The organism is Janthinobacterium sp. GW823-FHT06H09 (assembly GCF_058794735.1).
In genome coordinates, this window is record NZ_JBXAHC010000013.1 from 1 (window position 1) to 57,671 (window position 57,671).

The window sequence follows — 57,671 nt, forward strand, 5'->3', positions numbered from 1 at the left end:
GGCATTCGGCGTGCTCAGGTCGGGAAAAATATTTGATCCGGCCTTGCACGCCGCTTGACGGGGATAACAGTATCTACGCCCATATCCGGTAGATCCAGTAGCTTTCATCTTCTTTCATGGCGCGCGCCAGTTCCGTGGGACTCAAGCCCGTGATTTCGCGCGTCTCGCGGCAGAAATGCGCCTGGTCGGCGTAGCCGCCGCTGGCGGCGACGTCGGACCATGACGCCGTGCCCTGCAGGATGGCGCCGCGCTCGTCGAGGAACAGCTGTTCCGCGCGGCGCATGCGGCGCAAGGTGCGCATGGGCTGGCCGGCCCAGGCCTTGATGCGGCGCTCGATGTTGCGCGCGCTGCTGGCCAGGCCCGTCGATGCGGCCTGCACGCCCAGCCGGCGCACCCAGTCCTGGATGGCGCCGGCCGGTTGGTCGCCATTCTTGCGCGCCAGCAGCCAGCGCGGCGCGAGAAAATCCTCCACCAGCCTGACGCGGACCGCGTCGTCCGGCGCGGCCAGCACGGCGTCGGACAGGGACAGCCAGTCGGCATCGAACAGCGCGCCGAGGGGGCGGAACTGGTCCAGCAAGGCATCCATCGATATGCCCGTCAACGCATGCAGGGCGGCCGGATAAAACATCACGACAAACGAGTGCACGGGACCGGGGTTGTAGCTGACCAGCGGATACGAACGGGGGCCGCCGAACAGCGCGGGCGGCATGCGCACGTCCGGCAGCGACAGGCCCGGCGCGGCCGCTTCCACGTGGCCGGCGACGGTCCAGACGATGCTGCACATGGGCGCGGCGGGAAAGCGGTTCAGGCGCTGCGCCGGCGGCAAGGGCGCGCAGCCCGTGGTGTCGCGCACGAGGATGGCGCGCACGCAGGAAGCGAGCGCGGCGCGCGGGGCGATCAAACGGGTCAGGGGCGTAGGGGCGGCTGGCATGGCGACGATTGTACCGGCAATTTCTGGCCGCGCACGATGTCGTATTCGTTCAATACAAACGGGCCGCAATCGCGTAGAGTGTGGCCATTATTGCAAGCAATCCTCGTACTTTTACCGTATCGACAGGAGATGTTCATGCCGCCACTCGACCACGCCGCCCCCGCCGTCGCCACGCCCCTGCGCCAGATCCGCCGCCTGCCGGGGCCCTTCGCCTTGCCCATCGTCGGCAACAGCCTGCAGCTCAAACTCACGCGCATCCACCGCGACGTAGAACGATGGGTACAGCGCTACGGCCCCTTCATGCGCGCCTGGTTCGGCCGCACCCTGGTACTGGTGGTGGCCGACAGCGAGGCCGTCGGCGCCGTGCTGCGCGACCGGCCCGACGGGTTTCGCCGCCCCCTGAGCAGTTCGGTGGTCTCCGACGAAATGGGCGGCGTGCCCGGCCTGTTCCTGGCCGAGGGCACGGAATGGCGCAACCAGCGCCGCATGGTCATGGCCGGCATGGCGCCCGGCGCCATCAAAGCCTACTTCCCCGCGCTGGTGACGGTGGCGCAGCGCCTGCAGCGGCGCTGGTATATTGCCGCCACGCAAGGCCAGGCGATCGACCTCGATGGCGACCTGAAACGCTACACGGTCGACATCATCGCCGGCCTGGCCTTCGGCACGGAAGTCAATACGCTCGAATCGGGCGAAGACGTGATCCAGCGCCACATGGACGATATCCTGCCCGCCGTGGCGCGGCGCAGCCTGTCCATGTTCCCGTACTGGCGCTATGTCAAGCTGCCCATCGACCGCCGGCTGGACCGCGACGTGGCGGCCCTGTCCGCCGCCGTGGCGGACCTGGTGCAGCAGGCGCGCGCGCGCATGGCGCACGACCCGGCGCGCCGCGCGCATCCGCCCAACCTGCTCGAAGCCATGATCGCCGCCGCCGACCTGGAAGGCAGCGGCGTGACGGACCGCAACGTGGCCGGCAATGTGCTGACCATGCTGCTGGCGGGCGAGGATACGACGGCCAACACGGTGTCCTGGATGATTTATTTGCTGCAATGCAATCCGCAGACTCTGGCGAAGGCGCGCGAGGAAGCGCGGCGCCTGGCGCCCGACGCGGCCCAATTCACGATCGAGCAGATGGATAGCCTCGACTACCTGGGCGCCTGCGCCAGCGAAGCCATGCGCTTGAAGCCCGTGGCGCCCTTCCTGCCCGTCGAGGCGCTGCGCGACACGGTCATCGGCGACATCGCCGTGCCGGCCGGCACCCTCGTCTGGTGCGTGATGCGCAACGACACCGTATCGGATGCGCACTTTCCCGACCCGCTGGCCTTCCAGCCCGAGCGCTGGCTGGCCGACAGCGGCGAGGCCAACAACAAGCGCGCTTCGATGCCCTTCGGCGCCGGCTTGCGCACATGCCCGGGCCGCTATCTGGCCTTGCTGGAAATCAAGATTGCCATGGCCATGCTGCTGGGCAGCTTCGACATCGCCGGCGTCGACACGCCCGATGGCGGCGAGGCGCAGGAACTGATGGGGTTTGTGATGTCGCCCATCGGCCTGACGATGCGCCTGGCGCGGCCGCAGTGATACCATGGGGGAATCTCAGTCAACGTGCTTTCCCCATGCAAATTCACCTGGAATCGCCGCAGCAAGCGGACGTGCAAACCCTGATCGCCGAGCTGGATGCCTATCAACAAACGCTGTATCCGGCCGAATGCGTCTACTCGCTGGACCTGGCGTCCCTGCCGCCGGAAACCCTGCTGTTTGCCGTCGCCCGCGATGCGGCAGGTGCGGCGCGCGCCTGCGGCGCCATCGTCGTCACGCCCGATTTCGGCGAGGTCAAGCGCATGTATGTGCACCCGGACAGCCGCGGCCTGGGCCTGGCCAAGCGCCTGCTGGCCCTGCTGGAAGAGCAGGCGCTGGCGCGCGGCTGCCGCCTGCTGACCCTGGAGACGGGCATCCACCAGCCCGAGGCCATCGCCCTGTACGCGCGCCACGGCTACCAGCGGCGCGGACCGTACGGCGGCTATCCCGACGATCCGTTCAGTGTCTTCATGGAAAAACCGCTGCAGGCGGCCGCATGAGCGCCCCATCCGACAGCCTGCTCGACATCCGCGCGCGCCTGCGCGCCTTTGCCGACGAGCGCGACTGGGACCAGTTCCACACACCGAAAAACCTGGCCATGGCCCTGTCCGTGGAAGTGGCGGAACTGGCCGAGCACTACCAGTGGCTGCCCACGGGCGCGGATGCCGAGCTGGACGAGGCCAAGCGCACGGGCATCCGCCACGAGCTGGCCGACGTGCTGATGTATCTGGTGCGCCTGGCCGACAAGAGCGGCGTCGACCTGCATGCGGCCGTGCTGGAAAAGATGGCACTGAACGCGCAGAAATACCCGGCGCAGCAGGTGCGCGGCGACGCGCGCAAATATAGCGAGTACTGATAGGCCCACCCGTGCGTGACTGCTGCGTAAAAAAGCGTAGCATCAAGCCATGCCTACTTACCGCCCTCTTCTGCTGCCCCTGCTGGCAATGCTGTTCCATGGCACTGTTGCGCTGGCGCAAACCGCGCCCGTGCCGCAAGTCAAGGTGGACGCCACGCGCGACCCCGTCGACAAATCGTATCGCAAGATGCTGCAGGGCGTGGACCGCTTCGAGCGCGACCATGCGCTGGCGCCGCAGGCCGTGCTGCGCTTTCGTCTGCTGCCGCGCCAGCCCGGCGTGGACATGACGGGCGTGCAGCTGCGCATCGCCGGCGACACCGTCAGCATCCCCTTGCCGCTGGCCGAGGACAACAGCTTTGCCCCCGTGCGCAATGCACAGGCCGCGCGCGAGGATGCCGTGCTGATCGCCAACCGCAGGGCTTCCACCATGAGCTGGCGCGCGCAGGTCATCACGCCCGGCTTGCCGCCCGGCACGCGGCGCCTGGGCGACCTGCGCCTGGAATGCCGCGCCGGCATGGATTCGGGCCTGATCTCGAACGACCCGCAAATCATCGCCTGGCTGTCCAGCATGCTCTACAGCACCGACAAGGTCTGCTCGCAGCCGGACGGCAATTATCTGTTCTTCACGGACCGGCCCCTGTTCGGCGTGACCCTCGTGCATGGGGAGCGGCGCCTGGCCCTGCCGTTCAAAATGCTGTATGCGGGCGGCGAGCAGACGCCCGCCTCGCTGCCCTATTGCGATTGCCAGGTCTTGCTTGACCGCACGTATTACGCGCCCCTGTGGGATGCCAGCTGGCCCGACGATACCCTGCTGGAATTTGACTATATGGACGAGGTGGCGCCATGAAGTGGCTGGTATTTCCCGTGCTGGCATTGCTGGCCGCCTGTTCCGGCACGCGCGCCTTGCAGGCAAGCAAGAACGTACCTTACGCTACGCTGGAACAGACGGTACACCTTGGCAGCAGCACGCGCGAACAGGTGCGCGCCGCACTGGGCGAGAGCACGGCCATCCGTTTCGACAGCGGCAATGAAGTGTGGATGTACACCTACCCGGCCGCCTCTGGCGCGCAGGGAGAATATGTCATTTTGTTTGGCGGGGATGGGGTGGTGAAGAAGGTGCGCAGCGGGGACGTGTACCGGGTGAAGAAGTAAGAGTAACCCCACAGACAAAACCCGGGGGGAATGCTCCCAATGGGAAGCATTCCGGTCACGCAGTGACTGACCCCAGCCTTTCGCCGTTGGGGTAATTATCTTGCCTTCAGCAAGGCCCGTGCCGCCACGCCCGCGCCCGCGCTACGCCCCACGCCGGCAGCCTTGCGCTTGGGCGAGGCCTTCAATTTGAAGATACCGATCGACTGGGCCACGCTCTCGGTGCGCTGCGCCAGGCTGGTGGCGGCCGCGGCCGCCTGCTCGACCAGGGCCGCATTCTGCTGCGTGATGCCATCCATGTGGATGACGGCCTGGTTGACCTGGCCGATACCCTGGTTCTGCTCGCGCGTGGTCGAGGAAATCTCGTCCATCACTTCCGTCACGCGGGCCACCGAGGCGATCACTTCCGTCATGGTGGCGCCCGCATTGCTGGTCAGCACGCTGCCCGCATTCACGGTGGCGATCGAATGGTCGATCAGGTTTTTCACCTCTTTCGCCGCCGTGGCAGAACGCTGCGCCAGACTCCGTACCTCGCCCGCCACGACGGCGAAGCCGCGGCCGTGCTCGCCTGCGCGCGCCGCTTCCACGGCCGCGTTCAAGGCGAGGATGTTCGTCTGGAAGGCGATGCCGTCGATCAAGCCGATGATGTCGAGAATCTTGCGCGACGACGAGCTGATCTCGTCCATCGTGGTGACCACTTCGCTGACGATGGTGCCGCCCCTGGCCGCGATAGTCGATGCCTGCACCGCCAGGTCGTTGGCCGTGGCCACGTGGTCGGCGCTGTTTTGCACGGTCGATGTCAGCTCTTCCATGCTGGCCGCCGTCTGCTCCAGGCTGGACGCCTGCGATTCCGTGCGGCTGGACAAGTCCATATTGCCCGTGGCGATTTCCGCCGTGGTGATGCGGATATCCTCGAAGTTGGCGCGCACGTCGCCGATGATGCTGTGCAAGTTGATATTGGTCTGGCGCAAGGCCGCCATCAATTGACCCATGTCATCGTCGCGCACCTTGTCGATCACGCCCGTCAAGTCGCCACCGGCCATCTTGCGCGCCACCGTGATGGCGTCGCCCAGCGGCGCGACGATGGAATTGTGCAGATGGGCCCAGAAATACAGCATCAGCGCGACGGCGGCAGCGGCGGCGCCGCTGAGCCAGCTGCGCGTGGCAGTGCTCGTGTCGCCGTCGATATTCCACACGGCGCAGCCGAGGATGGCCAGCACCACGCCCAAGATGATGCAATGCAGGGCGATGTCCTGCGACAGGCTCAGCTTGCGCCACTCGGCCAGCTTGGCGGCCCAGCCCTGGCGCACGACGCGGCCATTGCGGATCGCCAGGTTCGCGCTATTGCCGTCTTTAAAACTTTTATACAGGGCTGCCGCTTCGTTGATCTGCTCGCGCGTGGGCTTGGTGCGCACGGACATATAGCCGATCGGGCGGCCGTTTTCGATGACGGGTGTGATATTGGCGAAGACCCAGTAAAAGTCACCATTCTTGCAACGGTTCTTGACCATGCCGGTCCACGGCATGCCCGTCTTGATGGTGTCCCACAGGTCGGCAAACGCTTCAGCCGGCATATCGGGATGACGCAGGATATTCTGTGGCGCACCCAGCAGTTCCATTTCTGAAAAACCGCTGACCTCAATGAAATACTGATTGGCGTAATTGATGTTTCCCTGTAAATCCGTGGTGGAAACAATCGTCATGCCTTCATTTAATACGTATTCATTTTGCGTGATAGGCGTATTGACCCGCATCGTCGCTCCTCTATTTTTATCAACTAGCATAACAAAATCATAAAAACAATATACCACATCAAGCACCCATGATATATCGCCCCGGCGGCAGTGACACTGGTCAAAAAATTTAATAAAAACCAATTCATTTATGTTTTAGAATTTACTTTGATTCAACTAGATTGATTTTATTGAATGTAAAATTCAAATTGAACGCAGACACAATAATTAATAAAAAATTATGTATCGATGCGGCAGTCAATAAATATGGTGTTTGCGCCGATAAAAAAACGCGCAAGCGCCGCAATATGCGCCGGCCCATGACGGGGCCTGTCGCCAACCATAGCGCCGCAACCACGAACATTTCTTGAGGGAAAATAAAAGCTGGCGCGAACGCGCCAGTGGGGGAACTGTCTCCAATCCGCTACACAGGCGCCGGGGAGGCGCCTGTGCAGGGACAGCTTACTTGAATGATTTACGCGGTGGCGATTTCGGACGCGGCGGCGCAGGCTTGCGCTCCGTCGTGCCGTCATCGAGGCTGATGCGCAGTTTCTGGCCCGACACGACGACCGATTTCAGGTGGTCGAGGATTTCCGGCGGCATGCCTTCCGGCAGGTCAAGCACGCTGTAGTTGTCAAAGATATCGATGCGGCCGATATGCTTGGCTTCCAGGTTCGCTTCGTTGGCGATGGCACCCACGATGTTGCTTGGCGTCACGGCGTGCTCACGGCCTACTTCGATGCGGTAGGCCGTCACGCCTGGACGTGGACGTTCCTTCTTCGGTGCGCGCGGCGCAGGTGCTGCGTCGCCCGCCTCCGCTGGCGCATCCTTGAACGCTGGCGCGGACTTGGCGGCAAACGGCTTGCGCGGCGCGGCTGGCGGCGCCAGGTCCGGCGCGTCGCCGTCACGGCTGATGCGCAGCTGCTGGCCCGCGACCCACACGGTCTTCAGCTGATCCAGCAATTCTTTCGGCATGCTGTCTGGCAAGTCCAGGACGCTGTAGTCGTCATAGATTTCGATGCGGCCGATGTTTTTCGAATCGATGCCCGCTTCGTTGGCGATGGCGCCCACGATATTGCCCGGTTTCACGCCATGCTGATGACCGACTTCAATACGGAAGGTCTGCATGCCGGCGTCGGCCGGACGCTGGACGCGTTCCTTTTTCGGGAAGGCCGGGCGTTCGCTGCGCTCGTTACGGTCGAAGCGGTCGCCCCGTTCCGGACGGTCGTTGCGCTCAAAACGGTCCTGGCGCACAGGACGGTCGTCTTGCCACGTGGCTTGCTCGCGCGCCTTGTTCTTGTCCAGCAGCAGCGGCGTATTGCCACGCGCCATCTTCGCCAGAGCGGCGGCGATTTCAATGGCGGGAATGTTCTGTTCGCGCTCGAAATCCTCGATCAGCGACTGGAACTGCTCCAGTTCGCCCAAAGCCAGGGTTTCGCTGATCTGTTCCTTGAACTTGGCGATGCGCACGTCGTTGACGGCCTGGATCGTCGGCAGTTCCAGCATGCCGATCGGCTGGCGGGTCGAGCGTTCGATGGCTTTCAGCAAGTTCTTTTCACGCGGGGTGATGAACAGGATCGCTTCACCGCTGCGGCCGGCGCGGCCCGTGCGGCCGATGCGGTGGGTATAGCTTTCCGGATCGTGCGGCACATCGTAGTTGACGACGTGGCTGATGCGCTCGACGTCCAGGCCGCGGGCGGCCACGTCGGTTGCCACGAGGATGTCGATCTTGCCGTCTTTCAACTGCTGGATCGTGCGCTCGCGCTGGGCTTGCTGGATGTCGCCATTGATGGCGGCGGCCGAGAAGCCACGCGCTTGCAGCTTGCTGGCCAGCTCTTCCGTGCCCAGCTTGGTGCGGGCGAAGATGATCATGCCGTCAAACGCTTCCGCTTCCAGGATGCGCGTCAGCGCGTCGAGCTTGTGCATGCCCGACACGAGCCAGTAGCGCTGGCGGATGTTGTCGGCCGTGCCCGTCTTGGCGGCGACCGTCACTTCGGCCGGGTTCACCAGGTAGGTGGTGGCGATGCGCTTGATGACGGAAGGCATGGTGGCCGAGAACAGGGCCGTTTGATGGCCGTCTGGCGTTTCTTTCAAGATACGTTCGACGTCGTCGATAAAGCCCATGCGCAGCATTTCATCGGCTTCATCCAGCACCAGGGTTTTCAGCTTGGACAGGTCGAGCGAACCCTTGTCCAGGTGATCGATGACGCGGCCAGGCGTGCCGACGATGACGTGCACGCCGCGGCGCAGGGCCGACAGCTGCGGGCCGTAGCTTTGGCCGCCGTAGATCGGCAGCACGTGGAAGCCGGGAATGTGGGCGGCGTACACCTGGAACGCTTCGGCGACCTGGATGGCCAGTTCGCGCGTCGGTGCCAGGACCAGGGCTTGGGGTGAGCTTTGTTTCAGATCGATGCGCGACAGGATAGGCAAGGCGAAGGCGGCGGTTTTACCCGTGCCCGTTTGCGCCTGGCCCAGCACGTCGCGGTTGGCGAGCAATAATGGAATCGTGGCCGCCTGGATAGGCGACGGTGTTTCGTAACCGACATCCTTGAGCGCGCGAATCAGCGGCTCGCTCAGGTTAAGGTCGGAAAATAAGGAAATTGGTGTATCAGACATGAAATCACTCACAAGTTCGCTCGAATCGCCCAATGCGAAAGAGTGTATCTGCTAGTTTACTCTTTACTGGACCTTACCGGGTGGAACGAGGCGGCAGAACGCCATTTTTTGCATCCTAAAACGCAGAAAAATCGGCGATCCGCACGCAATTGGTGCAAAAACCAAGCAATATTATGTGTTTTGCAATAGATTCGGCTGTTTTACAGATGCGCCTCGATATTGCTTGCCGCATCGACCGAGTGGCGCAAGAACTCCAGCAAGTCCTCGTTCAGGCGGTCCTTGTGCGTCGTCGCCAGGCCGTGCGGCGCGCCCGCATACACGAGCAATTTGCTGCCGATGATGAGCTCAGCCGTGCGCTGCGCCGAGGCGGCGATCGGCACGATCTGGTCGTCGTCGCCATGGATCACCAGGGTCGGCACGTCGAACTTGGCCAGGTCGCGGGTGAAATCCGTCTCGGAAAATTGCTTGATGCACAGGTAGGACGCCGGCATGCCCGCCTGCATGCCTTGCCGCCAGAAGCTGTCGCGCACGCCCTGCGACGGTGTCGCGCCGGGCCGGTTGTAGCCATAGAAGGCCTCGCTCAAGTCGCGGAAGAATTGGCTGCGGTCGGCCTGCACGCCCGCGCGGATGGCGTCAAACGCGGACAGCGGCAAGCCCAGCGGGTTCTCCGTGGTTTGCAGCATCAGCGGCGGCACGGCGCCCACCAGCACGGCGCCGGCCAGGCGCTCGGTGCCATGGCGGCCGATGTAGCGCGCCACTTCGCCGCCGCCCGTCGAGTGACCGACGAGGGTGGCGCCCGTCAAGTCGAGCGCGGCTATCAGCGCGGCCAGGTCGTCGGCATAGGTATCCATGTCGTTGCCATCGAAGGGCTGGCTGGAGCGGCCATGGCCGCGCCGGTCGTGCGCGATGACGCGGTAGCCGCGCGCGGCCAGATAAAACATCTGGTCTTCCCAGGCGTCGGACGACAATGGCCAGCCGTGGCTGAAGACGACGGGCGGACCGCTGCCCCAGTCCTTGTAATAAATCAAGGTGCCGTCGGCGGTACGCAGAGTATTGGTTGAATGCAAGTCAGGGGTAGTCATGGAACGCTCCTTGTCGGTGGGCCAGCGGCCATTGTGGCCGCAATCGGCTTGCGCACGCCGCGCGCTACGTCAGAGCATTGCGGTAGAGTAAGATTGCCGCTGCTTTGCTTTCCCGTATTCACTTTTGGAGTTGTCATGCGCTTTCCCGTCGTCCTCGCCGCCAGCCTGTTCAGCACGGCTGCCCTCGCCCAACCGCTCGTTGCCGAAGCGCCCTTGCGCGCCCATCTGTCCTTCCTGGCCGACGATTTGCTCGAAGGACGCGGCACGGGCCAGCGCGGCGGCGACCTGGCCGTGCGCTACCTGGAAACGCAGGCGGCCGTGGCCGGATTGCAGCCATTGAAAGATGGCAGCTACCGCCAGGCGCTGACCATCGTCGGCAGCAAGGCCTTGCCATCGAGCACAGTGACCTTCAGCGCAGGCGGCAAGACCTTGTCTCCCGCCTTCGGCAAGGACATCGTCTTTGGCGCGGCGAATGGCCAGCAGACAGTGGCGTTCGACGCGCCCGTGGTGTTTGCCGGCTACGGCATCCGCGCGCCCGAGGAACGCTGGGACGATTTCAAGGGCGTCGACTTGAAGGGCAAGCTCGTCATCATGATGGTCAACGACCCGCAGCCGACCGCCGCCGAGCCAAACCGTTTTGCCGGCAAGTCCCTCACGTATTACGGCCGCTGGGTCTACAAGTACGAGGAAGCGCTGCGCCAGGGCGCCGCCGGCGTCTTGCTGATCCATACGACCGAGTCCGCTTCCTACCCGTGGTCGGTGCCCGCCAACGGTTTCGGCCATGAACGCTTCAACCTGGCCGGCGCGGGCAATGCGATGGAAGGCTGGCTGCAGGAAGACATGGCGCGCGCCCTGTTCCAAGCGGGCGGACAGGACCTGGACGCCCTGCGCGCCCAGGCCGAAACGCGCGAATTCCGCCCCGTGGCCCTGAACGCGACGGTCAGGGTGGCACTGAATAGCCAGGTGCGCAGCATCGAGCAATTCAACGTGGCCGGCATCGTGCCGGGCACGGACCCGAAGCTCAAGGATGAAGCCGTCATTTATTCGGCCCACTGGGACCATCTGGGCAAGGATGAGGAAGGCAGCGCCCGCGCAGGACAGAGCGACCATATCTACAACGGCGCCATCGACAACGCCTCGGGCGCGGCGGCCCTGCTGGCCATGGCGCAAGTGGCCGTGAAACAGCCGGCGCGGCGCACGCAGATCTTCCTGTGGCCGGCCGGCGAGGAAACGGGCATGCTGGGCAGCACGGCCTACACGCGCAAGCCCCTGTGGCCGCTGGCCAAGACGGCAGCCGACCTGAACCTCGACAGCATGAATTTCGTCGGCAAGACGCACGACATCGGCGTGGCCGGCGCCGAGCGCAGCAGCCTGTATGCGAGCGCCGCCAAGGTCGCCAAGCGCATGGGCTTGCGCCTGGCGCCGACCATCCCCGACCTGTCCGGCGCCTTTTACCGGGCCGACCATTTTGCCTTCGCCAAGGCCGGCGTGCCCGCCTTCAACGTGGGCTCGGCCGTGTTTTCCGGCGACGGCTCGTTCGACTTCGTCAAGGAGCCGAAGGCGTCCAGCGAGCGTCTGGTCGCGTTTAAAAAGGATTACCACCAGGTCACCGATGAGTATCACCCGTCGTGGGACTTGTCGGGCATGGTGCAGCAGGCGCAGTTCACCTTGAACCTGGGCTACGAGGTGGCGAACGACAAGAATTTGCCGGTATGGAACAAGGGCGAGGCATTTGGAAAAGTGAAACGCTGACGTCAAGCGTAGGTCGGATTAGCGGGGCATCGCCCTGCGTAATCCGACAACATTGTCAGCGGAGTTGGTGGTGTCGGATTACGCGGCGTAGCCGCTAATCCGACCTACCTCGTTGATTCAAATGGCCATGATGCGTTTCAGGTCGACGAATGCCGTCTCGTACAAATGCTGGAACGCGCCCACCATGACCTCTTCCACGCCTTCGGCCGCGTCGAACTCGCTCGACCATTCGGCCACACAGGAAGCGGCGCCCGGTTCGCCCGTGACGCGCAATGTGGAGCGGTAGTTCTTGACGGGGATCGGGCCCGAGACGATGGTGTAGCTGTAGCTCTTGTCCGCTTCGCTGTAGCTTTGCAGGCGTTCGGCGATGATGGCGCCGTCCGTGGTTTTCAGGCGGCGCACGCGGCCGCCATGTTCGGACAGGCTGGTCTTGATGGAGCTCGACCATTCATTCAGCGACTGGAAGCCGCCGATAAAATCCCACACGCGTTCGGCGCTTGCCGCCAATGTTACAGAAACAATTACTTGGGCCATCTTTAATTCGGTTCCTCATCCAGGTTTGCCGGGCGCCGCGCCCGGCCGGCCGGAGTTGCCCGGCACAGCCGCTATTTTAGCGCCCATGCGGCTTTGCTGCTGAGCAAAGCATGGCAACTGGCCAGCCTGGGGTGGCTGCCTTACAGATTTTCCGCCAAGAAAATCAAGGAATTGCCGTGCGCGTGGGCGGCGGCACGCTGCTGGTAGCTGTCGCGGTGGGTACAGTTGAAACCGTGCTCGGCGCCCGGGTAGATATGGATTTCCACGTCTTGCCGGTCTTCGAAGCGCTCGGCGATCGTTTGCACGGCTTCCGGCGGAATATGGCTGTCCTGGCCGCCGAAATGCATGAGCAGCGGCACCTGGATCTTGTCAGCCAGGTCCAGCTTGTTCTGGATGCCGCCGCCGTAATAGGCGATGGCCGCGTCGACCAGGCCGGCCGCGGCCGTTTGAAACGACAGGCGGCCGCCGAAGCAGTAGCCGACCGAAGCGAGCTTGCCCGTCGCTTCCGGACGCGCGCGCAGGACGGCGACGGTGGCGGCGATATCGGCGTCGGCGTGCGGATTGTCGGTGGCCTGCATCAGTTCGACGGCACGCTTCCAGCCGTCCGCGTCATAGCCGAGTTCAATGTGCGCGCCGGCGCGCCAGAACAGGTCCGGCACCAGCACCACATAACCATCGGCCGCGTACTGGTCGGCCACGGCGCGGATGTGCTCGTTGACGCCGAAAATTTCCTGCAACAGGATGATGGCGGGGCCCTTGCCCACGTGCGGCACGGCCAGGTAAGCCTGGAAGCTGCCGTCCGGGCCGGCGATATCGATCCACTGCGAAGTTGTGCTCATAGAAACTCCAGTCTGAGGTTGGGGGAGGATGCCACAAGCAGGCATGTTACTGGTTTTTCGCCGTGTCTGCGCCCGCCCTTGGTCCAGGCTCAATACATCTCGCGCAGGTAAATCACGGGACCCGATCTGAGGATGCCAAAGACGACGTGCCCCAGGGTGCTGGGCAGGTAATGCAAGCCGCTGACAGACACGTCGACGCTACCCGCCACGCCGGGTGCCAGCAAGACCAGTTGCCCATTGGGTGGAGGCAAGGCGCCTTGCTTGAATGCATAGGTGCCGCCCTGCACTTTCAGAACGCCATTGCACGCGCCAGTGCCCGAGGTAAATCCCTTGCCGCAGTTGGCTAGCGTGACCCCGGCACTCCCGAACTGCGTGACGCTATCGGACACATTGCCCAGCCAGCCGCTATTCCAGTATTGCACCTGTACGGGCAGGCGTATCGGCAGGCGCTCGGAACCGTAGCTATGGGGCACCATGATGCGGCCCGTAAGCACGGTCAGCTTCGCTTCCGTGCCGGCATCGGACGGCGCCGACGTCACGGCGGTGCCGCCGGCATAGGTAGTGGTGGCACGGAACAGCACGTCGGTCGGCGGCGCCAGCGCGACCGTACCGGCCGGTACCGCAAATGCGCCGGGAAAGCGGTAGGCGATCTGGCTGCTGGCCACGCCCGCCGTGAAGCTGGCCGGCGCGATGCCCGTCACGCTGGTTTGCGCGGCAGTCCCGTCACTCAGCCGGCTGCCCGACGGCGCCGCCGGCGGAAAGGCCGTCAGGCCCGTGGCGGCATCGTAGGCGCGCAAGGCCACCTGGGTCGTCAAGGCCGTGTCGCGCCCGTCGAAGTTGAGCGTCGTCCCGTTCGTGGCATTCTGCGCCGTGACGCGCAGCTTGAACGGCTGCTGCGCATAGATGAAACTGCCCGCCGCGCAGGACAATGGCGCCTTGCAAGGCATGGGCTCAGTGCCAGGCACCTCCGTGACGAAGTGGTGCGGGATGAATTGCACGCTGTTGCTGGCGCCCGTGGTGAACGGCGGGATGACGCCGTTGACGGCGGGCGGCGGGGCCCCGAGGTAGGTGGCCATCGTCGCCGTAAATTGGACGGTGCCCGCTTCCGCCCAGCTCAGGTTGCTGGCGGTGCCGATGCCGTTGTTAAAAGTCAGGCTGCCCGCGACTGCGGGGTTGGCGGCGCCGGAAAAGGTGGGCGCGACGAGACTACTGCCCAGCAGCACCGTCTGCGCCGTCGTTTCCCTGCCAAAATTGGCCGTCACGGCGTCGGTCACATTCACGGCCGATACGCTGATGCGGATGGCGGGCGCCACGGGCAACGCGGCCAGGCCCGCCCGCTGCGGCGTGGCGATGGCGCTGAACACGAAACGCTGGGGCCCCACGATGACAGTGCCGCTGCCCGTCATGGTCAGGCCGCTGTCGCTGCCGCTGGCCGGGGCATACGTGGCCGTCAGGCCCAGCGCACCCGCATCGGCGTACAGCATGTTCGGCGTGGCCAGGCCGTTGGCATCGAAGGCCAGTTGCACGGCGGTACCGTTCGCGCTGCAGGCACTGCCCGCGTTGGCGGCCAGGGGTTTATACGTGCCATCCTTGTCCTGTATGCGCGCGGGCAAGGTGCCCGTGCCGGGATTGGCGTAGTTGCAGCGCAACTGCAAGGTCTTGTTCTGGTTGGCAAACAAGGGCACGCAGGCGCGCGGATTCGATGCCGACGCCTGCAGCGCGCTGATGGCGATGGGCCCCTCGGCCTCAGAATAACGGGGGAGGCCGCTCACCTGCAGCGCGCTGCTGACAAATGCCATCTGACAATTGGTCACGCTGCCGTCGACGCTGCTCTTGCAGACCAGCGCCCCCGTCGTCGCCGGCGTGCTGCTCAGGCCCAGGGGAACGTTGCTGGCCGGCGTGGTCTGCGCCACGCTGGACGCGGCCGTGCCTGTCGCCGGTAGGGTCGCGTTGAGTTGTGCCACGGCGCCGCCCGGCGTCAGCGTGACCTGGGCCGCGCCCGTGTAGACGGTGCTGCAGGCCGCGTCGGCGCAGGCCGTCACAGTCACGGGCGCGGGCGCACAACTGAGCGCCGCAGGCGGATGCGTGATCTGGAAGTGATCCGGCCCGGCCTGGGTGCCCGGGCCGCACTTCGGCCCCATCGGCTCATTGAAAGCCCAGCCGCTGTTGTTCGTCACGCAACTGCACGGGTTCGACGGCGTGTACGCCTTGCAAGTGATCGTCTGCTGCACGCGGCCCTGCCAGCCCAGGGTGATGTGGTCGACCTTGGCGTTGCCCGTGATATAGGCGTTGGACGAGTCGAGCGTCACCTCGCCGGCGTCCACATTGCCCTTGATGCCATTGCCGGAAGCGATCGACAAGGAATTGCTGGCGTCCACGTCGCCCGTGACGAGCAGGCCCGATGCCTTCAAGTCGATCGTCGGCGATTTCAGATTGCCCGTCACCTGGCTGCCGGAACCGATGGTCAGCGAGGTGGTCGCCGTGATATCGCCCTGGATGCGGGTACTGGAGGCCAGGATATTGACGACGGTGCCGCTGATGGGACCGTTGATGACGGAACCCGAGGCGATTTCCACCGGGCCCTTGGCGCTGATCTTGCCCGTCACCTTGACGTTGTTCGAGCCCATCTTGATGGTGGTGGCGGAAATATTCGCCGTAATGGTCTGTTCCTGCGCGCCCATGAGGAAAGTGCCGCCCTCGGCACTCAAGCTGCCCCCCGTCACTTTCAGGTTCGACGGATTGATGTCCTTGATGTCGAGATTGCCCTTGACCGTCAGCGCGGCATTGCCGCTCATCGTCAAGCCCTGGTTGTAGCTCATCGCCAGGGAACTGTTGACCGTCACGCCATACGCGCTGCCGATGACGATGACGTCGGTGGAGCCCAGCACCAGCGAGGCGCACGTGTATTGCAAGCCGTCCGTGCTCAGGCTGCAGCCGCTGACGGTGCCGCCATTGAAGTTGAGCGTGGCCGCGTGGGCAAGCGAGGAGCCCAGCAGCAATGTCAGGGCGGCAAAAAAGTGAAGTAAGCGCACGATATCGAGGAATCCGGTGGGTGGGGAGCCAGCGGGCGCGCGGATTATTCCATGCTAATCTACGCCATCGCTGTTATTGCATTATGGCAGTATTTATCTCCTTCACGCATATCGCATGATCAAGCAAAGCCCCAAAGAATTCCCCCTGCGCACCGTCGACATCATCGTCTATCCCGGCTTCAAGGCGCTCGAAGCCATCGGCGCCATGAAAGTGTTTGACTACGCCAACACGCATTTGCGCCTGCGTAATCTGCCTGGCGGCTACGACGTGCGCATCGCCTCGACGGCCATCGGTCCCGTCGAGTCGGACACCCTGATGTCGCTGCACGCGAGCAAGGCGCTCGATGCGCACCGCTTGCCCGACCTGGCCGTCATCGTCGGCTGCCACCACGTCGAGCAGGTGCTGCAGGACATTCCCGCCCTGGCCGCCTGGGTGGCCGAGGCCGCGCCCCGCATCGATACGCTGGCGGCGCTGTGCACGGGCTGCTTCTTCCTGGCCGAGGCCGGTGTACTCGACGGCAAAAGCGCCGCCACGCACTGGAGCGCCGTGGACAGCCTGCGCCAGCGCTACCCCCTGATACAGGTCAATGCCGATGCGATTTTTGTGCGGGAAGGGAAATTCTGGACGTCGGCCGGCGTGACGGCCGGCATCGACCTGGCGCTGGCCCTGGTGGAAGACGATTTCAGCCGCGATATCGCGCTCGAAGTGGCGCGCGACCTGGTCGTGTATCTGAAGCGGCCCGGCGGCCAGTCGCAGTTTTCCGTGCACCTGTCGAGCCAGATGACGATGCATCCGACCATCCGGCAATTGCAGGGCTGGATCATGGAGCATCTTGCCGACGAGCTCACGGTGCCGCTGCTGGCAGCCAGGCTGGCCATGAGCGAGCGCAATTTTACGCGCGTCTTCCAGCGCGAAACGGGCACCAGTCCCACGGAATTCATCGACACGGCGCGCTTCGAAGTGGCGCGCCGCTTACTGGAAGACAATGTGTCTTCCTTAAAACAGGTGGCCGTGCAGGCGGGTCTGCACAGCGAGGACAGGCTGCGGCGCCTGTTTCAAAAGAAACTCGCCATCACGCCGCGCGACTACCGCGAGCGCTTTTCCAGCACGGCGCGCTAGGCGCAGCGAAGGTCAGCGCGGCTTGCCGTGACGCACGTGGCGCGTGGCCACTTGGCGGCTTTGCCGGGCCAGCGGCGTAAACAGCAGTGCGCACAGCAGATAGGTGGCCAGCAGCGCCAGCCAGATGGCGGGCGTGGCGAGGATGGCGACATTGCTCCACCACAAGGCCAGCAGGGAAGACAGGGCCGCGCCGAGGAAGACGGGCAGCATGCGGCGCAAGGTCGCGAGATAGGCAGTGGCAAACATGGACGGCTCCCAAAGCAAGACATGATGTCTTCACACTAGCAGGGGCAGGCAGCGAAGTACAGCCTGCCGCCCAGCCCCGTCCGTCAAGTGTTGCGCAATGAGTACATCCGATAAGATTAGTACAACACGACGGAACGGATCGATTCGCCGCTCTTCATCAGGTCGAAGCCTTCGTTGATGCGTTCGAGCGGCAAGCGGTGCGTGATCAGGTCGTCAATGTTGAGCTTGCCTTCCATATACCAGTCGACGATCTTCGGCACGTCCGTGCGGCCGCGTGCGCCGCCGAAGGCCGAACCGCGCCATTCGCGCCCCGTCACCAGCTGGAACGGACGCGTGGAAATTTCCTGCCCGGCCGCCGCCACGCCGATGATGAACGATTTGCCCCAGCCCTTGTGCGTGCACTCGAGCGCCTGGCGCATCAGGGTCGTGTTGCCCACGCATTCAAAACTGTAGTCGGCGCCGCCGTCCGTCAGCTGCACGATGGCGTCGACCACGTTGTCCACTTCGTTCGGGTTGATGAAATGCGTCATGCCGAACTTGCGGGCGATGGCCTGGCGCGCCGGGTTGATGTCGATGCCGATGATCTTGTCGGCGCCGACCATTTTCGCCGCCTGGATCACGTTCAGGCCGATGCCGCCCAGGCCGAACACGGCCACGTTGGCACCCGCCTCGACCTTGGCCGAGAACAGCACGGCGCCCACGCCCGTCGTCACGCCGCAGCCGATGTAGCAGACCTTGTCGAACGGCGCGTCTTCGCGGATCTTGGCCAGGGCGATTTCCGGCACGACGATATAGTTCGAGAACGTGGACGTGCCCATGTAATGGAACAGCGGCTGGCCATTCAGCGAAAAGCGGCTGGTGGCATCCGGCATCAGGCCGCGGCCCTGGGTCGAGCGGATGGCCTGGCACAAGTTCGTCTTTTGCGACAGGCAGAATTTGCACTGGCGGCATTCCGGCGTGTACAGCGGGATGACGTGGTCATCCTTCTTCAGGCTTTTCACGCCCGGGCCCACGTCAACGACGACGCCGGCGCCCTCATGGCCGAGGATGGCAGGAAAAATACCTTCCGGATCGGCGCCGGACAAGGTGTAGTAATCGGTATGGCAAATGCCCGTGGCTTTGAGCTCGACCAGTACTTCGCCGGCGCGCGGGCCGGCCAGGTCGACTTCTTCGATGGTCAGCGGAGCGCCCGCCTTCCAGGCAATCGCGGCTTTGGTTTTCATGGGGTGTCTTCCTGCTCGGTTTCAGATGCGCCATTATCGGACGCCGGTGAGCGGGGCGGCGCAAGGGACCCCGCGCTTGTCTGAAAACGCGGCGCATTTGTCCGATGGCGCCGCACGTTTGTGCCAGCTCAATCTTCCCGCCCTACAGACGCGCATTCTTGGCACAAGCCCAGCACCGATCGAGCAGCCATTGCCGCGTTCCCGCAGGAGACTGACATGCGCCCTTTCCTTCACCGCTCTGCCCGCCCTTGGCTGGCCCTGCTGCTGGCATGCTGCCTGGCCCTGCTGGCCGCCTGCGGCGGCGGCCAGCACCACCCGACGCCCGGCGCGACCACGGGCGATCTGACCGTCACCATCGGCGGCTTGCCGGCCGGCGTGGCGGGCGCCGTCACGGTCACGGGGCCTGCGTCGTACAGCAAGACATTGACGGCAAGCACCACCTTGACGGACCTGGCGCCCGGCGCCTACGCCATCAATGCCGCCAGCGTGGCGCAAGGCACGGGGACCTTGGCGCCCACGCCCGTCACGCAGCAGGTACAAGTCAATGCGGGGGCGACGGCCAGCGCCAGCATCCAGTATGCGGCGACCGCGCCGCTGGCCCTGCGCCTGCAGGAAGTGGCCAACGGCTTGAGCTCACCCCTCTTCCTCACGGCGCCGCCCGGCGACAGCCGCCTTTTCATTGTGGAGCGTCCCGGCCGCATCCGCGTGGTGCAGAACGGCAACCTGCTGGCCACGCCATTCCTCGACATCAGCACGCTCACCACCACCAGCGGCGAACGGGGCTTGCTGTCGATGGCCTTCCATCCACAGTACGCCAGCAATGGCTATTTTTTCATCTACTACACCAACCTGGCCGGCGATATCGTCATCGAGCGCAGACAAGTGTCGGCCGGCAACGCCAACGTGGCCGATCCCCTGTCCGCGCTGACCATCCTCACGATTGCCCACCCCACGTTCAGCAACCACTATGGCGGCTTGCTCAGTTTTGGGCCGGACGGCTATCTGTATGCGGGCACGGGCGACGGCGGCGGTGGCGGCGACCCGCCCCGCAATGCGCAAAACACGAATGTGCTGCTGGGCAAGCTGCTGCGCCTGGATGTCAACGCCAGCACGGTAGCCCAGCCTTACGCCATTCCGCCCGGCAACCCATTTGCCGGCACGGCGGGCGGGCGCGGAGAAATCTGGGCCTACGGCTTGCGCAATCCGTGGCGCTACGCCTTCGACGTGCCGGCCCAGCTGCTGTACATCGCCGACGTGGGCCAGGCCAACTGGGAGGAAGTCGATGTGCGTCCCGTGGGCCAGGCGGGCAACAACTATGGCTGGAACATCATGGAAGGCGCGCACTGTTACAACAGCGCCAGTTGCAATCAGGCGGGTCTGGTATTGCCCGTTATCGAATACGACACCGGCAGTGCGGGCAACTGCTCCATCACGGGCGGCTATGTGTACCGGGGCACGGCCTTGCCGGAACTGACGGGACAATACCTGTATTCCGACTACTGCGGCGGCTGGCTGAAAAGTTTCAGCTACAGCAATGGCGCCGCCTCCGCTGTGACAGACTGGGGCATCACGAACGTGGGCAACATCCTGTCCTTTGGCCAGGATGCGCAAAACGAGCTGTACATGCTGAGCGGCACGGGCAAGGTGTACCGGATTGTCCGTAAATAAGCATAGGCCAGTCAGCGTGCGCAAGCAGTCATGGCAGCGCACGCCTGTGGCGGCGTTTTTCGACGGGGCACGGCGAACCGGCTAGAATTGGATTTTTTCGCCGCGCCCTGCGCACCAGCCCAAGAGAACACCATGGCCCGTTTGAAACTTGAATTCCCCGAAGACCAGTACTGCTATTCCTCGCAACTGACGGTACGCACGACGGACATCAACGCCGGCAACCATCTCGGCAACGATTCCATGATTTCCATGATTTCCGAGGCGCGCGCCCGCTTCCTGTTCGAATATGGCGTGCGCGACATCGAAGCGGACGGCACCGGCATCATCGTCACCGACCTGGCCACCACCTACCGCGCCGAAGCCCATGCGCGCGACCAGCTGCTGTTCGAAGTGGGCGTCATGGATTTCAACAAGTATGGCGGCGACATCACCTTCCGCATCACGCGTCCGCGCGACAACACCCTGATCGCGATGGCCAAGTCCGGCTTTGTCTTCTTCAACTACAAGCGCAGCCAGGTCGTGCCCATGGCGGAAGAGTTCGCAAGCAAGTTTCCACTGGTGAACTGGATCGATTGAAGGATCGATTAAACGGGCCGTCATGCCGCCATGCTGTATGCTTATCAGGAAGACATTAAATCTGGAGCGGCATGCAATCAGCAATCACGGCAAGACTCTGCCTGGCCCTGGCCCTGCTGGGCATGTTGCCGCCCGCCCTGGCCGCGCCGCAAACCGTCATCCTGTACGGCGACGATGACTATGCACCGTACAGCTATGTGGAAAACGGCGCCTTCAAGGGCATGTACATCGATATCCTGCGCCAGGCGGCCAGCCGGATGCCCGGGTACCGGCTGGAACTGCAGCCGCGCCCCTGGAAACGGGGGCTCGATGCGCTGGAAAAAGGCAAGGTTTTCGGCTTGTTCCCGCCCGGACGCAAGACGGAACGGCCATACGTGCAGCCGTACTCGGCCATGCTGCACCGCGAATCGGTGGTGCTGTTTTGCCATGACGCCGTCATGCGCACGCCGCGCACGCACTTCCCGGCCGACTTTGCGGGCCTGACCATCGGCGTCAACACAGGATTTTTACTGTCAGAAAAGTTAATGGCGCCCGCCCGCCAGGGGCTGCTGCGCCTGGATGCGGCCAAGGGCAATGAGGCGAATCTGAAGAAACTGGCCCTGCGGCGCATCGATTGCTACGCCAGCGACCGCGGCGCGGCACGCCATACGGCGCGCCGGCTGCAAGGCGAACTGGCCGGCTACGGTTTTCACTTGCGCGAAGTGCTGGAACTGTCGTCCGAAGCCACCTACATCGCCTACAGCGCGCGCAACACGCCTTCCTACAAGACCGATTTCATCGAGAAAATGAATGCCGCCCTGCTTGCCATGCGGCAGAACGGCCAGCTGGCGCACATCGAAGACGCTTATTTGCGTTGATTACCTGCGCTGAACGGCGCGCGACTGCAAGGTCAGGACGGGACTGCTGCGGCCCTGGGGCTTGACGCCGAAGGTATTCTTGAACCACTCGTCGATCATGCGCTTTTCATAGCGCAAGGCATCGTTGCTGGAATAACGGTTGATATGTTGCAAATAGGACATATCCGACAGATACGCGTTGCCGCTGGCAATGACTTTGCCATGCTGCTCGAGCGTATAGCGCAAGCGCAGGCGCGGCCAGTCAGCACGGCCCGTCATCACGCGCACATCGAAGGCGCCGCGGCGGGCCGGGTCTTCGCGTCCCGCCAGGTCGACATCGGTGATTTCGATCCTGAGGTCCTGACCGGGGGGCAAGCTCTTGCCCAACCAGCTGAAGTGATCCGCCAGGCCCGCCAGCACCTGCTCCCGGTCGCGCGAGCTGAACGGCACGTCGGAATAGTCGTCGGGTTTTTCGAACGTCACCTGGACGCCCGCCCAGGCACTGCTGCCCGCAGCCAGCGCCAAGGCGGCTATCCATGTTTTCGTCATCGTGGAAATACGCATATGCCTTCTCTCCAGAAAGTTCACGGCCCGGCGGCAACTCCATGCCGGCCTCTGCCTACCCTGCCTGACTATAGCCTGAAGTGAACATTTCCGGAGCGCAATACGTTTCGCGTGGCGCCACGCGACTGACCGGGCCGTTTACTTGCGCGCGTGGCGCTTTACCTTGATGCCAAAGGTATCGGCATACCAGTCATCGATCATCAACTTTTCATAGCGCAACTTTTCATTGCTGAAGTAAGGATTGAGACGGGTCAGGTACGACATGTCGGACAGGGCAGCATTGCCGCTGCTGATGACCTTGCCATCCTGTTCCAGCACATAGTGCAGGCGCAAGCGCGGCCAGTCGACCCGGCCATTCATGACGCGGATATCCTGGCCCGCACGCAGCGACGGGTTTTCACGTCCCGCCAGATCCACGTCCGTGACGTCGATTTTCAAGGTTTGCCCGGGCGGCAACAATGCGCCCAGTTTCTCGAAATGCCGGCTCAGTTCCTTCAGCACGTCGTCGCGGTCCTGCGGATTGAACGGAACGTCCGTGTATTGATCCGGTTTGCTGAACCGCACTTCAGTTCCTGCCCAGGCCGCGCTGCTGGCCAGCAAGGCCAGGCCGGCGATCAGGGCGCGTGTCGTTTGCTTTTGCATGGTGTACCCTTTCAGGAAATATGAGTGGCATGGAGCCACTTCTTATGCCTGTCCAATATAGCGCGCTCCAGTCCCTTCTGGCGCGTAATTCATACCTTGTTACTTTTCCGGTTTTTCGCCAAGAAGGAAAGACGCCGTATTTTTTTGCAGATTCATTAGCAATATTAATTAAAACAAAGTATTGTCTTGAAAATATAGTTGCCTAAGCGATAAAGTATAGATAGTGTAGACAGCATGGATTTAAAGTGCTTTTTTAGCACGTGTGTTGCATGATTTTAGTCAATTGTTCTTGCTTATTGTTAATACTTAGCGGTCGGTCTACAATCGACAGAATGCGCCCGAAAAACGCGCAACGCCGGTCATGGCGCACAGGAATTCCTGGCGCGGGCGTCTCAGCATTGCGTCAGTTATGCCTTTTAGCGGAACTCGCCCTTATGTCATTTTTGTCATCTGCATCGCCCAAGTTACCTCCCTGGAAAGTCCTGCTCGTCGATGATGAACCCGACATCCACGACATCACCGAACTCACGCTGAGCCGTTTCCGTCTCGAGGGCCGCGCCCTGAGCTTTGTGCATGCGTACAGCGGCGCCGAGGCCAAGCAGGTGCTGGCGCGCGAAGAAGGCATCGCGCTCGTCTTCCTCGACGTGGTGATGGAACGCGAAGACAGCGGCCTGGAGGTGGCGCGCTGGATGCGCGAAGACCTGGGCAACCAGTTTACGCGCATCGTGCTGCGCACGGGGCAGCCGGGACAGGCGCCGGAAGAACGGGTGATCGTCAACTACGACATCAACGACTACAAGGAAAAAACCGAGCTCGACCGCACCAAGCTGTTTACCACCACCTTTGCCGCCCTGCGCGCCTACCGCGACATCATGAAGGTGGAAGAGGCGCGCCAGGCCCAGCTGCACTACCGCGAAGGCCTCGAGCGCGTCATCGCCGCCTCGGCGCACATTTTCAAGCAGCGCAACCTGCGCGACTTCGCCAGCGGCCTGCTGCAGCAAGTCGTCGCCCTGCTGCGCCTGGAAACGAGCATGCTGCTGCGCCTGCGCGGCGCCAGCGCCATCACGGGCGAGCAGGACTATGAAATCCTCGCGCAGATCGGCGACCATGAAGCCGATGGCGGCATCCTCAGCCCGTCACTGCTGTCGCAGCTGGACGACGCCAAGAGCAATAAAATTTCGCGCCTGCATGGCGACACCTATGTCGGCTATTTCCCCAACAGCAGCGGCAAGGCCTCCCTGCTGGTGCTCAAGGGCGTGGAAGAGATTTCCGACCTCGACGCGCAGCTGCTGGAAGTATTTTGTTCCGGCGTGGCGATCGCTTTCGACAACATCCTGCTGACGCAGGAAATCACCGATACCCAGGCCGAGCTGATCCTGCGCCTGGGCGACGTGGTCGAATCGCGCTCGCACGAAGGCGGCAACCACGTGCGCCGCATGGCCGAAGTGTGCCAGCTGCTGGCGCAGGCCTCCGGCATGTCGGAAGAGGAAACCATGGTGCTGCGCCACGCGGCGCCCATGCACGACATCGGCAAGATTTCCACGCCCGACGCCGTGCTGCTGAAACCCGGCAAGCTCGACGCGGCAGAGTGGGAAATCATGAAGCAGCATCCGACGGTGGGCATGTCCATCCTCGACGGTTCGCAGCGCCCGCTCTTGAAGGCGGCCGCCGTGATCGCCCACCAGCACCATGAAAAATTCGACGGCAGCGGCTACCCGCAAGGCCTGGTGGGCGAAAACATCCACAAATACGCGCGCATCGCCGCCGTTGCCGACGTCTTCGACGCCCTCATGCACAAGCGCTGCTACAAGGATGCCTGGCCCCTCGAGCGCGTGGTCAGCTACCTGCGCGAAGTGAGCGGCAGCCATTTGGACCCGCAGTATGTGGAGTTGCTGATTGCGAACCTGGACGAGGCCCTGGCGCTGAATCAACGTTTCCCTGATTAAAAGCTGGCGTAGGTCGGATTAGGCCGCAGGCCGTAATCCGACACCACCGGCAGCCACGCCAACGATGTTGTCGGATTACGCGATCTGCACACCAGCAAAACACGCTTCGGCTCAAGCCCCCAACACAGGTATTCCGGGCCCGCGTCTCCAGCCCGCCGTTTTTAGCCTAGCCGCCGGCGTCGGATTACGCGGCCTTGCCGCTAATCCGACCTACGTGGCTCCAGCGGAAAGCGTATCTTGTAATGCAACCCCATCCCCGGCGCACTGACCACCTTCACCGTCCCGCCCAGCGGCCCCGTCACCAGGTTGTACAGGATGTGCGCACCGAGGCCGCTGCCGCCCGAGCCCCGCTTGGTCGTGAAGAAAGGATCGAACAGCTGGCCCAGGGTGGCGCTGTCCATGCCCATGCCGTCGTCGCTGTAGTCGAGTTCCAGCATGTCGCCGGCCGTCCTGGCACTGATCTTGATCCTGCCCGGCTCGCCTTCCGCAAAGCCGTGCACCAGTGAATTGACCACCATGTTCGTGACGATCTGCGAGACGGCGCCCGGATAGCTGCGCAGTTGCACCTCGGGCGCGCAATCGATCTCCACCTTGACCGGCTTGCCCTTGAGCTTGGGTTGCAAGGACAGCAGGATTTCATCGAGATATTTGCGCAAGTTAAAGCTGCGCAATTCGTCCGAGGACTGGTCCACGGCCACCTGCTTGAAGCTGCGCACCAGCGCCGCGGCGCGCTGCGTGTTCGTCGTCATGATGCGCAGGGTCTGGTCGATGATGTCGAAAAATTGCCGCAAGCCGTCTTCATCGAGCTGGCCGCCGTCCAGGTCTTCGCGCGTCAGCTTCAATTCCTGCACCAGGTGGCTGGTGGCCGTCACGCAAATGCCCAGCGGCGTATTGATTTCATGCGCCACGCCCGCCACCAGGCGTCCCAGGGACGCCAGCTTTTCCTGGCGCACCAGTTCCGACTGCGCTTCCTGCAAGGCGTTCAAGGCGCTGTTCAGGGCCGCGTTCTGCTCTTCCAGCGCTTCCTTGGCCTGGCGCATGGCGCTGTCGGCCTGGATGCGGGCCATCGCCACGGCCACGTGGCTGGCCATGAAGGCCAGCACGTCCAGTTCCGCCTGGCCATACACGACGGATTCGTCGTAGCTTTGCACGATGATCACGCCATACTTTCTCTCGCCCAGCAGCATGGGCGCGCCCATCCAGCTGGCGATGCCCACATTGCCCAGCGGCTCGTCCATCTCGCCGCTGGCCACCAGCGCCGCATAGCTGTCGGCATCGAGCAGGCACGCCTTGCGCCGCGCCAGCACATAGGAACTCATGCCGATGCCGTAATGAAAACGTTTCACGGGCGCCTGCGCATCCTTTTCATCGACGAAATACGGGATCGTGATGTCCTTGTTGTCCGGGTGGTACAGGGCGATGAGGAAATTCTTTGCCGTCACCAGTTCGCTGATGATGGCGTGCAGGCGCGCATACAGGGTCGTCGCGTCGGCCGCCTGCGCCGACAGGTTGGCGATTTCATACAGCGCATGCTGCAGGTTTTCCGCGCGCCGGCGCTCGGCCACCTCGTGCGCCAGCAGGGCCGTGCGCTCCTGCACCGCCTTTTCCAGCCGGTCCATGCTTTGCATGCCTTGCAGGGCGCTCGACACGTGCGTGGCGATCAGCGCGAACAGGGCCTGGTCTTCCAGGCTGAAGCGGTGCTGGGCGTCGTAGCTCTGGATGACGATGGCGCCGAGCACCTGGTGCTGCTGGTCCAGCAGCGGGCAGCCGATCCAGTGCTCGGCCGCCGTGCCGCCGCCCCAGGCGCCGCCGCCGATGGCGCGCATGGCGTCGTCGTCGGCCGTCATCACCAGCTGCTTGCGGTTGACGATGACCCAGGCCGTGGGCGACTGCGCGGCGCTGGCCAGGCGCACGCCCTCGTCCGGATCGGGCGCGGCGTCGAATTCGTCGACAAAGTAGGGAAAGCGCACGAGGCCGTCGTCGCGGTCGCTGAGCGCCACGTAAAAGTTGGCCGCATACATGATGCGTCCCAGCGCCGCATGCACCGCCTGCAGGAATTCGCTGATATCGCTGCAGGTGCTCGAGCGCTGCCCGATTTCCAGCAACACGGTTTGAACGGCTTCCAGGCGGCTGAGACGGCTTTCCATGGGTGACTATGTACCTTGTGCAAGTATATGTTCTGAAAATCAATATTATCAGTTCAGCCCAGCCTTGGCACGGCATAAAACGCAGAATCTTGCCTTGAGCGATAGCAACACTCGCCACGCGCGCATTTGCCACCTGGCCGATACAGTGGCAGACTAGGCCCCTTCCTACAGACCAGACCGTCCTCATGACTGCCACGCTACGCGCCTCGCTTCGCCCCTACACCCTCGCCGGCCTGCTGGCCTTTGCCGCGCTGGGCATGCCGCCATTGTGCGCCGCGCCAGCCAAGGCGCCGGCGGCGGAAACGGCCGATGGCGGACGCTATTTCGGTCCCCTCGTCGCGGGCAAGATGCACGGCCAGGGCCGGCTCGAATACGCGAGCGGCGCGTTTTACGAAGGGGGCTTCGCGCGCGGCGTGTTTTCCGGCCAGGGCAAGCTGCGCCAGGCGTCCGGCGTCGAATACACGGGCGCCTTCCGCCAGGGCGCCTTCGACGGCATCGGCCGCTACACCTCGCCCAAGGGTGAAATCTATGCGGGCAGCTTCGTCAACGGCAGCTTCGAGGGGCAAGGCCGCTTCCAGGGCGCCGACGGCGCCACCTTCGAGGGCCATTTCAAGCACTGGCGCCCGCACGGCGCCGGCAAGCTGACCGACACGGACGGCACCGTCTTCGAAGGCGAATTCGTCCAGGGCCAGGTGCAGGGCAAGGCGAAGGTCACCACCAGCGACGGCATCCACTATGAAGGCGAGCTGAAAGACTGGAAATTCGAGGGCGAAGGCGTGCTGCGCACGGTCGACGGCGACGAATACCGGGGTGGCTTCAAGAATGGCCAGTTCGACGGCAAGGGCGTGCTGCGCTACGCCGTGGCGCAGGCGGACGGCCGGCGCGAAGACAGCGGCAACTGGACGGAAGGCCAGCTCGACGACCCGGCCGCAGACAAGCTCACGCGCGACAATATCGAGCTGGCCCTGTACAACCAGCGCACCCTGCTCGACGGCGCCCTGGCCCGGATCGCGCCGCGCGATGCGGCAAAAAAGATCAATCTGTACCTGCTGGGCGTGGCCGGCGATGGCGCGCAGGAAGTGTTTCACCGCGAAACAGCCTTCGTGCAGCGCCAGTTCGACCGCGATTACGGCACCGTGGGCCGCTCCTTGATGCTGGTCAATAGCCGCAACACGGTGGCGCAGCAGCCGATGGCCACGCGCACCAGCATCGCCGCCAGCCTCGACGCCCTGGGCGCGAAGATGGACAAGGCCAACGACATCCTGTTTTTATTCCTCACCAGCCACGGCTCGCCCGAGCACGAACTGGCGCTGGCGCAAAACGGCATGGATTTGCACAGCCTGCCCGCGCAAGAGCTGGCGGGCATGCTCAAGCACAGCGGCATCCGCTGGAAAGTCATCGTGATCTCGGCCTGCTACGCGGGCGGCTTCATTGCGCCATTAAAAGATGACAACACCCTCATCATCACGGCCGCGCGCAGCGACCGCACCTCGTTCGGCTGCGACGACCAGAACGATTTTACTTACTTCAGCGAAGCGTATTTCAAGGAAGCATTGCCCAAGAGCGCAGGCTTTGCCGAGGCGTTCGACAAGGCCAAGGTGCTGGTGCAGGCGCGCGAGGCGGCCGATTTCCTCGAAGGCGGCATGGAGGCGGAAGAGCATTCCGAGCCGCAGCTATTCCAGGGCAAGGCGATTGCCGCGCAGCTGAAGGCGTGGCGCGCCCAGCCACGCTAAGCGCTACTTTCTGTACAATAGGCGTCACCATGCGACGATTCTTCCTCATTTTGCTGCTGTTCGTGCTTCCGCTCCAGATGTCCTGGGCCGCGGCGAGCGCGTATTGCCTGCACGAGGAAGGCAAGGCGGCGCAGCACCTGGGCCACCACAGCCACCAGCACAAGGCCGATGCGGACAAACAACCCGCCGGCGATAAAGCTGAGCAGCAGAAAAAAGGCCAGCCGCACAGCGATTGCAATGTCTGCCATGGCATCGGCCACGCATGGCTGCCGGCCGGCTCCAGCCTGCCCGTCGGCGACATGGCGTCCGTCAACGCGGACACCTCCCCCTTCTTTTACGCTTCCCACATCCCGGACGCTCCCAAGCGCCCTGACTGGTCGTCGGCCATCTAGGCCGACGGGACGTTACTTTCACTGATCGCAATATGCGGGCCTGACTAAACAGGCGCAAGCCTGCGCGTCCCGTCGAATTCTTTTCCATTCCCTGGAGAATTCGATGTACCGAATCATCTTGTTATTTTCCGCTGGCCTGCTGGCCGGCAACTTTGCGCACGCGCAAACACCTGAAGAACCCGCCGCTCCCCTGACCCTGCCCGCCGCGCTGCTGCTGGCCGAAGGCGGCAACGCCACCCTGTCGGCCGCCCGCCATGAACTGGCGGCCCAGGGCGGCGCCCTGCAGCAGGCGCGCGCCCTGCCCAACCCGGAACTGCAAACCGTGCTGGAAGACACGCGGCGCGCCACGCGCAGCACCACCGTGCAACTCAATCAATTGATCGAACTGGGCGGCAAGCGGGGCGCGCGCGCCGCCGTCGCGCAGCAGGGCCAGGAACTGGCGCAAGCCGGCCTTGCGCTACAGCAAGCCGACACGCGCGCGCTGGTGACCACCGCCTTTGTCGACGTGCTGGCGGCGCAGGAAGGCTTGCGCCTGGCCGACAGCGCGCAGGCGCTGGCCGCGCGCGCCAGCGACATCACGGCGCGCCGGGTCACGGCCGGCAAGGCGTCCCCTGTCGAGGAAACCCGCGCCAGGGTCGCCGAAGCGAGCGTGCGGCTGGAACTGAACCTGGCCCGCAGCACGCTGGCCAGCGCCCGCAAGCGCCTGGCCGCCCTATGGGGCAATGCCGCGCCCCGCTTTACCGTGGCTGAGGGCCGGCTGGAAACCTTGCCGCAGTTGCCGCCAGGCAGCGAACTGGCGGCGCGGCTGGAGCAAGCCCCGGCCGTGCGCCAGGCCCGCAGCGCGCTGGCCCAGCGGCAAGCCATGCTGGACGTGGAACAGCGGCGCGCCACGCCCGACGTCACGCTCAGCATCGGCATGAAGCGTTCGGAAGAGCTGGGCCGCAACCAGGCCATCATCGGCCTGGCCCTGCCGCTGCCCCTGTTCGACCGCAATGCGGGCAACAAGCTCGACGCCCTGCGCCGCAGCGACAAAGCCAGCGACGAGCTGGCCGCCGCCCGCATCGCCGTGCAGACGGACGTGGCCGCCGCCAGCGAACGCCTGGCCACGGCCCGGCTCGACGTGGAAAGCTTGCGCCTGGACATCTTGCCCGGCGCGCAAAGCGCCTACGACGCGGCCAGCAAGGGCTTTGAGTTCGGCAAGTTCGCCTTCCTCGACGTGCTCGATGCCCAGCGCACCTTGCTGCAAGCCAAAAATCAATACCTGCGCGCGCTGACGGAAGCGCAGCACGCCGCCGCCGAGATCGAGCGCCTGCTGGGCACACCAGCTCCCCTGTAAGGAATACCCTCCATGAACATCACACTGAACAAAAAACAGGCGATCGCCATCGCCTCCATCGCGGCCGCCGGCATCGTGCTGGCCATCCTCATCCTCGGCACGGGCAATTCCAAGACCACGCCGCCCGCCGCCGCCAAGGTGGAAGCCCATGCTGAAAAGAAAGACGAACACGGCCACGAGGAAGTGGAAGGCCGGCTGGAATTGACGGCGGCGCAAAGCCGCGCGGCCGGCGTCGTCATCGCCACGGCCGCGCCCGGCCGCATCAAGACGACGGTCGCCCTGCCCGGCGAAATCCGTTTCAATGAAGACCGCACGGCCCACGTCGTGCCGCGCCTGGCCGGCGTGGTGGAAGCAGTGCAGGCGGACCTGGGCCAGCTGGTGAAAAAGGGACAAGTGCTGGCCGTCATCGCCAGCACGGAACTGTCGGAACAGCGCAGCGCACTGCTGTCGGCGCAGCGGCGGCTGTCGCTGGCCCGCTCCACGTATGAGCGCGAAGAAAAACTGTGGCGCGAAAAGATTTCGGCCGAACAGGATTACCTGCAGGCGCAGCAGGCGTGGCGCGAGGCGGAAATCGCCGTGCAGAACGCGCAGCAAAAACTCAGCGCGCTGGGCGCCAGCGGCGCCGGGACCGGGGCCAGCAAAGGGCCGCTGAACCGTTACGAGATCCGCGCGCCGTTCGACGGCATGGTGCTGGAAAAACACATCACCCTGGGCGAAGCCGTCAAGGAAGATGCGAACATCTTCGTCATTTCCGACCTGTCGACCGTGTGGGCGGAAATCGCCGTGCCGGCGAAAGAACTGGCCACCGTGCGCATGGGAGGCAAGGCGGAGGTGAAAGCCAGCGCTTTTGACGCCAGCGCGCAAGGCACGATCACCTACGTGGGCGCACTGCTGGGCGAGCAGACGCGCACGGCCAAGGCACGCATCAGCTTGCAGAACCCGGACATGGCCTGGCGCCCGGGCCTGTTCGTCACGGTGGAAGTGGTGTCCGGCGAAGCGGACGCGCCCGTCACAGTGCAGAGCACGGCCATCCAGACGGTGGAAGACAAGCCCGTCGTCTTCGTGCAGGTCAAGGATGGCTACCAGGCCACGCCCGTGGTGCTGGGCCGCAGCGATGGCAATCTGACGCACATCAAGCAGGGCCTGGTCGCCGGCACGCCGTACGCGGCGCAAGGCAGTTTTGTCCTGAAGTCCGAGCTGGGCAAGGACTCCGCCGGCCACGAACATTGATCACGTCAAAGCTAAGGAAACCATCATGTTTGAACGCTTGATCCGCTTTGCCATCGACCAGCGCTGGCTGGTGATGCTGGCCGTGGCCGCCATGGCCGGCCTGGGCATCTACAGCTATCAAAAGCTGCCCATCGACGCCGTGCCCGACATCACCAACGTGCAGGTGCAAATCAATACCCAGTCCGCCGGCTATTCGCCGCTGGAAACCGAGCAGCGAGTCACCTTCCCCATCGAGACGGCCATGGCCGGCTTGCCCAACCTGGAGCAGACGCGTTCGCTGTCGCGCTATGGTTTGTCGCAAGTGACCGTGATCTTCAAGGATGGTACGGACATCTATTTTGCCCGCCAGATGATCAACGAGCGCCTGCAGGAAGCGAAGGAAAGCTTGCCGGCTGGCATCACGCCGAAGATGGGGCCTGTTTCCACGGGCCTCGGTGAAATCTATCTGTGGACGGTGGAAACGCAGGAGGGCGCGAAAAAGCCGGACGGCACGTCCTACACGCCGACGGACTTGCGCGAAATCCAGGACTGGATCATCAAGCCGCAGTTGCGCAATGTCACGGGCGTCACGGAAATCAATGCCATCGGCGGTTACGCCAAGCAATACCAGGTGGCGCCCTACCCGGAAAAACTGGCCGCCTACGGCATCAGCCTGCAAGACGTGGTGAAGGCGCTCGAGCGCAACAACAGCAACGTGGGCGCCGGCTACATCGAAAAGCAGGGCGAGCAGCTGCTGATACGCGCGCCGGGCCAGGTGGCGTCCAAGGACGACATCGGCAACATCGTCGTCGCCAATGTGCAGGGCGTGGCGATCCGCATCCGCGACGTGGCCGACGTGGTGCTGGGGCGCGAGCTGCGCACGGGCGCGGCCACGGAAAACGGCCGCGAAGTGGTGCTCGGCACCGTCTTCATGCTGATCGGACAGAACAGCCGCGCCGTGTCGCAAGCCGTCGACAAGAAGATGGTCGAGATCAACCGCAGCCTGCCGAAAGGCGTGCACGCCGTCACCGTGTATGACCGCACGGTACTCGTCGACAAGGCCATCAATACGGTGAAGAAAAACCTGCTCGAAGGGGCGGTATTGGTGATCGCCATCCTGTTCCTGTTCCTCGGCAATATCCGCGCGGCCGTCATCACGGCCATGGTGATTCCGCTGGCCATGCTGTTCACGTTTACGGGCATGGTGCAATACCATGTGAGCGCCAACCTGATGAGTCTGGGGGCACTCGATTTCGGCATCATCATCGATGGCGCCGTGGTCATCGTGGAAAACTGCGTGCGCCGCCTGGCCCATGCACAGCAAAAACTGGAACGGCCGCTGACCTTGCAGGAGCGTTTTCATGAAGTGTTTGCGGCATCGCAAGAAGCGCGCCGCCCCTTGCTGTACGGCCAGCTGATCATCATGGTCGTGTACCTGCCCATCTTCGCGCTGACGGGCGTGGAGGGCCGCATGTTTACGCCGATGGCCCTGACGGTGGTGATTGCCCTGCTCGGTGCCATGCTGCTGTCGATCACCTTCATTCCGGCCGCCGTGGCGCTGTTTATCGGCGACAAGGTGGCGGAGAAGGAAAACGCCATCATGCGCGCCGCCAAGCGCTGGTACGCGCCGCTACTGGACAAGGTGATGCGCAACACGCCCGTCGTGTTGACGGGCGCGGCGGTAGCCGTCGTGCTGTCGGGCTTGCTGGCCACGCGCATGGGCAGCGAATTCGTGCCCAGCCTGAACGAGGGCGACATCGCCATCCAGGCCCTGCGCATCCCCGGCACCAGCTTGACGCAATCGCTGGCCATGCAGCAGCAGCTGGAAAGCAAGCTGATGGCAAACCACAAGGAAATCGCGCGCGTGTTCGCCCGTACGGGAACGGCCGAGATCGCCTCCGACCCCATGCCGCCGAATATTTCCGATGGCTACATCATGCTGAAACCCCGCGACGCATGGCCGGAACCGACAAAATCGCGCGAGCAATTGCTGGCTGAAATCGAAGCGACGGCCACGAGCTTGCCGGGCAACAACTATGAGTTTTCGCAGCCAATCCAGCTGCGCTTCAATGAACTGATTTCCGGCGTGCGCAGCGACGTGGCCGTGAAACTGTTCGGCGACGATATGAGCGTGCTCGACAGCACGGCGGCGAAGATCGCCGGCGTGCTGGGCAAGATTCCCGGCGCAACAGAGGTAAAAGTCGAGCAGACGACGGGGCTGCCCATGCTGACGGTGCAGATCGACCGCGAGCAGACGGCCCGCTACGGTCTCAATATTGCCGACGTGCAAGCGGCGATCGCCACGGCCATCGGCGGGCAAGAGGCGGGTACCCTGTTCCAGGGCGACCGCCGCTTCGACATCATCGTGCGCCTGCCCGACAGCCTGCGCAGCGACCTGGAGCAACTCAAACGCCTGCCCATCGCCCTGCCCCTGGGCGCGGCGGCGGAAGGCCGCGCCCGCTTCATCCCGCTCGGCGAAGTGGCCAGACTGCAAGTGGCGCCGGGGCCGAACCAGATCAGCCGCGAAGACGGCAAGCGCCGCATCGTCATCAGCGCCAACGTGCGCGGACGCGATATCGGTTCCTTCGTGGCCGATGCCACGCAGCAGTTGCAAGCGCAGGTGGCCATTCCGGCTGGCTACTGGACCAGCTGGGGCGGCCAGTTCGAGCAGCTGCAATCGGCCACGAAACGCCTGGAACTGGTGGTGCCCGTGGCGCTGGCGCTCGTGTTTGTGTTGCTGTTCGCCATGTTCGGCAACGTCAAAGATGGGCTATTGGTCTTCAGCGGCATCCCGTTCGCCTTGACGGGCGGCATCGTCGCCCTGTGGCTGCGCGACATTCCCATGTCGATCTCGGCAGCTGTCGGTTTCATCGCCCTGTCCGGCGTGGCCGTGCTGAACGGCCTGGTGATGATCGCCTACATCCGCCAGCTGCGCGAACAGGGCATGCCCTTGCAGGATGCGATACGCGAGGGGGCCATCACGCGTTTGCGGCCCGTCTTGATGACGGCGCTGGTGGCGTCGCTCGGTTTCGTGCCGATGGCCATTGCCACGGGCACGGGCGCCGAAGTGCAGCGTCCGCTGGCCACCGTGGTGATCGGCGGCATTTTATCGTCGACGGCATTGACGCTGCTGGTGCTGCCGCTGTTGTACCGGCTGGCGTATGCCGTAAGAGGCAGGGCGGATTAGCGGGGGCCGCCGAGGTCGCAAGCGCGTCATCCGACACATTATTGACGCTGGTGGTAACGTCGGATGACGGCCTTGCAGGCCTGATCCGACCTACCTGTCCATGCGTCGATACCGCGGACGTAGGTCAGATTAGCTCCGAAGGAGCGTCATCCGACACATTATTGACGCTGGCGGTAACGTCGGATGACGGCCTTGCAGGCCTGATCCGACCCACCTGGCCATGCGTCGGTTCCGCGGACGTAGGTCGGATTAGCTCCGAAGGAGCGTCATCCGACACATTGTTGACGCTGGTGGTAACGTCGGATGACGGCCTTGCAGGCCTGATCCGACCCACCTGTCCATGCGTCGATTCCGCGGGCGTAGGTCGGATTAGCTCCGAAGGAGCGTCATCCGACACCAGCACCGGCGCCAACAATATGCAGCTTAGGGCCGGCGGTAGCCGCCTTCGATCCAGTTCGCGGCGGACGTGGCGTTGAACTTGAACGCGGCCGAGGTGCGTACCTTGGCGATCTGTTCGCCGTCGGCGTCGTAGGCGCTCAGTTCCGCGTACGGGTGGTCTTCGTCGGGCACGATGTCGAACATCACCTTGATCTGCCCCTCGTCGGTGGCGACGAATACATTCTTGTGCAGTTGCGCATGCAGCTGCTGCTCGTGGCGGCGCAGCACCTCGGACGCCGTCTTGACCAGGGTGTTGAAGGCGTTGACGTCGAGCGGCTTCGGGTTTTTCTTGTCGCGGCCCATGGTCCACGGGCCCACGAGGGCCGGCTCCGGCTCGCCATCCTTGATCATGGCCACGGCCCAGCCTTCATCTTCCTCGTTCTTGATCACGCGCGCCGTCCAGCCATTGCCTACCCACAGGCGCGGCTCCTGGATCGGGGCGTCATTGTCCTGCTCGGCTGCTTCGTCGGGAAAGTCGGGGAAATCGGTACTCATGGCGGTGCTCGTGATGGAAGGTCGGGGCTAGCATGATAGTCGAAAACGCCCGCCCGTGCCGCCTTCACGGCGGCATGGGTGAACGTTCAATGCTTCCGTCCGGCATCTTCCCAGGCAACTGTCAGCACATGGACATGGCAGGCCGGTTGGGCCAGGTCAGCGGCGGGCCGGGCGGTATCCAGCGCGGGTCGATGGCCGGCAGCGGCGCATGATAATTAAAAGGATTGATGATGATCGGCGGTATCGCCGATGGCGCGCCGACAGGCTCGGCGCAGGACTGCGTGGCGCTACGCTGGCGCGTGGTTCGATGGTGAAAAAGGGATAGCGATTGATCCCCGGTATCTGCAAACAAAAGCATGTTGCCCTCCTTGCGAGACTGAGGTGTTCAGTATAGGACGGCTTGCGCACATTACAAGAAAAGAAATCTTGTTCCAAATCAGTGTTTTTCTGGCCGCCAGCGCCTTCCATACCGTGAAAATGACGGCCTGTCGCACGCCGCTGGCGGCAAGCGGGGCGCGCGCCTACAGTGTGACCATGCAATACCCGATCACCCACACACCGAGGCTTACCATGAAAAAATTGCTCACCTTCGTCCTCATCGTCATGCTCGCCTGCCTGTTCCTCGACAAAATCGGCGCCACGGACATGCACATGCAGCTCAACGGCGACGAGATCGACGGACCGCTGGAGTGGCTGTTCGGCCTGGTGTTTGCCGGCGGCGGCTTGCTGATCGCCGCCATTGCGCTGGTATGCGGCGCCGTCGTCACGGGCGTGGTACTGGCCGGCGTGGGCGTGGTGCTGATCGCCGTCGTGGCCCTGTGCGTGGCGCTGGCGCTGGCCTTGAGCACGCCCGTGCTGCTGCCGCTCTTGATTCCCGTCGCCATCGTCTGGCTGATCGTCAGCCGCAACCGCAAGCAGGCACAGACGCGTCAGCACAGCCTGTAATCACTGCGCCATGAACTTGCTGAGCACGCCGTCGCCGCCGCCGTCATTCTGTTCGATGCGGTTGCGCCCGCCCCGCTTGGCCCGGTACAGTGCCTCGTCGGCGCGCGCCAGCACGGCGTCGCAATCGGCATCGGTACCGACCATGGCGGCCATGCCGATGCTCACCGTGATGGTGAGCACAATGCCGCCATCGATGGTCAGCGAACTTTCCGCCACGCGCCGGCGCAGCCGTTCGGCAAACACGGCGGCGGCGCTCAGATCCGTGCCCGGCAGCAAGATGGCGAATTCCTCGCCGCCCACGCGGCCCGGCACGTCGACCTTGCGCAGCGCCTGGCACATCAGCGCGCCCAGGTGGCGCAGCACGGCATCGCCCACGGCGTGGCCATGCTCGTCGTTGACGCGCTTGAAGTGATCGATGTCAAGCATCAGCACGCTGGCGCAGCTGGCCAGCTCGCGCTGCAAGCGGGCATGCTCGTTTTCCAGCGACGCCATGAAGTGACGGCGGTTCGGCAAGCCGGTCAGGAAATCCGTGGTGGCCAGCTGTAGCAGTTCCGCGTTCATGCGCTTGCGCTCGGTGATGTCGAGCGAAGACACCATGACGAAATCGAGGCTGTCCGCATGCCCGGGCATCACCAGCAGGCTCAATTCATTTTGCCGCGCCGCGCCGTCGAGACGCACGAAGCTGCTTTCGCACTCGTACAGGTGGGCGCCGCCAGCCAGCGCCAGCAACGCATCGCCGAAACGGGGCAAGGCGCTGTCATCGAAATTCTGTGCCAGGCTCAGCGCGCCGCGGCGCTGGTCGTCCTCGTTGGCGCGCACCTGCGCCAGCGCGGCGCCGTTCGCATCGATGATGCGCACCAGGCCCGCCAGCTTCCGCAGCGCATCCGGATTGGCCTGGAAATGGGCGCCGAGGTCGCGCACGCCCGCCTGCTCGAGCGCGTCGAGCGCGGCGCGCACGGCCGACCAGTCCTGTTCCCACAGGGCCACGGGCGCGTGGTCGTACAGGCTGCGGAAACGCGCTTCGCCGGCGCGCAGGGCCAGCGCCACCTGCGCCTGTTCGATGGCCATGCCGGCCAGGTGCGCCGCCTCGCTGAGCCGCGCCAGATGCGCCGCGCCCGGCAAGGTCGGCTGGCGGTGATACGCCATCAGCACCCCGAGCAGCTTGCCCGAGCCGCCACGCACGGGCTCGGCCCAGCATGATTGCAGCTGGGCCCGGTACGCCAGTTCCATCGTTTCCTGCACATTGGCATGCAAGTCGCCCACGATCACGCGCTGGCCGTCGCGCACGGCTTGCGCGGCGATGCCATGCACGCCCTGCAGGGTGTCGAGGTCGTGGCCGTGGCTGGACAGGTTGAAAAACGCGGGCAAGCTCGGCGCCGCGCCCAGCACCAGGCGGTGGCGGCTTTCATCGAGCAGCAAGATGCTGCACAGCATGGCGGGATGGTCGGCTTGCACGCTGAGCACCACGCTTTCCAGCACCCGTTCCAGCGGCGCGCCCGTGGCCAGCATTTCCAGCACTTGCCGCCGCGTATGCTCGCGCCGCTCCATCTGGCTGCGCTCGCTGATATCGCGGAAGGTCCACAGGCGCGCCTGCTCATTGCCTAACTGCATGCTGCGCACATATTGTTCGACCACCCGCCCATCGCGCAGATGCAGCACGTCGCGCCGCTCGCGGTGGCCGTGCGGCGCATGGGCGCGTGCTCCCAAGAAAGGTGCAGCCTGCTCCAGCTGACTTTCCACATGGCGCACCAGCGCCGCGCCATCGGCTTGCCAGTCGAGCGCGTCGGGCACTTGCCACAGGTCGCGGAAACGCCGGTTCGAGGTAAAGATGCGGCCATTGATATTGTCGACCAGAATGCCGTCGATGGTCGAATCGAGGATGCTGCGCAGCATGGCCTGGCTCCGTTGCGCCGCCTCGGCCATCGCCAGCACGCTCGCCTGCCCCTGCTCCAGCTGGCCGGCCAGCTCGCTCGAGCGCGCCAGCGCCGCCTGGGCGCGGGCGCGGCCCGCCGCCAGCAGCCAGGCCGCCAGCGCCAGCACGATGCTGGCCAGCAAACCGGTCCAGGCCACCAGGCGCGGCCGCGCCAGCAGCTCGCCATCGAAGCCCGGCATGGCGCGCACGCGCAAGGTCCACGGCCGGCCGGCGATGGTGATGACTTGCCGCGATAACAGGCTGTCCGAGGCGGCAGAGGACAAGCCGCCCGGCAGGCTGTCGTACATCAGGGCCGCCTCGGCCAGCTGCGCGCCGTCATAGATTTCCAGGTCCAGCTGGCGCGCCGCCTCGCCGCCCACGCCCGCCATCAGGTCGCCCATGCGGAACGGCGCAAACACCCAGGCGCGCAAGGCGGCGCGCCGCTGCTCCACGCTGGCATGCGGCAAGCCGTTGTCATACACGGGCAGTACGACCAGGAAACCATGCGCCTGGTCGCTGCCGCCATCTTGCACCAGGTGGATCTTGCCCGTCATGGCGGCCTGGCCCGTATCGCGCGCCTGCTCGAGCGCGGTGCGGCGCACGGGTTCGGACCAGATGTCATAGCCGAAGGCCAGCAGGTTGCTGTCGCTTAAAGGTTCCAGATACGTGATGGGCGCATGCCAGACCCGCTGGCCCTGTGGACGCACGGCATAGCCGGGATAGCCTTCCGCGCGTACGCTGGCCTCGTGCCGCGCCAGGGCGGCGCCGGGCACCAGCGGCAGGTAGCCGATGCCGTGAATGCCGGGAAAGTTTCGGTCGACCTGCTGTACCGCCAGATAGGCATGGAATTCGCGGCGCGTGACTTCCTGCGAACTGGCATACAGTCCCTGCACCCCGTGCAGCACCTGGATATAAGTCCGCATGCGGCCGGCGATGTTGTTCACCAGTTCGCGCACGCGGAAATCGAAATCGGCCTGCACCTGCTGTTCGCTGGCGTCGTGGGCATTGCGCCAGGCGCCATACGTCAATCCCAGGCACAGCGCCAGCACCAGCGTGGCCAAGGCGCGCGGCCCCACCCAGTGCGACACTGGCCGGGCAAACCACGACGAAGACGCGCGTGTAGACATGGCAGGCTGACAGGCAGGACGACATCAAACCGCGACACTGCCGGCAACATGGCTGGCAGCGGGCTGCACGATTACCATCGGTAGTCGATGAGAATGATAGTACGTTACAGCGGGCGCCCTTGCAATGCCGAATATTGTATTAAAAAGACCACATATTTCATCGATGCAATGATGTGTACTCCAGGAAAATTCAATGCCATGAAAACCATTCCCGCCGGCTGCTATGATCGCCCCGTCATCCATCATCAGGGAGCCGCGTTTGCAGCACGATAGCTGGCAGGGAACACTATGGCTGGCGCCGGATTTTGCCATCTTGCATGGCGCAGCAGGCGCCACGGACAGTCACGCCCATTATGCGCACCAGCTGATGCTGAGCACGGGCGCGCCCTTCACGGCCGAGCTCGACGGCATCGTCCACACGGCGCGGCACTTGCTGGTCGAAAGCCTGCGCCCACACGCCATCGTCGCCGCACCGGCGCCCATGCTGACCATCTATGCGGAACCGCAGCGCCTGGGCGGTGCAGCCTTGCTGGCGGCCGCCGCCCATGCTGGCGCGCCCACGCTGGAGCATGTCGCCGCCGCCCTGCAGGCCCAGCCCCGGGAAATCCTGTCCGACGCCCGCGTGCGGCGCGCGCTGGAGCAGGTCGACATATTGTTGTCGGGCAAGGTCAGCGCGGCCGCCGTGGCCGGGGCCGCGCATTTGTCGCTGAGCCAGCTGGAACGCCTGTTCAGCGCCCAGCTGGGCTTGCCCGTGCGGCGGCTGGTGCTGTGGCGCCGCTTGCGCCTGGCCATCCGTTTCATCTTACTCGGCAGCACTCTGACGGACGCGGCCCACGGCGCCGGCTTTGCCGATGCCGCGCATTTTTCGCGCACCATGCGCAGCCTGTTCGGCGTGCGCGCCGACCGCAGCTTGCGCCAGCTCGACGTCAAGCTGCTCGATTGACCTGCCGGCTACGACCCGTTGCGCAAGCCGGCCGGCAGCTCGGGCGCGCGCACGCCCTCTTCCGCGCGGAACGGCTCGATCAATTGCGCCCCATATGCGACGGGGTAGTCGGGCCGGCTGCCGATGCCCAGGTCCTCGCCCCGCATGCGGTACTCCGGTGCATCGAAGGCCGTGCCCAGCAGGCGGTCCCAGCACGTAAAAAACAGGCCGAAATTCACGTCGCCGGCCGTGCCGTATTTCATGTGATGAAAACGGTGCAGCGGCGCCCAGGCAAACACGTGGCGCAGCGGCCCCATGCGCATGTCGACATTCGCGTGCTGCAGCAACAGCTGGATCGCCACGGCAAACGCCAGCACGGCCATGACACGCTCCGGCATGCCCAGCAGCAGCAAGGGCAGCATGCCGCCCGCCGCTTCCAGCAGCAGATGCAGCGGGTGTTTCATCCAGCCATTGAAACCATACAGGCGCTGCACACTGTGGTGCACGGCATGCAGTTTCCACAGAAAATAAAAACGGTGGCTCAGGTAATGCACCAGGGTAATGCCGCAGTCGGCGATGAGGATGGCCAGCAGCAGCTGCGCCCAGAACGGCCACGCGCTGGGCCAGAACGCGCCCAGCGCCAGGTGTCCTGCCAGCAAGGGAAAGGCAGCCAGGCCCAGCAGGTACAGCGCCTCGTTGACGAGCGCATGCACGACATCGCGCCAGCCGTCGCCGTGCGCGTGGTTCCACGCGCCGTCATACGGCAGATAGCGTTCGGCAAGAAGGGACGTGAGCAGCGCCAGCAACAGCAAGGGCGGCAAGACCCAGAGGGAGTAGTGGCACGCCGCGATCAGGCAAGCGGCGGCGCCGATGAAGCCGGCCCAGAAGACGGGGCCGTACAGCGCGGCAAAGAGGGATGTCATGGCAAGGCGCTCCTGTGGCAAAAACCACAGCATGGCTTGTCCCCCTGCCGCGCCGCTTGAAGAAACGGCGCAAACTGATTATTTCAGGGCCGGTTTCGCCGCCTTCCTCGCCGCGTATTGCTGGTAGCCGTTCGCGCGCAGGGAGCAGGCGGGGCAAGTGCCGCAGCCGTAGCCCCAGTCGTGCAATTCGCCACGCTCACCCAGGTAGCAGGTGTGCGTTCCGCTGCGGATCAGGTCGACCAGCGGCTGGCCGCCCAGGTCTTCCGCCAGGTCCCAGCTTTGCGCCTTGTCCAGCCACATCAGCGGCGTTTCCAGCTTCAGGCGCGTATTCATGCCCAGGTTCAGGGCCACTTGCAGCGCTTTCATTGTGTCGTCGCGGCAATCCGGGTAGCCGGAAAAATCCGTCTCGCACATGCCGCCCACCAGCACCGTCAAGCCGCGGCGGTAGGCCACGGTGGCGGCTACCGTCATGAACAGCAAGTTGCGGCCGGGCACGAAGGTGTTCGGCAAGCCGTTTTCCTGCATGACGATCTCGACGTTCTGCGTCATGGCCGTATCGGAAATGGCGGAAATCAATGACAGGTCGATCATGTGGTCTTGGCCCAGGCGGCTGTCCCACTCGGGCGACTGCCGGCGCATCTGCTCGAGCACGCCGGGACGCACGGTCAGCTCGATCGCATGGCGCTGTCCATAGTCAAAGCCGATGGTTTCCACGCGGCTATAGTGCTTGAGAGCCCAGGCCAGGCAGGTGGTGGAATCTTGTCCACCGCTAAAGAGCACCAGTGCGGAGTCCGTTGCTAGCATAATTTCTTTCTTTTCAGTTTGATTCTGTTCCAATTGTGCGCGGAGAAACATGATTCCCAGCGCAAAAAATACTTATTCGTCCGCCATCAGTTTACCTATTCCGGTAACATGCAGTCAGCATTTACTCATCTGGAGCACCATGTTTTCTGCACGACCCATACGGCATACGGCTGCCGGCAAGGCGATACGACCACGAATTTTGGCACAAGTAGTGACAAAAGCAATGGGTCAACTGACACTGGCGGCCGCCGGCAGTGTCATCTCGCTGTTTCCCATCGCCCATGCCGGCGCGCAGGAGGCCACGCAAGATGCTGCTCCAGAGAGCGCCAGCGCCACGGACACGGCGCCCGCCCCGCTGCAATATGAGGTCAAGGTCAACGCCCCCGGCGACCTCGATGAACTGCTGGAAAAAAACCTGGACCTGGAACGCTTCCGCGGCAACCCGCGCATGGACCGCGAGCAATTGCAGCGCCTCGTGCGCGATACGCCCGAGCAAGCCAAAAACCTCATCGCCACGGCCGGCTACTACACGCCCGTCGTCACGGTGCGCGTCGACACGACGGGCGCCAAACCCGTCGTCATCGTCGACGTCGACCCGGGCCAGCCGGTGACCATCGACAAGGTCGAGCTGGAATTGCGCGGCTTCGATCCCACGCCGCCGCTGGCCGCTTCCGAACCCTACGATACGGAAGCCCTGAAACGCAGCTGGGCCCTGAAGACGGGCAGCGTGTTCCGCCAGGCGGAATGGGAAGCGGCCAAGCGCGCGCTGCTGCGCGAAGTGGTGCAGACGCGCTACCCGCGCGCCCAGCTGGTCGATACGCAAGCCGTGGTCGACCCGGAAACGCACAAGGTCTCCTTGCTGGTGGTGCTCGACAGCGGCCCCGAGCTGCGCTTCGGCGAGCTGCGCATCGAAGGCTTGAAGCGCTACGATGCCAGCATCATCCGCAACCTCGACAAGATACGCCCGGGCGACTATTACAGCGAATCGGCGCTGCAATCGTTCCAGGCGCGCCTGCAGGACACGGGCTACTTTGCCAGCGTGGAAGTCAGTGCCGACATGAGCAGCATCCTGGGCGAGCAGATCGAGGCGGGCCAGGAAAGCCAGCAGGCCGAGGCCGCCGGCGCCGCGCCAGAAGCCAGGCCCGCCAACCGCGGCCCCGCGCCGCAGTTGCCGCTGGTGGTGCGCGTGACGGAAAACAAGCAGCAGAACGTCAGCGCCGGTCTCGGTTTCAGTACGAATACGGGGAATCGCGCCCAGCTCAACTATGACAACCTCAACGTATGGGGCACGCGCTTCAAGAGCGCGATCACCATGGAAACGAAGAAACAGGCGGCGCACGCCAATTTTTACTTTCCGACCACCGAGCGCGGCTACAACGACAGCGCGGGCGCCTCGTTCGAGCGCAGCGACATTTCCAACGAAATCACGGCCGTCACCACCATCTCGGCCAAGCGCAACTGGGGCGGCACCAACCTCGAGCGCAGCCTGACGTTCGAGTTCCTCAGCGAAGACAAGACGGTGGTGGGTCTGGAACAGACGCGCAGCAAGAGCTTGCCGCTGACTTATGCCATCACCAAGCGCAGCCTCGACAGCCTGCTGTTCCCCACCAAGGGCTACGTCATCAACGCCCAGGTGGGCGGCGCCCTGCTGCCCCTGCTGACGGACGAGCGCTTCGTGCGCGTGGCCGGCAAGGCCGTGTATTACCGTCCGCTCGGCGAAAAGGGCGAGCTGATCGTGCGCGGCGAAATGGGCGCGCTGGGCTCGAAGGAAAAACGCGGCGTGCCGGCCGTCTACCTGTTCCGCGCGGGCGGCGACCAGTCGGTGCGCGGCTATGGCTACCAGGAACTGGGCGTGAAGGAAGGCGACGCCACCATCGGCGGGCGCTACATGCTCACCGGCAGCGCCGAATACCAGTACTGGTTCAAGCCGAAATGGGCCATTGCCGCCTTCTATGACGCCGGCAACGCGGCCGACACGGTCAAAGCGGCCATGACGCCGAAATCGGGCTATGGCCTGGGCGGGCGCTACAAGAGCCCCGTCGGCCCCATCAATGTCGACGTGGCGTATGGCCACGCCGTCCACGCCTACCGTTTGCACTTTTCTCTGGGATTCACTTTCTGATGTCCGATATTTCTACCGAGTCCCACGATGCCGCGCCGCCACCGCCGGCGAAAAAACCGCGCCGCTGGGTGCGCTACGTGCTGATCGCCGTCGCCAGCCTGGCCGTGCTGCTGGGCGCCGGCTTCTGGTTCCTGGGCCGCGAATCGACCTTGCAGATGCTGGTGCAAAAAGTGGCCAGCGCCAGCGGCGGCGACATCGCAGTGTCGGGCGTGTCCGGCTCGCTGTACAACCGCATGCACCTGGGCCACGTCAGCTACCGCAGCAAGACGCAGCACATCATGGCCGACAATATCGACATCAACTGGTCGCCGTTCCAGTTCTTCTCGGAAGGCATCGCCATCAGCGAACTGCACGTGGCCAGCCTGTCCGTGGAAAGCACGGCGCCGTCCGAGGAACCGTCGACCATGCCCGCCAGCCTGGCCGCGCCTTTTAAAATCGGCATTGCCGACGCGCGCCTGGACAAGGTGACCCTCGTCAGCGCGGGCGGCAACACGGTATTTGAAAAAATCCATTTCACCTTGTCGGGCGACAAGTCGCAATGGCAGCTGGAAGATGCCTCGGCCGTCACGCCGTTCGGCCAGGCCACGGCCAGCGCGACGATTGCCGCCACGCAGCCGTTCAAGCTCAGCGGCAAGGCGGGCTTGACGCAGATCAACCCTGCCGCCGGCGAAAAACCGGCCGCCTTGGCGCTGCAGCTGGGCGGCGACCTGAATGTGCTGAACGTCACGGCCAAGGGCAGCGCGGGCGCGGCCACGGCCGATGCCCAGCTGGCGCTGGCGCCGTTCGACCCCGTCATCATCCTGCGCTCGGCCAGCATCAAAGGCCGCAACATCAATCCGGGCAAGTTCGACGCCACCTTGCCGCAGGCGGACCTGAGCCTGGAACTCGACGCCGCCATCGACACCCGGCCGACGAAGCAAACCGTATCGGGCAAGCTGGCCATCCTCAACCACGCCACGCCGGGCCCCATCGACCAGCAAAAGCTGCCGCTGCGCCAGTTAGAAGCGCGCCTGGGCGGCACCCTGACGGCCACGACCCTGGAATCGGCCATCATCGATTTCGGCAACGCGGGCAAGTTCACGGGCGGCGGCAAACTCAACCGCGACGCCGTCGATGGCCCCATCGGCACGGCGCAACTGACCTTGCACACGGACAAGATCGACTTGCAGCACATCTACAGCAGCATCAACAGCACGAAGATCGTCGGCGATATCGTGCTCGACAGCGACGGCAAGACGCAAACCCTGCGCGCCAAGCTGGGCGAAGCCAAGCTGCGCCTGGACATGGAAGCCACCCTGGCCGATTCGCTCGTGCAACTGCGCAAGGCCACCTTGCAGGCAGGCAAAAGCAGCGTCAACGCGACGGGCCAGATCAGCCTCAAGGACGAGCAACCGTTCAAGGCCGTGGCCAGCGCCAGCCGCCTCAATCCCGCCGACTTCGGCGCCTTCCCCGTGGCCGACCTGAACCTCGACGTGCGCGCCCATGGTCACGTGGCGCCCAAGTGGCTGGCGAATGCGGACTTTACCGTGCGCCCCAGCAAGCTGCTCGACCAGCCTTTGTCGGGCAAGGGCAAGCTGACGGCCGATGCGGCCCATTTCAGCGGCATCGACGTGCAATTGGCGCTGGGCAAGAACAACGTGACGGCCAAGGGCAACTTTGGCGGCGCCGGCGAAAAGCTCAACTGGAATGTCGATGCACGCCAGCTCTCCGCCCTGCAGGGAGACTTGCTGGGCACGGTGCTGGCCAGCGGCGTGGTGCAGGGCACGCTGCAGCAGCCGCGCACGAGCTTTGTGGCCGACGCGAAAGGACTGGGCCTCGCCAGCGGCAAGCGCCCCGCGCCCGACAGCGCCATCCACGCCAGCGGCGACGTGGGCTTGACGGGTCCGAAGCAGCAGGCGGAATTGAAAATGACGGGTTCCTTGCAAAAGATCAACCCGGCCGCGTTTGGCGCATCCATGCCCAACGGCAACGTGAATGCGGATTTCAACGGCAGCGGCCGCCTCACCAGCGACTGGCAAGTGGCCCTCAACCTGGCCCTGCGCGAATCGACCCTGCAAAATGCCCCGCTGGCCGGCTACGCCAAGCTGTCGGCCAACGCGAAACGCATCGACAGCGTGGATACGGAATTGCGCCTGGGGCCGAACAGCCTGCTGGCCAAGGGCGCGCTGGGCGGCGCCACAGACCAGCTGACGTGGAAGCTCGATGCGCCGCAACTGTCGACCCTGGGCCCCAAGTTTGCCGGCGTGCTGCATGCGGCCGGTTCCGTCTCGGGCAAGATGGACGCGCCCGCCGCGCAGCTGACGCTCGATGGCAAGGATCTGACCTTCTTTGGCGACCAGCAATTGAAAGCCGTGAAAGGCAGCGCCAGCGTGGGCGCCGGCCAGGGCGCGCTCGACCCCATGGTCAGCAGCCTGGAGATCACGGGCTACAGCACGCCCACCTTCAAGCTGGCCAGCGCCCGCCTGGGCACGACGGGCACGCGCGGCAGCCATACGGTCAGTTTGACGGCGCGCAATGACGATTTCGATGCCACCGTGCAAATCCGCGGCAGCCAGAGCGGCGCCGCCTGGACGGGCAGCATCGACAGCCTGCAAAACAAGGGCCGCTATGCGCTCGTGCTGCAAGCGCCCGTGCCCGTGAAAGTGGCGGGACCGGCCGGCAGCGGCGTGGCGGGCCTGGGCCAGCCCGAGCAGATCAGCGTGGGCAACACCGTCATCAAATTGCCGGCAGGCAGCATCACCATGCAAAACCTCGTCAAGAACGGCCCCCGCTGGACCAGTTCCGGCCAAGCGGCCGGCGTGGCCCTGACCTATCTGGCGCAAGTGATCCCGTCGCTGCAAGCCAATGCGCGCAGCGACCTGACCCTGGGCGCGCAATGGTCGCTCGACATGCAGGTGCCGACGGCCAAGCAGAAAGACCCCTCGCTGGCGGGCATGCTGCACATCTACCGCGAAAAAGGCGACGTGACGGTGGGCGTGGAACAGCCGCTGGCGCTGGGCTTGCGCACCTTCGATGCGCGCGTGGATGTCGCCAACCAGCAGCTGCGCCTGGCCGTGAAACTCGATGGCGCGCGCGCGGGCCAGAGCGATATCAATGCCACCGTGCAAATGCTGAGCGGGCGCATCAGCAACGACAGCGCCCTGTCCCTGACGGGCACCACGAATATCGATTCGCTGGCGTGGCTGGCGCCGCTGACGGGCCAGCCGGGCCTGGAACTGGGCGGCGCCTTGAAGGTGGCCCTGTCCGGCAGCGGCACCATCGGCGCGCCGCAATTGAATGGCGACATCAACGGCAGCAAGCTGCTGGTGAACTGGGCCGACCAGGGCTTGAAATTGCGCAATGGCGTGCTGCAAGCCAAGCTGGCCGGCGATCAATTGCAATTGCAGCGTTTGAGCTTTGACGGCGGCGACGGCAAGGTGCAGGCCGATGGCTGGGTGCGCTTTGCGAATGGCGAAGCGAGCCTGGAACTGAAGCTGATGGCCGACCGCCTGCAGGCGCTGTCGCGCCCCGACCGCACCCTGGTCCTGTCGGGCAACAGCACCCTGGTGCGCAATGACAAGCGCTTCAGCTTCGAGGGCAAGTTCAAGGCCAACCGCGCGCTGATCGAGCTGGCGCCGCAAGATACCCCCACGCAAAGCAGCGACGTCGTGGTGCTGGGCAAGGAAGTCAAGGGCAGCAAGGAAGCGCCTTCGCTGCCGCTGAATATCGACCTCGAGTTTGACCTGGGCAACGCTTTCCACCTGCGCGGCATGGGGCTCGATGCAGACCTGGCGGGCAATGTGCGCGCCAGAGTCATCAACCGCGCCGCGCCGCGCGTGACGGGCAGCATCAAGGTCACGAACGGCCAGTACGCCGCGTATGGACAGAAGCTATCGATCGAGCGGGGCCTGATCGCCTTCACGGGCGCCTACGACAACCCGTCGCTGAATATCCTGGCCGTGCGCAAGCGTCCCGAAGGCGAAGCGCTGTCGGAAACGAACGTGGAAGCGGGCGTGGAAGTGCGCGGCACTGCGCAGGCGCCGACGGCCAAGCTGGTGTCCACGCCGAGCGTGTCGGACAGCGACAAGCTGGCCTGGCTGATCCTCGGTCACGGCGCGGAAACGGCGGCCGGCGATGAAATGGCCCTGCTGACGACGGCCGCAGGCGCCCTCTTCGGCGGCTCCGGCGGCGGCTTGCAGGGCAAGCTGGCCAATTCGCTGGGCCTCGATGAAGTGGGCCTGTCGCAGGCGCAAGGACTGGAAAGCACGGTCGTCACCGTCGGCAAGCGGCTGTCGTCGCGCGCCTACCTGACGTTCGAGCAAGGCACGAGCACGGCGACGAGCCTGGTCAAGCTGCGCTACAAACTGAACCGCCGCATCACCCTGCAGTTCCAGACGGGCACGAACAATGCGCTCGACGTGTTGTATACGTGGGCGTTTGATTAGAGTGGCGGCCAACAACGTTGTCGGATTACGCGGGGCGTGGCCCCGCTAATCCGACCTACGGCCCATGTGCATCCACGTAGGTCGGATTAGCGGCGCAGCCGCGTAATCCGACACCACCGAAACAACAAAGGGCGCCTCGGCGCCCTTTGTCTTGATCTGCCGCAAAGGCGATCTTACTCGGCCACGTCGAGCCCCCGCTCGATCATGCCTTCGACGTAGGCGCGCAGATATTGCTCCAGCGCGGGGCCGGACAGCACATTGGCCGTCAGCGCGCCGTGCGGCGAGCCTTTCAGCACGCCGTCGTGGTACACGCGCGCAATCCAGGCCACGTCCGCGCCCTGGGTGTAATCGAGTTCATAGTCGAACGATTCTCCGCTGACTTTGCGTGTGTAGACTTCCTTGACAATTGCCATCTAAAACAGCCTTTCTTGACGAGATTAACTGGGATGCGGGTGCGGCACGGGATCGTCCTGCGGCACCGGGTGCACGGGCCCCGGGTGGCGCCCGGGCGCTTCTTGCGGCTCCGGCGCCGGCATGGGTTCATCGACGGGCGCCGGGTCGGGCGCGCGGTGGGCATGGATGACGGTCATGGCTGGCCTCCCTGCAGACAAAGGAAGACCATACCACGAGTTGCGCGCCGCCGCCCTTATTTGCCGGCCGGCTTGACGTCGGCGGCTGGCGGCGCCGCGTTCTTCACATATTTCTCCAGCCAGTTGTTGCTTTCATACAGCATCTGCATGATCGATTCGCGCGCGCGGTAGCCGTGGCTCTCGTTCGGCACCATCACCAGGCGCGCCGTGCCGCCCAGTCCCTTGACGGCCTGGAACATGCGCTCGCTCTGGATGGGGAAGGTGCCCGAGTTGTTGTCCTGCTCGCCATGGATCATCAGCAGCGCATCCTTGATCTTGTCCGCATAATTAAACGGCGACATGGCCTGGTAGACGGCCGGCGCCTGCCAGAACGAGCGCTCTTCGGCCTGGAAGCCGAACGGCGTCAGGGTGCGGTTGTAGGCGCCGCTGCGGGCGATGCCGGCGCGGAACAGCCGCGTGTGCGCCAGCAGGTTGCCCGTCATAAAGGCACCATACGAGTGGCCGCCGATGGCGATGCGGTTGCGGTCGGACACGCCGCGGCGCACCACCTCGTCGACGGCAGCCTCGGCATCGGCCACCAGCTGCGGCAAATACGTGTCGTTCGGCTCCTGCTCGCCATTGCCGACGATGGGGAACGATGGATTGTCGAGCACGGCGTAGCCCATGGACAGGAAGGCGGCCGGGCCCCAGTAGCTGACGGCATTGAATTTGTAGGGCGAGCCCTTGGTCTGGCTGGCGGCGCTGGCCGTCTTGAATTCCTGCGGATACGCCCACATCAGGGTCGGCAGCGGGCCGTCGCGCTTGACGTCGTAGTTCGGCGGCAACATCAATGTCGCCGTCAAGTCCACGCCGTCGGCGCGCTTGTAGCGGATCAGCTCTTTCTGCACGTCCTTCAGTTGCGGCAGCGGATGGGGGAAATGCGTGAGGGCCGTCAACTGCGCCGCGCCCTGCTGTTTCAAGTTGCGCACATAGTAATTCGGCTGCTCGGTCGGCGATTCGCGCGTCGACAGCAAACGGCTGCCCTCCTCGTCCAGCACGGCCACCACGTTTTCATAGTAGGGGGCGGCGCTCTGGAACAGGCGCTCCTTCTGCTTCGTCGCCAGGTTCAGGCGGTCGATGAACGGCCGGTCGCCCTCCTTCGATGCGCCCTGGCCGTCGAGCAGGATGGAACCGTCAGCGGCGATGAGCAAACGCGGCAAGCCGGCCGCGTCCGTGCGCATGACGGGCTGGCCCGGATCGTTGTAGCGGTCTTCGAACGATCCCGCGTACACGAGGTCGGCCGGTGTGGACGGTTGATCTGGCGCAATGCGCCACTGCTTGACGGCGCGCGTCTTGTACCACGCTTCGCCGAGCAGGGCCAGGTCGCCGCGGCCCCAGGCCACGCCCGCGTAGCGCGAACCGAGCCTGGCCAGCACGGCCGGCTTGGCGGTGAACGGCGCCGCCTGCGTGTAGACGATGTCGCGGATTTCGGCCGCCCTGGCCGGGTCGCCACCGTCCTGCGCTTCGGCCCACACCAGGGTGGCGGGCGCATCGACCCTCCAGCTGACGGAGCGCACGCCGGCGGACACGGCATCATTGCCTGGCGGCAGCCCTTCCTCCAGCGGCAGGGCCGCCACCGCGTGCTCCACCTTGCCATTGAGGTCGCGCACGTCGATCTTGTGGCCGAAATCATGCGCCGGCACGATGTAGGAATACGGACGCACGATGCTGGTCGTCAGCAGGTGCTTGCCATCGGGCGAAGCCGAGACGCGCGAGAACTGGCCCGGCTGGCCGACCAGGCGCTGCTTGCCCGCCACGTCCAGCAAGGCCAGCTGCACCGTGATGTAGTGTTCGAACAGCTGCGCATCCTGTTCGTTTTTCAGCAAGTCGGGATAGGTGCGCAATTGCTTGATGCCGCCGCCCGGCACACTGTCCTGGATGGACGGGCCCGTCGGGATGCCGCTGGCCACGGGCGCCGCGCCGAGCTTGGCCGGTTTCAGCTGCACCAGCAAGGTCTTGCTGTCTGGCATCCAGGAAAAGCCGCGGCCATACACGGCCGACAGGGGGGTGCTGGACAGCTTGCGCGCCGCCTTCGTCTGCACGTCGAGCAGCCACAGTTCCACGCCCGACTCCTTCACGCCTCTGGCGGGATCGGCAAAGGCGATGTGCGTAAAGGCCAGGTAGCGCTGGTCGGGCGACCAGGCCAGGTCGGCGATGCGGGGCGCTGCGGGCAAGCCGCTGACCTTGATTTCCTTCTGCGTATCGATGTCGAGCAAGCCCAGTCCCGTGTGGAAACTGAAGCGGCTGGCCGAATAGGTGCGCGGATTGATGCGCAAGCCCGCCAGCTTCAGTTCCGGCTGCGCCACTTCGCTGATGCCGGGCAAGGATGGCGTGGGCAGCACGGCGGCCAGGTTGCGTTTCGGGCTCAGGCTCAGGGTCGGCGCGCGCGGCGCATCGACGATGGCTTGCAGGGGCGCGGGCGGGGCTTGATAAGCGCCATCTTGCGCCATGGCCAGGGAAGACGAGGCCATCAAGCCGACAGTGATGGGCAGCAAAGGCAAACGTGTAGACATGGAACTCCAGTGTATGAAGGTGGTGACAACAAGCGAGCGCACCGCGCCGCTCATGGCGGCGCTTTGTGACAGGGCATAGTGCGTTCAGGCCAAGTAAATGTCAACCAGCAACTTTTACCGTTTGACAAGCATCGCCGCCCATCCCCATCTGGCTTACAATCGCTGTTTTACCCGCACCCGATTGCCTACATGGAAACCACTACCCTCGCCCTGCTGTTCCTGGTCCCGCTGCTGGTCTGGCGCATTTATTCGCGCCTGAAGAAACTGGTGGCGCGCCAGAAGTCGCAGCTGTGGCGGCACTGGAGCGTGGCGGTCGCGTTTCCCGCGCTGCTGCTGTTCCTGGCGACGACGACGAAATTCGAGCTGCTGCCCCTGTCGAGCCTGGGCGCGGCCGCGCTGGGCGGCGGCTGGCTCGGTGTGCTGGGCCTGAAGCTGACGCGTTTCGAGCAGGTGGGCAAGGATTTCTTTTTTACCCAGCACCGCTATCTGGGCCTGGCCATCACGATGCTGTTCATCGCCCGCTTGCTGTACCGCGGCATGGAAATCTACCTGAACACGCGCCTGGACGTGCCCGTGCCGCCGCCGCCCTTCGGCCAGAGCCCGCTGACCATGGCCGCCTACGGCCTCGTCATCGGCTACTACGCCGTGTATGCGTGGGGCCTCGTGCGCTGGCGCCAGCGCAACAAGCCGCTGCAGGCCGCCGAGTAACTCAGTAGTACTGGCACAGGCCAGTACACGTCGTCACCGACAGCGCCTGGCGTATCGTCGCCAGCGCCGGCGCCAGGACCGGATCGAGATCCTTGTCCGCATCAGCCAGGCTGGCCAGCAAACGCTCGCGCAAGGGCGGCGCCATCAGATTGGCATTCGCCGTGGCGTGCTGCGCCGCCGCTTCCAGCATCCGCTGCTTTTGCGCCACGTTCCAGAACGGCACTTGCACGAACTGCACCACGCTCGTGTAAACAACGGCCGTGTTCTTGCTGAACGCCCGCGCGCGCAGACGCTCGGGCCCGCTCACCGCATCGGCCGGCTGGGCGCTGAATTCCTGCTCCATCAGCCCGATCAAATGGCCATGGCAATGCATGCTGAAAGCAAACAAGCTGCTCATTTCATCACCGTAATTGGCCAGGTTCTGCGTCACTTGTTCCTTGCGCGCCTGCTGCAATTCGGCGCCGGACAGCGGCAACGGCCGTTCCAGGCCAAACGCATAGTATGTTTTTCCCATACGCATGGCCTTTTCGCACGCGGCCACGCTCTCGTTCACGTCCTGCAGCGCGGCGACGGGCGCCTGGAACAGGCGCGGACCGTCGGCGATCTGCGCAAACAGCTGCGCCACGCCAGGGTCGCCCAGGCGCGGTAAACCGCTGTGCGGCGTCGCCTTGGCCATCAGCGCTTCCAGCTGGCCGCTGGCTTGCTGGAAATCGCTGTAGCTGTCGGCCCAGGCGGCGGGCGCCGCGAGGGCGGAGGAAAGACAAAGCAGGCGGCCGATGCGGCGCAGCGGTGGGGAAATCGACAGGGACATGGGATCAGGAAAGCACTATTGGATAACTAGCAATTATAGGCAATCTATATCCGTACTGCATCCAATCAGGCGATGATGGTGACGCGTGGCCAGCGCGCCGCATAATCCTTGCTGGCCAGGCGCTGCGCATAGCCGTCTTCGCTGATGCGCGCCGGGTTGCGCCGGATCACCATATTGAACAAGTCATCGAGGCCATGCGGCGCGACGATGCCGATCTCGCCGTCAGGCTGCAGATAGATGCCGACAGCCGTGGCGAACTCGGGCCAGGAAGCGATGGCGTCATCGAGCGACAGCAAGGGCGGCACGGCATAGCCAAACTCGTCTTCAAACCACAGGTGCACCCGGGCCTGGTTGCACACTTCCCATGGCACGCCGGGCAGTACAGTTTCCAGGCGCTGGCGCAGCCGCACCTCGCTTTCCGCAAGCACATCGTGCGCGTCGAAATACGCCACGTCGACGTCGTTCAATGCTGACGGTTGGGTGAAACCGTTCAAGGCGTCCCACACGAGCTTGCGCACGGCGCCGGCGCCGATGCAGCAGTGGGGCAAGCCCAGCTGCGCCACGGCCTGCAGCATCTGCATGCACCATGGCGTGGCACGGACGATGGCGCGCAGGCGCGCGGCCAGCGCTTCCTGCGTGCTCATTCCTATGGCCGGATCTGCGGCGCCACGCCGTCGTTGCTCACCGTGCCTTCGACATTGCCGAAGTACACGTCCAGATCCTGCTTCGGACGGAAGTTGCGCAACTTGACTTGCAAAGTGGTGGGATTGATTTTGGTGAACGTGCCGGGGAAGCACAGGCTGACCAGCTCGTCCGGCTTGCCCTTGATCAGGTTCAAGGTGAAGTCTTCGATGCCATTCTTCCAGGTGTTACCCGTCGTCAAAATGTACGACACCCACACGGCATTGACGAAGCCGCCTTCGCCCTGCTGGGCCGCCAGCCGGTTCCACGTCTTGTAGAAGGCCTTGTCGCCGCAGTATTTCTTTTCAAAGGTATTGCCATCGCCCAGGTAGGAAGCGCCGGGGCCGGCTGCGACGAACGGCGCATATTGATGACGCACGCGCACGACTTTACCGGCGGGGAATTTCTGCTGCCACAAGTAGATGACTTTCACGGTCCAGGCCGGCACCCACTCCTCGTCGTACAGCTGGGCCAGCAGACCCTCCTTGATCATGATCTTGCTTTGCGCGGCCGTCAGCGGCACCACTTTCTTGTCGAACGGCGTGTGCGAAGGGAAATACGCGATCTGCGCGTCGGACAAGCCCAGCTGGCGCAGGCGGGCCGTCACGTCGGAGCTGCCGAGCTTGGCGACAAACGTGGTTTTATACTCCTTGCGCTTGCCGTCCACGTCGACGGTAAACTGCTGCGGCTGACCGTAATACGTGGGCGAGCCATGGTAGCCGGAAGAGTATTCGGGCAAGGGGAAGAAGATCGTTTCTTCCACATCCTTGGCCGATTCATTGAGGAATTCATACTCGACCTTGATCAAGTCCGTGCTCACGCTGAGCACTTCCTTTTTCATGGCCACGGCATCCGTCTTGCCGAACAGGATGCCGCCCGCGCTGACGGAGCCGATGCCGTCGTTGGCCATGACTGGCGCCGAACACGCCAGCGCCAGGGTCGCGGCCAGAACAAGCTTGCGCACGGCCATCATGCGGCCTTGCCCGGTGCGGGTTCGATCCGGCGCTGCAGCACGAAAATCGGTTGTGCCCATTGGGTATCCTTCTTTTTCTTACTGGTGATCAAGGTCAGCTCCGAGGGATCGTAGACATCCGTGTTGTGCGTCAACGGCGTCGTCATCAGGTATTGCGCTTCCGTATTTTTCAGGAATTCGCCGACCAATTGAATGTTGCGGATATCGAGGTGGGCAAACGGTTCGTCGATGAAGACGAAGCCGCCGGAACCGTCTTCCGATTTCAGCAAGCCGATCAAGAGCACCAGCGACTTCATGACCTGCTGGCCACCCGACGCTTCGCCATCGTTCATGCCGATCACGCCCTTGCCATCGAACTTGAAGCGCACGTGCAAGCCCGCCTGCGACAGCTGCACATCGTCGTTTTCCAGGCGCACGGGGTCGGCATGCACTTCGATGCCGGCCAGTTCACCCAGCTCCTTGATGTTCTTGCTGTAGGTCTTGATAGTGTAGCGCAAGCGTTCCATGTAGGCGCCTCGCGCATTGCCCGTCGCTTCGATGGCGCGGTTGTTCTGGTAGCGGCGCTCGTCCGTTTCCGACTGGCGGCCATGCAGCTGCTCCGACAGGCGGTGGTGCTGGTCGATGACGGTGGCGTCGAGTTCCCAGTCGTCGCGCGCGAGGCTGTTTTGCAGGCTGGCAACGCGCAAGTCGACCTGGTGCGCATTCTGGTGTTCGGCCACAAGCGCCGCGCGGCGTGCGGGCCTGCGCCAGCTTTTCGGCAAATGGCGCCACGCATGGCGCAGGGCCAGCAAGGCGCGCGCATGCTCGGCGCGCTGTTCAATTTGTTTCTTGTAGCCAAGGCGCGAACCCGCTTCCGCTTCGGACAGGGCCAGGCGTGCGTTTTGCCACACGGTATCGGCACGCGTGCGCGCCACGGTAGCGTTCTTGGTGAGATTTTGCAACTCGCCCAGGCGGCCGCCCACTTCCAGGCGCTCTTCCTTCAGCGGCTTCGAATTGCGCAGCGCTTCGGCAAATTCTTCCTGGCGCGCACTGAGTTCCTTGGCCGCGTCGACGCCGGCGATGCGCGCTTTTAACGCACCCACTTCCGCCGCCAGTTTCGAGATCGCCAGGGTCAAGGTGTCTTCCTGGCCTTCCAGACCCGGCAAGGAGCGCAGCAGCGCTTCCAGGCGGCCGCTGCGGCCAGCCTGACCGAAGCGGTAGCGCGACGCTTCCACGAACAGCGAGCGTCCGCCGCGGCGTTCGCGGTGATACGCCTCGGGCGTGATCCACTCTTCGTGGTTGCCCAGCTTGAAGCCGGCTTCGACGGAGTCGACGCGTGCAATGCGCGACAGCTGCTCGATCAGCCAGCTGGGCACGGGTGCGGAAAATTTCACCACGGCCAGCAAGCTCTCGTCTTTGGCGACAGGCGCCGTGACCAGGTCCGGCACGATGAAGTGGCGGTAGCGCTCCTTCTCGGCCAGGCGGTAGGCGGCGGCCGCATCCTTGGCCTTGTCCAGCAGCACCACCGAGGCGTAACCGCCCAGTACGCCTTCGACGGCGCCCTGCCAGCGGCTGTCCGTCACTTCGACGATGTCCGACAGCATGGCGTGGGAGATCCCCGCGTCGCGCAGCGCGCGGCGCATGCCGCGTACATTGTCCGGCTCCGGCATGGCCGTCTTGCCTTGCAGCGCGGCAATCGTCGCCTGCTCGCCCGCGATGCGGGCCGACAAGGCGTCGCGCTGCTGGCGCTGCTGCAGCAATTGCGCTTCCTTCTGTTCCAGCTGGGCCGCCACTTCGGCGATGTCGCTGCCCGAGTCGGCCGCCAGCTTGTGCAGGCGGTCCTTCTGTTCCAGCAGGCTGTCCAGCGGTTTCAGCTTGGCATTGATCAAGGACAAACGGCTCTGCAAGCCGATCGATTCCTGCTCCAGCAGGGTTTCGTTCATCTGCGCGTCGGACAGGGCTTTCGCCTGCGCCGCCAGCGCATTGCGTTTATCCGTCAGTTGCTGGTCCGCCTGCGCCATCGGTTTGCGCGCATCGCGCAATTGCCGGCTGGCGATGGCCGCCTTTTCGCGCGCCTCGTGGTATTGCAGGCTGGGCAGCACTTCTTCGAGCAGGTTGCGGCGTTCTTTATGCAGCCCTTCCCACTGGTGGTAATTGGCTACGCGCAGGCGCAAGCCTTCCAGGTTGGTCTTCGACGCCTCGAGTTCCGTTTCGAAACGTTTCAGCTCCACTTCCGTGTCGCGCTGGTGGCGCTTGGCTTCGTCGTAGGCATCGAGCACTTCCTTGTCGCCGAACACCTGGAACACCAGGTCGAGCAGCTGGCGCGGCGCGTATTCGCACAATT

45 protein-coding genes (1 of these 45 running past the window's edge) are annotated in these 57,671 nt (G+C 64.3%); 21 read left to right on the top strand and 24 right to left on the bottom strand.

The annotated features are described in order from the left end of the window. Positions 1-73: 73 nt before the first annotated feature. Positions 74-931 (bottom strand): helix-turn-helix domain-containing protein, encoded by an 858-nt coding sequence (locus AC1Q6X_RS21230; protein WP_492498324.1) that lies wholly within the window; start codon positions 929-931, stop codon positions 74-76. Positions 932-1,066: 135 nt separating this feature from the next. Here AC1Q6X_RS21230 and AC1Q6X_RS21235 point away from each other — a divergent pair, with 135 nt between their 5' ends. Genes AC1Q6X_RS21235 through bamE form a run of 5 tightly spaced genes read left to right on the top strand, consistent with a single transcriptional unit; the run spans position 1,067 to position 4,511 of the window. Then, complete coding sequence (locus AC1Q6X_RS21235) at positions 1,067-2,506, top strand: cytochrome P450 (protein WP_492498325.1); 1,440 nt, start codon at positions 1,067-1,069, stop codon at positions 2,504-2,506. A gap of 35 nt (positions 2,507-2,541) precedes the next feature. Continuing rightward, entirely contained in the window at positions 2,542-3,003 is a 462-nt protein-coding gene (locus AC1Q6X_RS21240; protein WP_492498326.1) for a GNAT family N-acetyltransferase, read from the top strand. Further along, positions 3,000-3,359, top strand: coding sequence for a nucleotide pyrophosphohydrolase (locus AC1Q6X_RS21245; protein ID WP_070217713.1), 360 nt, complete (start codon positions 3,000-3,002; stop codon positions 3,357-3,359). The genes AC1Q6X_RS21240 and AC1Q6X_RS21245 overlap by 4 nt, the downstream gene beginning before the upstream one ends. 49 nt (positions 3,360-3,408) lie before the next feature. Continuing rightward, entirely contained in the window at positions 3,409-4,206 is a 798-nt protein-coding gene (locus AC1Q6X_RS21250) for a hypothetical protein (protein ID WP_492498327.1), read from the top strand. Next, a complete protein-coding gene (gene bamE / locus AC1Q6X_RS21255) occupies positions 4,203-4,511 on the top strand; it encodes an outer membrane protein assembly factor BamE domain-containing protein (protein ID WP_230506525.1) in 309 nt (102 codons plus the stop codon). The genes AC1Q6X_RS21250 and bamE overlap by 4 nt, the downstream gene beginning before the upstream one ends. 95 nt (positions 4,512-4,606) lie before the next feature. Here bamE and AC1Q6X_RS21260 read toward each other — a convergent pair whose 3' ends face one another. The 3 genes from AC1Q6X_RS21260 to AC1Q6X_RS21270 form a co-directional block, all read right to left on the bottom strand. After that, positions 4,607-6,262, bottom strand: a complete 1,656-nt coding sequence (locus AC1Q6X_RS21260) for a methyl-accepting chemotaxis protein (protein WP_492404101.1) — start codon at positions 6,260-6,262, stop codon at positions 4,607-4,609. A 441-nt stretch (positions 6,263-6,703) separates the two neighbouring features. Then, on the bottom strand, positions 6,704-8,857 hold the full coding sequence (locus tag AC1Q6X_RS21265; protein WP_492498328.1) for a DEAD/DEAH box helicase: 2,154 nt from the start codon (positions 8,855-8,857) through the stop codon (positions 6,704-6,706). A 200-nt stretch (positions 8,858-9,057) separates the two neighbouring features. Beyond that, complete coding sequence (locus AC1Q6X_RS21270; RefSeq protein ID WP_492498329.1) at positions 9,058-9,939, bottom strand: alpha/beta fold hydrolase; 882 nt, start codon at positions 9,937-9,939, stop codon at positions 9,058-9,060. 135 nt (positions 9,940-10,074) lie between these two features. Here AC1Q6X_RS21270 and AC1Q6X_RS21275 point away from each other — a divergent pair, with 135 nt between their 5' ends. Next, a complete protein-coding gene (locus AC1Q6X_RS21275; RefSeq protein ID WP_492498330.1) occupies positions 10,075-11,691 on the top strand; it encodes a M28 family peptidase in 1,617 nt (538 codons plus the stop codon). 117 nt (positions 11,692-11,808) lie between these two features. On the opposite strand, the gene AC1Q6X_RS21280 is transcribed toward AC1Q6X_RS21275, so the two are convergent. From AC1Q6X_RS21280 to AC1Q6X_RS21290, 3 genes are all read right to left on the bottom strand, one after another. Further along, on the bottom strand, positions 11,809-12,225 hold the full coding sequence (locus tag AC1Q6X_RS21280; protein ID WP_492404108.1) for an SRPBCC family protein: 417 nt from the start codon (positions 12,223-12,225) through the stop codon (positions 11,809-11,811). A 140-nt stretch (positions 12,226-12,365) separates the two neighbouring features. Next, positions 12,366-13,064 (bottom strand): dienelactone hydrolase family protein, encoded by a 699-nt coding sequence (locus AC1Q6X_RS21285; RefSeq protein WP_492498331.1) that lies wholly within the window; start codon positions 13,062-13,064, stop codon positions 12,366-12,368. 89 nt (positions 13,065-13,153) lie between these two features. After that, a complete protein-coding gene (locus AC1Q6X_RS21290; protein WP_492498332.1) occupies positions 13,154-16,096 on the bottom strand; it encodes a DUF6701 domain-containing protein in 2,943 nt (980 codons plus the stop codon). A gap of 115 nt (positions 16,097-16,211) precedes the next feature. Between AC1Q6X_RS21290 and AC1Q6X_RS21295 the strand changes: the two genes are divergently transcribed. Beyond that, positions 16,212-17,216, top strand: a complete 1,005-nt coding sequence (locus tag AC1Q6X_RS21295; protein WP_492498333.1) for a GlxA family transcriptional regulator — start codon at positions 16,212-16,214, stop codon at positions 17,214-17,216. 12 nt (positions 17,217-17,228) lie between these two features. Here AC1Q6X_RS21295 and AC1Q6X_RS21300 read toward each other — a convergent pair whose 3' ends face one another. Then, the gene (locus AC1Q6X_RS21300) at positions 17,229-17,462 is read right to left on the bottom strand and encodes a hypothetical protein (protein WP_070312575.1); all 234 of its coding nucleotides are present in this window, start codon (positions 17,460-17,462) and stop codon (positions 17,229-17,231) included. A gap of 116 nt (positions 17,463-17,578) precedes the next feature. Continuing rightward, positions 17,579-18,685: an S-(hydroxymethyl)glutathione dehydrogenase/class III alcohol dehydrogenase gene (locus tag AC1Q6X_RS21305; protein ID WP_492498334.1), complete on the bottom strand. Its 1,107-nt coding sequence runs from the start codon at positions 18,683-18,685 to the stop codon at positions 17,579-17,581. 216 nt (positions 18,686-18,901) lie between these two features. Between AC1Q6X_RS21305 and AC1Q6X_RS21310 the strand changes: the two genes are divergently transcribed. The 3 genes from AC1Q6X_RS21310 to AC1Q6X_RS21320 all read left to right on the top strand — a co-directional run bounded on the left by AC1Q6X_RS21310 (position 18,902) and on the right by AC1Q6X_RS21320 (position 21,786). Continuing rightward, a complete protein-coding gene (locus tag AC1Q6X_RS21310; protein ID WP_492498335.1) occupies positions 18,902-20,353 on the top strand; it encodes a PQQ-dependent sugar dehydrogenase in 1,452 nt (483 codons plus the stop codon). Positions 20,354-20,485: 132 nt separating this feature from the next. After that, entirely contained in the window at positions 20,486-20,929 is a 444-nt protein-coding gene (locus AC1Q6X_RS21315) for a thioesterase family protein (RefSeq protein ID WP_070217768.1), read from the top strand. Positions 20,930-21,000: 71 nt separating this feature from the next. Then, positions 21,001-21,786 carry a substrate-binding periplasmic protein gene (locus AC1Q6X_RS21320; protein WP_083287435.1) on the top strand — a complete coding sequence of 262 codons (786 nt, stop codon included), beginning with the start codon at positions 21,001-21,003 and terminating at the stop codon, positions 21,784-21,786. On the opposite strand, the gene AC1Q6X_RS21325 is transcribed toward AC1Q6X_RS21320, so the two are convergent. Together AC1Q6X_RS21325 and AC1Q6X_RS21330 are read right to left on the bottom strand one after the other, a co-directional pair. Continuing rightward, the gene (locus AC1Q6X_RS21325) at positions 21,787-22,329 is read right to left on the bottom strand and encodes a DUF3016 domain-containing protein (RefSeq protein ID WP_492498336.1); all 543 of its coding nucleotides are present in this window, start codon (positions 22,327-22,329) and stop codon (positions 21,787-21,789) included. A gap of 138 nt (positions 22,330-22,467) precedes the next feature. Beyond that, a complete protein-coding gene (locus AC1Q6X_RS21330) occupies positions 22,468-22,971 on the bottom strand; it encodes a DUF3016 domain-containing protein (protein ID WP_492498337.1) in 504 nt (167 codons plus the stop codon). Positions 22,972-23,405: 434 nt separating this feature from the next. Here AC1Q6X_RS21330 and AC1Q6X_RS21335 point away from each other — a divergent pair, with 434 nt between their 5' ends. Further along, positions 23,406-24,917, top strand: a complete 1,512-nt coding sequence (locus AC1Q6X_RS21335) for a DUF3369 domain-containing protein (RefSeq protein ID WP_070292411.1) — start codon at positions 23,406-23,408, stop codon at positions 24,915-24,917. 200 nt (positions 24,918-25,117) lie between these two features. Here the strand turns inward: AC1Q6X_RS21335 and AC1Q6X_RS21340 are convergent, their stop codons facing one another. Then, the gene (locus AC1Q6X_RS21340) at positions 25,118-27,064 is read right to left on the bottom strand and encodes a GAF domain-containing sensor histidine kinase (RefSeq protein ID WP_492498338.1); all 1,947 of its coding nucleotides are present in this window, start codon (positions 27,062-27,064) and stop codon (positions 25,118-25,120) included. Between the two features lie 185 nt (positions 27,065-27,249). On the opposite strand from AC1Q6X_RS21340, the gene AC1Q6X_RS21345 reads away from it, so the two are divergent. The 5 genes from AC1Q6X_RS21345 to AC1Q6X_RS21365 all read left to right on the top strand — a co-directional run bounded on the left by AC1Q6X_RS21345 (position 27,250) and on the right by AC1Q6X_RS21365 (position 34,921). Next, positions 27,250-28,797 (top strand): C13 family peptidase, encoded by a 1,548-nt coding sequence (locus AC1Q6X_RS21345; protein ID WP_492498339.1) that lies wholly within the window; start codon positions 27,250-27,252, stop codon positions 28,795-28,797. A 29-nt stretch (positions 28,798-28,826) separates the two neighbouring features. Further along, positions 28,827-29,189, top strand: a complete 363-nt coding sequence (gene czcI / locus AC1Q6X_RS21350; RefSeq protein ID WP_070312569.1) for a cation efflux protein, CzcI family — start codon at positions 28,827-28,829, stop codon at positions 29,187-29,189. A 103-nt stretch (positions 29,190-29,292) separates the two neighbouring features. After that, entirely contained in the window at positions 29,293-30,525 is a 1,233-nt protein-coding gene (locus tag AC1Q6X_RS21355; RefSeq protein WP_492498340.1) for a TolC family protein, read from the top strand. A gap of 12 nt (positions 30,526-30,537) precedes the next feature. Beyond that, positions 30,538-31,755 (top strand): efflux RND transporter periplasmic adaptor subunit, encoded by a 1,218-nt coding sequence (locus AC1Q6X_RS21360; protein ID WP_492498341.1) that lies wholly within the window; start codon positions 30,538-30,540, stop codon positions 31,753-31,755. Positions 31,756-31,780: 25 nt separating this feature from the next. Next, positions 31,781-34,921, top strand: a complete 3,141-nt coding sequence (locus AC1Q6X_RS21365) for an efflux RND transporter permease subunit (RefSeq protein WP_492498342.1) — start codon at positions 31,781-31,783, stop codon at positions 34,919-34,921. Between the two features lie 423 nt (positions 34,922-35,344). On the opposite strand, the gene AC1Q6X_RS21370 is transcribed toward AC1Q6X_RS21365, so the two are convergent. Together AC1Q6X_RS21370 and AC1Q6X_RS21375 are read right to left on the bottom strand one after the other, a co-directional pair. After that, positions 35,345-35,854, bottom strand: a complete 510-nt coding sequence (locus AC1Q6X_RS21370) for a hypothetical protein (protein ID WP_099409216.1) — start codon at positions 35,852-35,854, stop codon at positions 35,345-35,347. A gap of 121 nt (positions 35,855-35,975) precedes the next feature. Further along, complete coding sequence (locus tag AC1Q6X_RS21375; protein WP_143449926.1) at positions 35,976-36,212, bottom strand: hypothetical protein; 237 nt, start codon at positions 36,210-36,212, stop codon at positions 35,976-35,978. A 212-nt stretch (positions 36,213-36,424) separates the two neighbouring features. Between AC1Q6X_RS21375 and AC1Q6X_RS21380 the strand changes: the two genes are divergently transcribed. Beyond that, complete coding sequence (locus tag AC1Q6X_RS21380; protein WP_083287436.1) at positions 36,425-36,799, top strand: hypothetical protein; 375 nt, start codon at positions 36,425-36,427, stop codon at positions 36,797-36,799. Here AC1Q6X_RS21380 and AC1Q6X_RS21385 read toward each other — a convergent pair whose 3' ends face one another. After that, the gene (locus tag AC1Q6X_RS21385) at positions 36,800-39,838 is read right to left on the bottom strand and encodes a sensor domain-containing diguanylate cyclase (RefSeq protein ID WP_492498343.1); all 3,039 of its coding nucleotides are present in this window, start codon (positions 39,836-39,838) and stop codon (positions 36,800-36,802) included. A 259-nt stretch (positions 39,839-40,097) separates the two neighbouring features. Between AC1Q6X_RS21385 and AC1Q6X_RS21390 the strand changes: the two genes are divergently transcribed. Next, complete coding sequence (locus AC1Q6X_RS21390) at positions 40,098-40,781, top strand: helix-turn-helix domain-containing protein (RefSeq protein ID WP_230506542.1); 684 nt, start codon at positions 40,098-40,100, stop codon at positions 40,779-40,781. A gap of 8 nt (positions 40,782-40,789) precedes the next feature. Here the strand turns inward: AC1Q6X_RS21390 and AC1Q6X_RS21395 are convergent, their stop codons facing one another. Beyond that, positions 40,790-41,683 (bottom strand): sterol desaturase family protein, encoded by an 894-nt coding sequence (locus AC1Q6X_RS21395; protein ID WP_492498344.1) that lies wholly within the window; start codon positions 41,681-41,683, stop codon positions 40,790-40,792. Between the two features lie 78 nt (positions 41,684-41,761). After that, a complete protein-coding gene (gene queC / locus AC1Q6X_RS21400) occupies positions 41,762-42,487 on the bottom strand; it encodes a 7-cyano-7-deazaguanine synthase QueC (protein WP_070217781.1) in 726 nt (241 codons plus the stop codon). A gap of 223 nt (positions 42,488-42,710) precedes the next feature. Between queC and AC1Q6X_RS21405 the strand changes: the two genes are divergently transcribed. After that, positions 42,711-44,609 carry an autotransporter assembly complex protein TamA gene (locus AC1Q6X_RS21405; protein ID WP_492498345.1) on the top strand — a complete coding sequence of 633 codons (1,899 nt, stop codon included), beginning with the start codon at positions 42,711-42,713 and terminating at the stop codon, positions 44,607-44,609. After that, entirely contained in the window at positions 44,609-49,033 is a 4,425-nt protein-coding gene (locus AC1Q6X_RS21410) for a translocation/assembly module TamB domain-containing protein (protein WP_492498346.1), read from the top strand. The genes AC1Q6X_RS21405 and AC1Q6X_RS21410 overlap by 1 nt, the downstream gene beginning before the upstream one ends. A 173-nt stretch (positions 49,034-49,206) precedes the next feature. Here AC1Q6X_RS21410 and AC1Q6X_RS21415 read toward each other — a convergent pair whose 3' ends face one another. From AC1Q6X_RS21415 to AC1Q6X_RS21425, 3 genes are read right to left on the bottom strand one after another with little or no spacing between them, the layout of a single operon-like run. Then, positions 49,207-49,446, bottom strand: coding sequence for a hypothetical protein (locus tag AC1Q6X_RS21415; RefSeq protein ID WP_034753464.1), 240 nt, complete (start codon positions 49,444-49,446; stop codon positions 49,207-49,209). Positions 49,447-49,470: 24 nt separating this feature from the next. After that, positions 49,471-49,623, bottom strand: a complete 153-nt coding sequence (locus tag AC1Q6X_RS21420; protein ID WP_162995534.1) for a hypothetical protein — start codon at positions 49,621-49,623, stop codon at positions 49,471-49,473. Between the two features lie 56 nt (positions 49,624-49,679). Beyond that, on the bottom strand, positions 49,680-52,175 hold the full coding sequence (locus tag AC1Q6X_RS21425) for an alpha/beta hydrolase family protein (protein WP_492498347.1): 2,496 nt from the start codon (positions 52,173-52,175) through the stop codon (positions 49,680-49,682). A 189-nt stretch (positions 52,176-52,364) separates the two neighbouring features. On the opposite strand from AC1Q6X_RS21425, the gene AC1Q6X_RS21430 reads away from it, so the two are divergent. Beyond that, positions 52,365-52,883, top strand: a complete 519-nt coding sequence (locus AC1Q6X_RS21430; RefSeq protein WP_099409223.1) for a CcdC protein domain-containing protein — start codon at positions 52,365-52,367, stop codon at positions 52,881-52,883. Position 52,884: 1 nt separating this feature from the next. Here the strand turns inward: AC1Q6X_RS21430 and AC1Q6X_RS21435 are convergent, their stop codons facing one another. The 4 genes from AC1Q6X_RS21435 to AC1Q6X_RS21450 form a co-directional block, all read right to left on the bottom strand. After that, positions 52,885-53,694 carry a hypothetical protein gene (locus tag AC1Q6X_RS21435; protein WP_492498348.1) on the bottom strand — a complete coding sequence of 270 codons (810 nt, stop codon included), beginning with the start codon at positions 53,692-53,694 and terminating at the stop codon, positions 52,885-52,887. A 65-nt stretch (positions 53,695-53,759) separates the two neighbouring features. Next, positions 53,760-54,338, bottom strand: coding sequence for a nucleotidyltransferase family protein (locus tag AC1Q6X_RS21440; RefSeq protein ID WP_492498349.1), 579 nt, complete (start codon positions 54,336-54,338; stop codon positions 53,760-53,762). Positions 54,339-54,340: 2 nt separating this feature from the next. Then, the gene (locus tag AC1Q6X_RS21445; RefSeq protein WP_176741221.1) at positions 54,341-55,339 is read right to left on the bottom strand and encodes a DUF4424 family protein; all 999 of its coding nucleotides are present in this window, start codon (positions 55,337-55,339) and stop codon (positions 54,341-54,343) included. A gap of 5 nt (positions 55,340-55,344) precedes the next feature. After that, on the bottom strand, positions 55,345-57,671 hold the 3' portion of the coding sequence (locus AC1Q6X_RS21450) for an ATP-binding protein (RefSeq protein ID WP_070221591.1). It continues 505 nt past the right edge of the window; only the last 2,327 of its 2,832 coding nucleotides appear in the window; its start codon lies beyond the right edge, outside the window; its stop codon occupies positions 55,345-55,347.

Bases quoted from the DNA above. Each gene is read 5' to 3' on its own strand.
- AC1Q6X_RS21230 (WP_492498324.1), bottom strand. From the start codon at position 931: ATGCCAGCCGCCCCTACGCCCCTGACCCGTTTGATCGCCCCGCGCGCC.
- AC1Q6X_RS21235 (WP_492498325.1), top strand. From the start codon at position 1,067: ATGCCGCCACTCGACCACGCCGCCCCCGCCGTCGCCACGCCCCTGCGC.
- AC1Q6X_RS21240 (WP_492498326.1), top strand. From the start codon at position 2,542: ATGCAAATTCACCTGGAATCGCCGCAGCAAGCGGACGTGCAAACCCTG.
- AC1Q6X_RS21245 (WP_070217713.1), top strand. From the start codon at position 3,000: ATGAGCGCCCCATCCGACAGCCTGCTCGACATCCGCGCGCGCCTGCGC.
- AC1Q6X_RS21250 (WP_492498327.1), top strand. From the start codon at position 3,409: ATGCCTACTTACCGCCCTCTTCTGCTGCCCCTGCTGGCAATGCTGTTC.
- bamE (WP_230506525.1), top strand. From the start codon at position 4,203: ATGAAGTGGCTGGTATTTCCCGTGCTGGCATTGCTGGCCGCCTGTTCC.
- AC1Q6X_RS21260 (WP_492404101.1), bottom strand. From the start codon at position 6,262: ATGCGGGTCAATACGCCTATCACGCAAAATGAATACGTATTAAATGAA.
- AC1Q6X_RS21265 (WP_492498328.1), bottom strand. From the start codon at position 8,857: ATGTCTGATACACCAATTTCCTTATTTTCCGACCTTAACCTGAGCGAG.
- AC1Q6X_RS21270 (WP_492498329.1), bottom strand. From the start codon at position 9,939: ATGACTACCCCTGACTTGCATTCAACCAATACTCTGCGTACCGCCGAC.
- AC1Q6X_RS21275 (WP_492498330.1), top strand. From the start codon at position 10,075: ATGCGCTTTCCCGTCGTCCTCGCCGCCAGCCTGTTCAGCACGGCTGCC.
- AC1Q6X_RS21280 (WP_492404108.1), bottom strand. From the start codon at position 12,225: ATGGCCCAAGTAATTGTTTCTGTAACATTGGCGGCAAGCGCCGAACGC.
- AC1Q6X_RS21285 (WP_492498331.1), bottom strand. From the start codon at position 13,064: ATGAGCACAACTTCGCAGTGGATCGATATCGCCGGCCCGGACGGCAGC.
- AC1Q6X_RS21295 (WP_492498333.1), top strand. From the start codon at position 16,212: ATGATCAAGCAAAGCCCCAAAGAATTCCCCCTGCGCACCGTCGACATC.
- AC1Q6X_RS21300 (WP_070312575.1), bottom strand. From the start codon at position 17,462: ATGTTTGCCACTGCCTATCTCGCGACCTTGCGCCGCATGCTGCCCGTC.
- AC1Q6X_RS21305 (WP_492498334.1), bottom strand. From the start codon at position 18,685: ATGAAAACCAAAGCCGCGATTGCCTGGAAGGCGGGCGCTCCGCTGACC.
- AC1Q6X_RS21310 (WP_492498335.1), top strand. From the start codon at position 18,902: ATGCGCCCTTTCCTTCACCGCTCTGCCCGCCCTTGGCTGGCCCTGCTG.
- AC1Q6X_RS21315 (WP_070217768.1), top strand. From the start codon at position 20,486: ATGGCCCGTTTGAAACTTGAATTCCCCGAAGACCAGTACTGCTATTCC.
- AC1Q6X_RS21320 (WP_083287435.1), top strand. From the start codon at position 21,001: ATGCAATCAGCAATCACGGCAAGACTCTGCCTGGCCCTGGCCCTGCTG.
- AC1Q6X_RS21325 (WP_492498336.1), bottom strand. From the start codon at position 22,329: ATGCGTATTTCCACGATGACGAAAACATGGATAGCCGCCTTGGCGCTG.
- AC1Q6X_RS21330 (WP_492498337.1), bottom strand. From the start codon at position 22,971: ATGCAAAAGCAAACGACACGCGCCCTGATCGCCGGCCTGGCCTTGCTG.
- AC1Q6X_RS21335 (WP_070292411.1), top strand. From the start codon at position 23,406: ATGTCATTTTTGTCATCTGCATCGCCCAAGTTACCTCCCTGGAAAGTC.
- AC1Q6X_RS21340 (WP_492498338.1), bottom strand. From the start codon at position 27,064: ATGGAAAGCCGTCTCAGCCGCCTGGAAGCCGTTCAAACCGTGTTGCTG.
- AC1Q6X_RS21345 (WP_492498339.1), top strand. From the start codon at position 27,250: ATGACTGCCACGCTACGCGCCTCGCTTCGCCCCTACACCCTCGCCGGC.
- czcI (WP_070312569.1), top strand. From the start codon at position 28,827: ATGCGACGATTCTTCCTCATTTTGCTGCTGTTCGTGCTTCCGCTCCAG.
- AC1Q6X_RS21355 (WP_492498340.1), top strand. From the start codon at position 29,293: ATGTACCGAATCATCTTGTTATTTTCCGCTGGCCTGCTGGCCGGCAAC.
- AC1Q6X_RS21360 (WP_492498341.1), top strand. From the start codon at position 30,538: ATGAACATCACACTGAACAAAAAACAGGCGATCGCCATCGCCTCCATC.
- AC1Q6X_RS21365 (WP_492498342.1), top strand. From the start codon at position 31,781: ATGTTTGAACGCTTGATCCGCTTTGCCATCGACCAGCGCTGGCTGGTG.
- AC1Q6X_RS21370 (WP_099409216.1), bottom strand. From the start codon at position 35,854: ATGAGTACCGATTTCCCCGACTTTCCCGACGAAGCAGCCGAGCAGGAC.
- AC1Q6X_RS21375 (WP_143449926.1), bottom strand. From the start codon at position 36,212: ATGCTTTTGTTTGCAGATACCGGGGATCAATCGCTATCCCTTTTTCAC.
- AC1Q6X_RS21380 (WP_083287436.1), top strand. From the start codon at position 36,425: ATGAAAAAATTGCTCACCTTCGTCCTCATCGTCATGCTCGCCTGCCTG.
- AC1Q6X_RS21385 (WP_492498343.1), bottom strand. From the start codon at position 39,838: ATGTCTACACGCGCGTCTTCGTCGTGGTTTGCCCGGCCAGTGTCGCAC.
- AC1Q6X_RS21395 (WP_492498344.1), bottom strand. From the start codon at position 41,683: ATGACATCCCTCTTTGCCGCGCTGTACGGCCCCGTCTTCTGGGCCGGC.
- queC (WP_070217781.1), bottom strand. From the start codon at position 42,487: ATGCTAGCAACGGACTCCGCACTGGTGCTCTTTAGCGGTGGACAAGAT.
- AC1Q6X_RS21405 (WP_492498345.1), top strand. From the start codon at position 42,711: ATGGGTCAACTGACACTGGCGGCCGCCGGCAGTGTCATCTCGCTGTTT.
- AC1Q6X_RS21410 (WP_492498346.1), top strand. From the start codon at position 44,609: ATGTCCGATATTTCTACCGAGTCCCACGATGCCGCGCCGCCACCGCCG.
- AC1Q6X_RS21415 (WP_034753464.1), bottom strand. From the start codon at position 49,446: ATGGCAATTGTCAAGGAAGTCTACACACGCAAAGTCAGCGGAGAATCG.
- AC1Q6X_RS21420 (WP_162995534.1), bottom strand. From the start codon at position 49,623: ATGACCGTCATCCATGCCCACCGCGCGCCCGACCCGGCGCCCGTCGAT.
- AC1Q6X_RS21425 (WP_492498347.1), bottom strand. From the start codon at position 52,175: ATGTCTACACGTTTGCCTTTGCTGCCCATCACTGTCGGCTTGATGGCC.
- AC1Q6X_RS21430 (WP_099409223.1), top strand. From the start codon at position 52,365: ATGGAAACCACTACCCTCGCCCTGCTGTTCCTGGTCCCGCTGCTGGTC.
- AC1Q6X_RS21435 (WP_492498348.1), bottom strand. From the start codon at position 53,694: ATGTCCCTGTCGATTTCCCCACCGCTGCGCCGCATCGGCCGCCTGCTT.
- AC1Q6X_RS21440 (WP_492498349.1), bottom strand. From the start codon at position 54,338: ATGAGCACGCAGGAAGCGCTGGCCGCGCGCCTGCGCGCCATCGTCCGT.